The 56,916-nt window shown below is 73.4% G+C and carries 56 protein-coding genes and 1 pseudogene (1 of these 57 running past the window's edge); 37 read left to right on the plus strand and 20 right to left on the minus strand.

From position 1 onward, the window contains the following. Positions 1-121 precede the first annotated feature (121 nt). Positions 122-1,021 (minus strand): glycosyltransferase, encoded by a 900-nt coding sequence (locus AB0J24_RS01015; RefSeq protein ID WP_358673441.1) that lies wholly within the window; start codon positions 1,019-1,021, stop codon positions 122-124. A gap of 537 nt (positions 1,022-1,558) precedes the next feature. On the opposite strand from AB0J24_RS01015, the gene AB0J24_RS01020 reads away from it, so the two are divergent. From AB0J24_RS01020 to AB0J24_RS01040, 5 genes are all read left to right on the plus strand, one after another. Continuing rightward, positions 1,559-2,644 carry a glycosyltransferase gene (locus AB0J24_RS01020; protein WP_358673444.1) on the plus strand — a complete coding sequence of 362 codons (1,086 nt, stop codon included), beginning with the start codon at positions 1,559-1,561 and terminating at the stop codon, positions 2,642-2,644. 93 nt (positions 2,645-2,737) lie between these two features. Then, complete coding sequence (locus AB0J24_RS01025; RefSeq protein ID WP_358673447.1) at positions 2,738-3,115, plus strand: hypothetical protein; 378 nt, start codon at positions 2,738-2,740, stop codon at positions 3,113-3,115. Continuing rightward, positions 3,112-4,827, plus strand: a complete 1,716-nt coding sequence (locus AB0J24_RS01030; protein ID WP_358673450.1) for a hypothetical protein — start codon at positions 3,112-3,114, stop codon at positions 4,825-4,827. The genes AB0J24_RS01025 and AB0J24_RS01030 overlap by 4 nt, the downstream gene beginning before the upstream one ends. Further along, the gene (locus AB0J24_RS01035; protein ID WP_358673453.1) at positions 4,824-6,887 is read left to right on the plus strand and encodes a hypothetical protein; all 2,064 of its coding nucleotides are present in this window, start codon (positions 4,824-4,826) and stop codon (positions 6,885-6,887) included. The genes AB0J24_RS01030 and AB0J24_RS01035 overlap by 4 nt, the downstream gene beginning before the upstream one ends. Then, positions 6,884-7,210, plus strand: coding sequence for a hypothetical protein (locus AB0J24_RS01040; RefSeq protein WP_358673456.1), 327 nt, complete (start codon positions 6,884-6,886; stop codon positions 7,208-7,210). The genes AB0J24_RS01035 and AB0J24_RS01040 overlap by 4 nt, the downstream gene beginning before the upstream one ends. Before the next feature lie 71 nt (positions 7,211-7,281). Here AB0J24_RS01040 and AB0J24_RS01045 read toward each other — a convergent pair whose 3' ends face one another. Continuing rightward, complete coding sequence (locus AB0J24_RS01045; RefSeq protein ID WP_358673459.1) at positions 7,282-8,754, minus strand: NAD-dependent succinate-semialdehyde dehydrogenase; 1,473 nt, start codon at positions 8,752-8,754, stop codon at positions 7,282-7,284. Positions 8,755-8,826: 72 nt separating this feature from the next. On the opposite strand from AB0J24_RS01045, the gene AB0J24_RS01050 reads away from it, so the two are divergent. Together AB0J24_RS01050 and AB0J24_RS01055 are read left to right on the plus strand one after the other, a co-directional pair. After that, on the plus strand, positions 8,827-10,017 hold the full coding sequence (locus AB0J24_RS01050) for an acyl-CoA dehydrogenase family protein (protein ID WP_358673462.1): 1,191 nt from the start codon (positions 8,827-8,829) through the stop codon (positions 10,015-10,017). Beyond that, positions 10,017-11,027: an acyl-CoA dehydrogenase family protein gene (locus AB0J24_RS01055; RefSeq protein WP_358673465.1), complete on the plus strand. Its 1,011-nt coding sequence runs from the start codon at positions 10,017-10,019 to the stop codon at positions 11,025-11,027. Before AB0J24_RS01050 ends, AB0J24_RS01055 begins: the two co-directional genes overlap by 1 nt. Before the next feature lie 6 nt (positions 11,028-11,033). Here AB0J24_RS01055 and AB0J24_RS01060 read toward each other — a convergent pair whose 3' ends face one another. After that, positions 11,034-11,501: a pyridoxamine 5'-phosphate oxidase family protein gene (locus AB0J24_RS01060; protein ID WP_358673468.1), complete on the minus strand. Its 468-nt coding sequence runs from the start codon at positions 11,499-11,501 to the stop codon at positions 11,034-11,036. Positions 11,502-11,534: 33 nt separating this feature from the next. Here AB0J24_RS01060 and AB0J24_RS01065 point away from each other — a divergent pair, with 33 nt between their 5' ends. The 9 genes from AB0J24_RS01065 to AB0J24_RS01105 all read left to right on the plus strand — a co-directional run bounded on the left by AB0J24_RS01065 (position 11,535) and on the right by AB0J24_RS01105 (position 20,699). After that, the gene (locus AB0J24_RS01065; protein WP_358673471.1) at positions 11,535-12,674 is read left to right on the plus strand and encodes a type III PLP-dependent enzyme; all 1,140 of its coding nucleotides are present in this window, start codon (positions 11,535-11,537) and stop codon (positions 12,672-12,674) included. 64 nt (positions 12,675-12,738) lie between these two features. Continuing rightward, positions 12,739-14,058, plus strand: a complete 1,320-nt coding sequence (speD, locus tag AB0J24_RS01070) for an adenosylmethionine decarboxylase (RefSeq protein WP_358673474.1) — start codon at positions 12,739-12,741, stop codon at positions 14,056-14,058. 192 nt (positions 14,059-14,250) lie between these two features. Continuing rightward, on the plus strand, positions 14,251-15,207 hold the full coding sequence (locus tag AB0J24_RS01075) for an SGNH/GDSL hydrolase family protein (protein ID WP_358673477.1): 957 nt from the start codon (positions 14,251-14,253) through the stop codon (positions 15,205-15,207). Between the two features lie 40 nt (positions 15,208-15,247). Further along, positions 15,248-17,581 (plus strand): FUSC family protein, encoded by a 2,334-nt coding sequence (locus AB0J24_RS01080; protein ID WP_358673480.1) that lies wholly within the window; start codon positions 15,248-15,250, stop codon positions 17,579-17,581. Then, positions 17,578-18,318, plus strand: a complete 741-nt coding sequence (locus AB0J24_RS01085) for an enoyl-CoA hydratase (protein WP_358673483.1) — start codon at positions 17,578-17,580, stop codon at positions 18,316-18,318. The genes AB0J24_RS01080 and AB0J24_RS01085 overlap by 4 nt, the downstream gene beginning before the upstream one ends. Positions 18,319-18,384: 66 nt before the next feature. Further along, positions 18,385-18,735, plus strand: a complete 351-nt coding sequence (locus tag AB0J24_RS01090) for a BlaI/MecI/CopY family transcriptional regulator (RefSeq protein ID WP_358673486.1) — start codon at positions 18,385-18,387, stop codon at positions 18,733-18,735. 77 nt (positions 18,736-18,812) lie between these two features. Beyond that, on the plus strand, positions 18,813-19,718 hold the full coding sequence (locus AB0J24_RS01095) for a M56 family metallopeptidase (protein ID WP_358673489.1): 906 nt from the start codon (positions 18,813-18,815) through the stop codon (positions 19,716-19,718). A 34-nt stretch (positions 19,719-19,752) separates the two neighbouring features. Further along, positions 19,753-19,887, plus strand: a complete 135-nt coding sequence (locus tag AB0J24_RS01100) for a hypothetical protein (protein WP_358673492.1) — start codon at positions 19,753-19,755, stop codon at positions 19,885-19,887. A gap of 8 nt (positions 19,888-19,895) precedes the next feature. Next, on the plus strand, positions 19,896-20,699 hold the full coding sequence (locus AB0J24_RS01105; RefSeq protein ID WP_358673495.1) for a hypothetical protein: 804 nt from the start codon (positions 19,896-19,898) through the stop codon (positions 20,697-20,699). Between the two features lie 21 nt (positions 20,700-20,720). Here the strand turns inward: AB0J24_RS01105 and AB0J24_RS01110 are convergent, their stop codons facing one another. Together AB0J24_RS01110 and AB0J24_RS01115 are read right to left on the minus strand one after the other, a co-directional pair. Then, positions 20,721-21,923: an oxygenase MpaB family protein gene (locus AB0J24_RS01110; RefSeq protein WP_358673498.1), complete on the minus strand. Its 1,203-nt coding sequence runs from the start codon at positions 21,921-21,923 to the stop codon at positions 20,721-20,723. Next, positions 21,920-22,609, minus strand: a complete 690-nt coding sequence (locus AB0J24_RS01115; RefSeq protein WP_358673501.1) for a TetR family transcriptional regulator — start codon at positions 22,607-22,609, stop codon at positions 21,920-21,922. The genes AB0J24_RS01110 and AB0J24_RS01115 overlap by 4 nt, the downstream gene beginning before the upstream one ends. 130 nt (positions 22,610-22,739) lie before the next feature. Between AB0J24_RS01115 and AB0J24_RS01120 the strand changes: the two genes are divergently transcribed. Together AB0J24_RS01120 and AB0J24_RS01125 are read left to right on the plus strand one after the other, a co-directional pair. Continuing rightward, entirely contained in the window at positions 22,740-24,137 is a 1,398-nt protein-coding gene (locus AB0J24_RS01120; protein WP_358673504.1) for an ATP-binding protein, read from the plus strand. Then, a complete protein-coding gene (locus AB0J24_RS01125; protein ID WP_358673507.1) occupies positions 24,130-26,124 on the plus strand; it encodes a VWA domain-containing protein in 1,995 nt (664 codons plus the stop codon). Before AB0J24_RS01120 ends, AB0J24_RS01125 begins: the two co-directional genes overlap by 8 nt. A 10-nt stretch (positions 26,125-26,134) precedes the next feature. On the opposite strand, the gene AB0J24_RS01130 is transcribed toward AB0J24_RS01125, so the two are convergent. After that, complete coding sequence (locus AB0J24_RS01130) at positions 26,135-27,001, minus strand: NAD(P)H-binding protein (protein WP_358673510.1); 867 nt, start codon at positions 26,999-27,001, stop codon at positions 26,135-26,137. Between the two features lie 92 nt (positions 27,002-27,093). Between AB0J24_RS01130 and AB0J24_RS01135 the strand changes: the two genes are divergently transcribed. The 4 genes from AB0J24_RS01135 (at position 27,094) to mshC (ending at position 29,576) form a co-directional block, all read left to right on the plus strand. Continuing rightward, positions 27,094-27,714 carry a hypothetical protein gene (locus AB0J24_RS01135; protein WP_358673513.1) on the plus strand — a complete coding sequence of 207 codons (621 nt, stop codon included), beginning with the start codon at positions 27,094-27,096 and terminating at the stop codon, positions 27,712-27,714. Between the two features lie 7 nt (positions 27,715-27,721). Beyond that, positions 27,722-27,928: a helix-turn-helix transcriptional regulator gene (locus AB0J24_RS01140; RefSeq protein ID WP_358673516.1), complete on the plus strand. Its 207-nt coding sequence runs from the start codon at positions 27,722-27,724 to the stop codon at positions 27,926-27,928. A gap of 101 nt (positions 27,929-28,029) precedes the next feature. Next, positions 28,030-28,215, plus strand: coding sequence for a hypothetical protein (locus AB0J24_RS01145; protein WP_358673518.1), 186 nt, complete (start codon positions 28,030-28,032; stop codon positions 28,213-28,215). 119 nt (positions 28,216-28,334) lie between these two features. Further along, the gene (gene mshC / locus AB0J24_RS01150; RefSeq protein ID WP_358673521.1) at positions 28,335-29,576 is read left to right on the plus strand and encodes a cysteine--1-D-myo-inosityl 2-amino-2-deoxy-alpha-D-glucopyranoside ligase; all 1,242 of its coding nucleotides are present in this window, start codon (positions 28,335-28,337) and stop codon (positions 29,574-29,576) included. A 28-nt stretch (positions 29,577-29,604) separates the two neighbouring features. Here the strand turns inward: mshC and AB0J24_RS01155 are convergent, their stop codons facing one another. The 6 genes from AB0J24_RS01155 to AB0J24_RS01180 form a co-directional block, all read right to left on the minus strand. Continuing rightward, positions 29,605-30,264 carry a zinc-binding dehydrogenase gene (locus tag AB0J24_RS01155; RefSeq protein WP_358673524.1) on the minus strand — a complete coding sequence of 220 codons (660 nt, stop codon included), beginning with the start codon at positions 30,262-30,264 and terminating at the stop codon, positions 29,605-29,607. A gap of 76 nt (positions 30,265-30,340) precedes the next feature. Continuing rightward, complete coding sequence (locus AB0J24_RS01160; protein WP_358673527.1) at positions 30,341-30,982, minus strand: response regulator transcription factor; 642 nt, start codon at positions 30,980-30,982, stop codon at positions 30,341-30,343. After that, positions 30,951-33,023: a sensor histidine kinase gene (locus tag AB0J24_RS01165; protein ID WP_358673529.1), complete on the minus strand. Its 2,073-nt coding sequence runs from the start codon at positions 33,021-33,023 to the stop codon at positions 30,951-30,953. Before AB0J24_RS01165 ends, AB0J24_RS01160 begins: the two co-directional genes overlap by 32 nt. 4 nt (positions 33,024-33,027) lie before the next feature. Then, positions 33,028-33,726: a hypothetical protein gene (locus AB0J24_RS01170; protein WP_358673532.1), complete on the minus strand. Its 699-nt coding sequence runs from the start codon at positions 33,724-33,726 to the stop codon at positions 33,028-33,030. A 113-nt stretch (positions 33,727-33,839) separates the two neighbouring features. Next, positions 33,840-34,964 carry an MFS transporter gene (locus AB0J24_RS01175; RefSeq protein WP_358674335.1) on the minus strand — a complete coding sequence of 375 codons (1,125 nt, stop codon included), beginning with the start codon at positions 34,962-34,964 and terminating at the stop codon, positions 33,840-33,842. Between the two features lie 28 nt (positions 34,965-34,992). Next, entirely contained in the window at positions 34,993-35,883 is an 891-nt protein-coding gene (locus AB0J24_RS01180) for a PAC2 family protein (RefSeq protein ID WP_358673535.1), read from the minus strand. A gap of 162 nt (positions 35,884-36,045) precedes the next feature. Here AB0J24_RS01180 and metH point away from each other — a divergent pair, with 162 nt between their 5' ends. From metH to hisG, 4 genes are all read left to right on the plus strand, one after another. After that, complete coding sequence (metH, locus tag AB0J24_RS01185) at positions 36,046-39,681, plus strand: methionine synthase (RefSeq protein ID WP_358674338.1); 3,636 nt, start codon at positions 36,046-36,048, stop codon at positions 39,679-39,681. Positions 39,682-39,685: 4 nt separating this feature from the next. Beyond that, the gene (locus tag AB0J24_RS01190; protein WP_358673538.1) at positions 39,686-40,405 is read left to right on the plus strand and encodes an HAD family phosphatase; all 720 of its coding nucleotides are present in this window, start codon (positions 39,686-39,688) and stop codon (positions 40,403-40,405) included. A 205-nt stretch (positions 40,406-40,610) separates the two neighbouring features. Continuing rightward, the gene (locus tag AB0J24_RS01195) at positions 40,611-40,874 is read left to right on the plus strand and encodes a phosphoribosyl-ATP diphosphatase (protein WP_358674341.1); all 264 of its coding nucleotides are present in this window, start codon (positions 40,611-40,613) and stop codon (positions 40,872-40,874) included. 49 nt (positions 40,875-40,923) lie between these two features. Next, entirely contained in the window at positions 40,924-41,817 is an 894-nt protein-coding gene (gene hisG / locus AB0J24_RS01200) for an ATP phosphoribosyltransferase (RefSeq protein ID WP_358673541.1), read from the plus strand. Positions 41,818-41,875: 58 nt separating this feature from the next. Here hisG and AB0J24_RS01205 read toward each other — a convergent pair whose 3' ends face one another. Both AB0J24_RS01205 and AB0J24_RS01210 read right to left on the minus strand, forming a co-directional pair. Continuing rightward, entirely contained in the window at positions 41,876-42,685 is an 810-nt protein-coding gene (locus AB0J24_RS01205) for a thioesterase family protein (protein WP_358673544.1), read from the minus strand. Between the two features lie 83 nt (positions 42,686-42,768). Continuing rightward, positions 42,769-42,861 (minus strand): annotated as a pseudogene (locus AB0J24_RS01210) (recombinase RecB); the annotation flags it as partial. Positions 42,862-43,017: 156 nt separating this feature from the next. Here AB0J24_RS01210 and AB0J24_RS01215 point away from each other — a divergent pair. The 3 genes from AB0J24_RS01215 to AB0J24_RS01225 all read left to right on the plus strand — a co-directional run bounded on the left by AB0J24_RS01215 (position 43,018) and on the right by AB0J24_RS01225 (position 46,551). After that, complete coding sequence (locus tag AB0J24_RS01215) at positions 43,018-43,950, plus strand: tRNA (adenine-N1)-methyltransferase (protein WP_358673547.1); 933 nt, start codon at positions 43,018-43,020, stop codon at positions 43,948-43,950. Between the two features lie 323 nt (positions 43,951-44,273). Beyond that, entirely contained in the window at positions 44,274-46,010 is a 1,737-nt protein-coding gene (arc, locus tag AB0J24_RS01220) for a proteasome ATPase (protein WP_358674344.1), read from the plus strand. A gap of 127 nt (positions 46,011-46,137) precedes the next feature. After that, a complete protein-coding gene (locus AB0J24_RS01225; protein WP_358673550.1) occupies positions 46,138-46,551 on the plus strand; it encodes a VOC family protein in 414 nt (137 codons plus the stop codon). A gap of 74 nt (positions 46,552-46,625) precedes the next feature. Here AB0J24_RS01225 and AB0J24_RS01230 read toward each other — a convergent pair whose 3' ends face one another. After that, complete coding sequence (locus AB0J24_RS01230; protein WP_358673553.1) at positions 46,626-47,363, minus strand: helix-turn-helix domain-containing protein; 738 nt, start codon at positions 47,361-47,363, stop codon at positions 46,626-46,628. A 72-nt stretch (positions 47,364-47,435) separates the two neighbouring features. Next, positions 47,436-47,984, minus strand: a complete 549-nt coding sequence (locus tag AB0J24_RS01235) for a YceI family protein (RefSeq protein WP_358673556.1) — start codon at positions 47,982-47,984, stop codon at positions 47,436-47,438. A 117-nt stretch (positions 47,985-48,101) separates the two neighbouring features. On the opposite strand from AB0J24_RS01235, the gene AB0J24_RS01240 reads away from it, so the two are divergent. Continuing rightward, on the plus strand, positions 48,102-48,620 hold the full coding sequence (locus AB0J24_RS01240) for a MarR family transcriptional regulator (RefSeq protein WP_358673559.1): 519 nt from the start codon (positions 48,102-48,104) through the stop codon (positions 48,618-48,620). A gap of 9 nt (positions 48,621-48,629) precedes the next feature. Continuing rightward, positions 48,630-50,033 (plus strand): dihydrolipoyl dehydrogenase, encoded by a 1,404-nt coding sequence (gene lpdA, locus AB0J24_RS01245; protein ID WP_358673562.1) that lies wholly within the window; start codon positions 48,630-48,632, stop codon positions 50,031-50,033. Positions 50,034-50,212: 179 nt separating this feature from the next. On the opposite strand, the gene AB0J24_RS01250 is transcribed toward lpdA, so the two are convergent. Next, positions 50,213-50,404 (minus strand): hypothetical protein, encoded by a 192-nt coding sequence (locus tag AB0J24_RS01250; RefSeq protein ID WP_358673564.1) that lies wholly within the window; start codon positions 50,402-50,404, stop codon positions 50,213-50,215. A gap of 162 nt (positions 50,405-50,566) precedes the next feature. Further along, positions 50,567-51,124, minus strand: coding sequence for an NUDIX domain-containing protein (locus tag AB0J24_RS01255; RefSeq protein ID WP_358673567.1), 558 nt, complete (start codon positions 51,122-51,124; stop codon positions 50,567-50,569). 121 nt (positions 51,125-51,245) lie between these two features. Here AB0J24_RS01255 and dop point away from each other — a divergent pair, with 121 nt between their 5' ends. From dop to AB0J24_RS01280, 5 genes are all read left to right on the plus strand, one after another. Then, on the plus strand, positions 51,246-52,754 hold the full coding sequence (gene dop / locus AB0J24_RS01260) for a depupylase/deamidase Dop (protein WP_358674347.1): 1,509 nt from the start codon (positions 51,246-51,248) through the stop codon (positions 52,752-52,754). 153 nt (positions 52,755-52,907) lie between these two features. Further along, the gene (locus AB0J24_RS01265; protein ID WP_085912278.1) at positions 52,908-53,105 is read left to right on the plus strand and encodes a ubiquitin-like protein Pup; all 198 of its coding nucleotides are present in this window, start codon (positions 52,908-52,910) and stop codon (positions 53,103-53,105) included. Positions 53,106-53,269: 164 nt separating this feature from the next. Then, positions 53,270-54,160: a proteasome subunit beta gene (gene prcB / locus AB0J24_RS01270; RefSeq protein ID WP_358673570.1), complete on the plus strand. Its 891-nt coding sequence runs from the start codon at positions 53,270-53,272 to the stop codon at positions 54,158-54,160. A gap of 48 nt (positions 54,161-54,208) precedes the next feature. Continuing rightward, on the plus strand, positions 54,209-55,024 hold the full coding sequence (prcA, locus tag AB0J24_RS01275) for a proteasome subunit alpha (RefSeq protein WP_358673573.1): 816 nt from the start codon (positions 54,209-54,211) through the stop codon (positions 55,022-55,024). Between the two features lie 50 nt (positions 55,025-55,074). Next, complete coding sequence (locus tag AB0J24_RS01280; RefSeq protein WP_358673576.1) at positions 55,075-55,524, plus strand: hypothetical protein; 450 nt, start codon at positions 55,075-55,077, stop codon at positions 55,522-55,524. A gap of 10 nt (positions 55,525-55,534) precedes the next feature. Here the strand turns inward: AB0J24_RS01280 and AB0J24_RS01285 are convergent, their stop codons facing one another. Further along, positions 55,535-55,669 (minus strand): hypothetical protein, encoded by a 135-nt coding sequence (locus AB0J24_RS01285; protein ID WP_358673579.1) that lies wholly within the window; start codon positions 55,667-55,669, stop codon positions 55,535-55,537. Between the two features lie 65 nt (positions 55,670-55,734). Between AB0J24_RS01285 and AB0J24_RS01290 the strand changes: the two genes are divergently transcribed. Next, positions 55,735-56,760 carry an LLM class flavin-dependent oxidoreductase gene (locus AB0J24_RS01290; protein WP_358673582.1) on the plus strand — a complete coding sequence of 342 codons (1,026 nt, stop codon included), beginning with the start codon at positions 55,735-55,737 and terminating at the stop codon, positions 56,758-56,760. On the opposite strand, the gene AB0J24_RS01295 is transcribed toward AB0J24_RS01290, so the two are convergent. After that, on the minus strand, positions 56,729-56,916 hold the 3' portion of the coding sequence (locus AB0J24_RS01295) for a LysR family transcriptional regulator (protein ID WP_358673584.1). Its footprint extends 778 nt past the window's final position; the window shows 188 of its 966 coding nt (coding positions 779-966); its start codon lies off the right edge, out of view; it ends in the stop codon at positions 56,729-56,731. The two genes, AB0J24_RS01290 and AB0J24_RS01295, sit on opposite strands and share 32 nt — an antisense overlap.

The following is a 56,916-nucleotide window of genomic DNA, read 5'->3' on the forward strand; positions in this document are numbered from 1 at the left end:
TTGTTCTGGGGGGGCGGGCGGCCGGGTGCGCCCCCCGGGGCCCCGCGCCCCCACTGCCGTCACACCGGCGGCCGGGCAGCGGAGGACGGGGCCGGCCGTCGGTGCCGTCGGGGGCCGCCCGTCAGCGGCCCTCGGCGGCCGCCGCCTCCTGCTGCTCGGCGAGCACCCGGTCGTCCTTGCGGGCCGCGATCCGGGACACCTTGAACAACGCCTTGCGCCGAGCCCGGCCCAGCGGCAGCGCCAGCCGGCCGATCCGCACGTCCAGCGGCCGCACGTCGAACGCGCCGGAACCGCCCAGCTCGTCGAGCAACAGCTGCTGCTCGTCGGAGATCTGCTGCTCGGACTCGGCCGAGACCGAGCCGCGGGAGATCCGGAACGCGGCGAGGGTCTCCGGCAGGCCCAGGAAGTCGCCGTACTGCAGCAGGCGCATCCACAGGTCGAGATCCATGATGTACCGGCGGTCGCCCCGCCAGCCGCCTGCCGTGACGAACTGTTCCCGGCGGAACAGCACGTTGCCCGGCTCGCCGATCGGGTTCGCCCCGTTGCGGATCACCCGCCGGGCGACCTCGCTGCCCGAGTGCAGGCCGACCAGGCCGCCGCCCAGACCGCGCCGGGGCACCAGCACCCGGCTCTGCTCGTCGATCATGTGGCGGCGCGCGGCGACGACGGCCAGCGAGGGGTCGTCGCGCATCGGCGGGACCTGCAGCTCCAGGCAGCGCGGGTGCAGCAGGTCGTCGGCGCACACCAGCTTGATCAGAGGTGCCCGGCACAGGTGCACCGCACGGTTCCAGTTGTCACCCTGCGGCAGCGTCTCCGGGTTGTGCTCGAGCCGGATCCGCGGGTCGCGGAACGACGCGGCGATCTGCCACGTCGCGTCGGAGCTGTTGTTGTCCAGGATGACGAGCTCGAAGTCCCCCAGCGTCTGCTCCAGGATGCTGCGGATGGTCTCCGCCAGGAAGGCCTCGCCGTTGTAGACCGGGATGCAGACGGACACGCTGGGCAGGAAGCCGCCGGGCCTCATCGGGTACCTCATGGGGTCGGGAGTGACGTGCGGGCGGCACGTGACGCTACCCCTCCCCGCGCCCGGGTCCCTCGGCGGCGGCCCGGCCCGCGGCGGTCCGCGGGGACGCGGGACGAAAGTCGATCGGCGATCCTCCGTTCGTCGTGATCGGTTCGCCGCTCGTCGGAGAATCGGAGTCCGCCACCCGCTCCGGGGCTGTTCGGGCGGTCCCGCGCCCCACCGATCGGTGCACCGTCCGTAGTATTCGGGACGTGCTCGCAAGGCCCTGCGGCCCCGAGATCGGCGTCACCGGCACGGCGTTGCTCCGCTCGGGTGGTACCCGATGCGGTCGAGGTCACGTAACGCGAGCGCCGGTGCCGGAGATAAGCCGTATGCCCCCCGCTGTGGGGGCGGCAGGATCCGGCGCCGCCGTCGCCGCCGGGCACAGAGAGCAAGCTCGCCATCCGCGTGCGCCCAGTACCGATCGATTCGGGGGAGAGACCGGTGAACCAGCGCCCTGACCACGACCCACGTCGTCCGAGCGAACCGAGGGTGTCGGTGATCGTGCCGACCCGCAACGAGGCGCGGAACCTGGAGGTCGTGCTCCCGGCCGTGGCCGCGGTGCGCCCGGCCGTCCACGAGGTCATCGTCGTCGACGGCAACTCCACGGACGGCACCGTCGAGACCGCGCAGCGGGTGCTGCCCGGCGCGCGGATCGTGCGTCAGACCCGCAAGGGCAAGGGCAACGCGATGGCCTGCGGCTTCGCCGCCGCCACGGGTGACGTCCTGGTCATGTTCGACGCCGACGGTTCGGCCGACCCACAGGAGATCCCGCGGTTCGTCCGGGCGCTGGTCGAGGGGGCCGACTTCGCCAAGGGCAGCCGCTTCACCAAGGGGGGCGGCAGCGACGACATCACGTTGCTGCGCAAGAGCGGCAACGCCGGCCTGAACCTGGTCGCGAACACGCTGTTCGGCACCCGGTACACCGACCTCTGCTACGGCTACAACGCGTTCTGGGCCGACATCCTGCCGGTGCTGGAGCTGCCCGCGGTCGACCTGCCGCCGCACCCGGACGGCGGGATGTACTGGGGTGACGGTTTCGAGATCGAGACCGTCCTGAACTGCCGGGTCGCCGCTGCCGGTTTCACCATCACCGAGGTGCCCTCGGTGGAGCGGGAGCGGATGTTCGGCGAGACGAACCTGCGTACCTTCGCCGACGGCACCCGGGTGCTGCGCACGCTGGCCGCCGAGCGCCGCCGGGCCTCCCGGGAGGACCGGGCCGGCGTCCCGGGTACGGCCCCGGCCGCGGTCGTCACCCCCGCCGGGAACCCGGGCGGGTACCCGACGAACCGGACGGGCAGGATCAACCCGGCACCGCCCGTCTCCGCCAGCGGCCCGTCCACCGCTCCGGCGGAGCGCCCGCGCCCGGCTCCGCGCCCGCCGGCCGGGGACGTGCCGGCCGTTCCGCCGAACCGGCCGGCGCCCGCTCCGCAGCCGTCCGGGCGGGACCGCCGTGGTCAGGAGGTCGGCAGCGCCGGAGTCGCCGCCGGGTCCGCCCGGGCCACCGCCGCGTCCGGACCGGACGGGACCGGACGGCCCGACCAGGTCGGCGTGCGGTACGCATGGGGCGAAGAGGCGTCCTGACCGACCCACCGCGACCCTCGGGGTCGCCGAGACAACCACCGGCGCCCGTCCGATCGGACGGGCGCCGGTGATCGGAAGAAGGGGAGTGCCGCGGTGAGCGTGCCGTCCGCAGCAGAGCTGACCCGGGCGAGGACCGCGCGTCGCTACGTGGCGATCCTGCTGGTGGTGGCGGGTGTCGTCGCCTGCGTGCTGAACCTGCTCGACATCAGCGGCGGTGCACTGGGCGAGTTCCGGTTGCTCGTCACGATGGGCTTCCTGCTGCTCGGTCCGGGTTGGGCCGCCGCCGGCTTCCTGCGCCGGGCACCCGCGGCGCACGTGTGGCTGCTGACCCTCGGGGTGGGCACCGCGGTCACCCTGATCGGCGGCCAGCTGATGGTGAGCCTCGGGCTCTGGTACCCCAGCGTGGCCCTGTTCCTCGTCACCCTGATCAGCGTCCCGTTCCTGCTCCGGCACGCGGTGGTCGCACAGTGAGGCCGGTCGGGCCGGCGCGCTCCCGCCGCGAAGCGGGCGCCCCCGGTCCCGGCCAGCCCCCCGGCCCGCAGGCGCCGGACGGCGACGGGACCCGGGTGCTACCCGCCCGCCGTTCCCGTTCCGGCTACGACACCCGCGACCCCTACGCCGACCCCGCGACGGCCGCGCTGCCCCCGTCCGCCCCGGTCGGCCGGCACGCCGGGCGCGGGCCCGCGCCGGGCACGCCACCGGAACCGGATGCCGGGTCGGACGCGCCGACCCAACGGCTGGAGATCGCGCACGCCCGCGCGCGCTCCCGCCGGCTCGCCGAGCAACGCACCGAGTACCTGCCGGTGGTCGGGCTGCGGGGGCCGGGGGAGAACCCGCCCCCGCCGCCCGTCGACCGCCCCCGCAGCGGCGGTGACGACGACGACGGCGACGGTGCCGGCGGCCAGGGCCGGCACTCCCGCAACGGCGGGATCGGAGACGGGATCGCGCTGACCCTGTGCTCGGCGTTCGGCTCGGTCGCCGGCCTGCTCGGCGTGCTGATCGCGGCGCGGATCATGCCGCAGGCCGAGGTCGGCCGGGCCTCGGAGTTCGTCTCGGCGTTCCAGCTGATCGGCGGCATCGCGCAGCTCAACCTGGGCCTGGGTCTGATGCGCTGGCTCCCCGGCGCCGGGCGCAAGTCGGTCCGGCTGACGTTCGGCGCCCTGCTGCTCATCATGCCGCTGTCCGGGCTCATCGGCCTGGTCTACGGCGTCATCGTTCCGCGGATCGCGGAGACCGCCGGCGGCGGGAGCATCGGGCTCGGCCTGCTCGTTCTGGTGCTCACCTGCGCCGGCTGGGGCGTGTTCGTGGTCCACGACTTCGTGATGGTCGCGATCGGGAGACCCTGGGTCGCGGTGTGGCGCAACGGCACGTTCGCGGTCGTGCGGATCGTGCTGCTGCTCGCCTTCGGCGCCTCACTGCACTCGCAGGCGATGGTGCTGTCCTGGGCCATCCCGGTGGTGCTCTGGGTCGCCGCCGGCACCGCGATGCTCTGGTACATGACCCGGCGCTTCGCCGCGTCCGGTGGCCCGGGGGTCGTGCCCAGCCGGGCCGAGGCGATCGCGTTCCTGGCACCGACCGCGCTGGCCCAGTGCGGCAACGCGCTGCTCTACAACCAGGTCCCGCTGTTCGCGAACCTCCGGATGGGCAACGAGGTCGGTGCGGTCTTCTTCATCTGCTGGCAGGCGGTGACCGTCATCGACCTGGCGGCGACCTTCTTCACGAACTCGCTGGCCGTGCAGACCGCCCGGGAGCCGCACCGGGCCGAGGAGTTCGCCCGGTTGGCCCGCCGCCGGATGATCATCCTGTTCGTCCCGGTGCTGGCGGTCGGCGCCCTGCTCGGCTACCCGGTGCTCTCGCTGCTCGGGTCGGGTTACGCCGAGGGCGCCCCGGCGCTGGCGGTCCTGATGATCGGCCTGCTGTTCCGGCTGATCGTGGTGTTCGAGCTCGCCCGCAGGCAGGCCGACGGCGACGGCATGGGCTACGCGAAGATCCAGCTGCTGAACACCGGCATGGTCGTGGTGTTCGCCGGACTGGTCCCGCTGCCCGAACCCGGAACCACATCCGTCAGCATGATGATGCTGCCGATGGTCCTGGGATACGTCGGCGCGCAACTGCTGTGCGCCCTCGCGCTCAGATTCGTCCCGGCATGGAACCGCCGGAGCACCTCGGAGGTGAAGTCGTGACGTCGGAGACCCGCCGGACGGGCGAGCCCGACCCGTCCGCCCGGTCCCGGGCGACAGGGACCGAGACGGCCGTCGCCGCGTCGGCCCGGCCCGCCGAGGCGAGCCCGAGCGAGCGGACCCAGTACCTGCCCGCACCCGGACCCGACTCGCCGACGACGGCGGTCCGCCCCCGGCAGGGTCCGCTGCCGGGGCCCGCCGGTGACGGCCCGCCGCCACCGCCGGGGGCGCCCGGCCCCGCGGAACCGCTGTCGCCGCTGTGGATCTGGGGCGCCCCGGTGCTCGCGGTCCTCGCGGTGCTGCTGCTGCCGTTGGCCGCGGCCACCACCGACCTCTCCGACATGGACGGCTGGGGCCTCGCCGCGGTGCTCAGCCCGTTCGGCTGGCTCGCCGTCGCGCTCGCGGTGGCCTGCTGCGTGGTCGAGCTGTGGTCGCCCCGCCCGCGCATCCCGATGCTCGGCGCCGCCACCGGCGTGCTGATCCTGTGCTCGACCGGCATGCCCTCGGTCGTCCAGCCGCAGGCGCGGTTCACCACCGCCTGGCTGATCTCCGGCTTCGTCGACGCGGTCGCCGGCAACGGTGTGCCCCCGACCGGGGTGGACGCCCGGTTCTACTGGCCGGCGTTCTTCGCCCAGTGGGCCTGGTTCCGCGACGCCGCCGGAGCCGACCAGCTCGACACGATCCTCCGCTGGTACCCGCCCGCGGTCGTCGCGGTGTGGGCGATCGGGGTCTACGCGCTGGCCCGCTCCATGCTGGGTGGCACCCGCGCGCCGTGGGTGGCGGCGTGGCTGTTCGTCGGCCTGAACTGGATCGAGCAGGACTACTTCTCGCCGCAGGCCACCGCGATCGTGCTGCTGCTGACCGTGCTGACCTTCGCGCTCGGCCCGCTCGCGACCCGCCGGGTCGACAACGCCGGGGTGCCGGGCTGGCCGCGCCCGCACCGGGGAGCCCCGCCGCTGCCCCGCTGGCGACGCTGGCTGATCAGCGCGATGACCCCGCCGAACGTGCCGACCCTGCCGGCCAGGCAGCTGCTGCTGATCTACTTCTGCGCGTCGCTGTGCCTGATCGCGCTGGCACCGACGCACCAGCTGACCCCGTTCGCGATCATCGGGCAGCTGGTGGTGCTCGCCGTCGTGGGCCGGTTCCGCGGCCGCGGGCTGGTGATCGTCGCGACCTTCGCGGTGATCGTGTTCATCCTGATCTCCGCCCGGGACTTCTGGCTCACCCAGATCACGATGATCACCGGTGCCTCCGGTGACGCAGGCGCCATCGAGGCGGGTTTCTTCGAGCGGTTGCAGGGCGACCAGGGCCAGCTGGCGGTGAAGCTGCTGCGGGCGGTCATGCCGGTCCTGACCTGGCTGCTGGCGATCGCCGGTGCCTGGGTGTACTGGAAGCGGCGTCGCGACCTGGTGCCGATCGCACTGGCCGGTATCCCGATGGCGATGGCGGTCGTCCAGAGCTACGGCGGCGAGCTGCTGTTCCGCGTCATCCTCTACGGCCTGCCGATCCTGACGATCCTGGCGGTGGACGCGCTGCGCGCGTTCGCCCGGGTGGACCGCAAGCGGGAGTACCTGCTGGCCGGCGGCATGCTGGTGTTGTTCCCGATGCTGATCCTCATCCGCGGCGGCAACGACGCCTACCTCGACGTGACCACCGAGGACGTCCAGATGACCCGGCAGGCCTACGCCGAAGCGGCGCCCGGCTCCACGGTGCAGCCGTTGGCGACGGTCGGCCCCTACGCGGTCGAAGGTGTGGGGGAGCACAACAACATGGCCTCGGGTGGTGAGGGCTGCGCGATCCTGGCCGCCGACCCGTTCCGGTGCATCGACCTGGTCCAGCCGGACACGCTGCTGTTCTACCAGTCGATCGAGAAGCAGGGCACCGTGCTGAACGGTGAGCCCGAGGGCTGGACGCTCGCGATCCGGGAGCAGCTGATCGCGTCCGGCCAGTACCGGGCGACCTACGAGAACGGCTTCAACGCGATCCTGGTCCGCAACGAGCCGGCCCCCGGCGCGCCGGCGCCGGCGCCCGCGCCGGGCGGGGAGGAGGTGCCCGCACCGTGAACGGATTCGTCCTGACCTGGATCGTCTTCGGCGTGATGCTGGCCCTGTTCGCGGCCCGTGCCTGGGTGGTCGAGACCAATCGTGGCCGGCTGAACACGGCCGGGTCCGCCCAGCGCGGGTTGACCGCGGCGGTGGCCGGGTCGATCGTCGTGCTGGTCGTGCTGCTGACCCTCAACGGCGGTGCGACGCTGGTCGACCTGCTGCTGAACGGTCAGACCGAGCTGACCACCCCGGCCGACGCCGCCACCGGTGGAGCCGGGCCGGGGGAGCCCCCGGCCGACCCGTTGGCGCCCGCCCCGGCCGACCCGCCGCCCGCACCCTGACCGGCCGGACCGACGACGACGGGGGCCCGGTGCCGTTCGGCACCGGGCCCCGTGCACGTCCCGTCGGGCCGTCAGCCGCTGTAACCGATCGCGACGTACTTGGTCTCCAGGAACTCGTCGATCCCGATGCGGCCGCCCTCCCGACCCAGGCCGGACTCCTTCACCCCGCCGAACGGGGCGGCCGGGTTCGACACCAGTCCGGTGTTGAGGCCGATCATGCCGCTCTCCAGGTTCTCGGCGATCCGCAGCGCTCGGTTCAGGTCCCGGGTGTACACGTAGTTGACCAGGCCGAACTCGGTGGCGTTGGCCGCGTCGAGCGCCGCGGACTCGGAGTCGACGACGGTGATCGGCGCGACCGGGCCGAAGATCTCCTCGTGGTTGAGCCGGGAGTTCGCAGGCACGTCGGTGAGCACGGTGGGCGGGTAGAAGTAGCCCGGCCCGTCGTGCGCGGTGCCGCCGAGCGCGACGCTCGCGCCGTTCGCGACGGCGTCGGCGACCAGGTCGGTGACCTTGTCCCGGCTCTTCGCGTCGATCAGCGGACCGACGTGGACGCCGTCCTCGGTGCCCCGGCCGACCTTCAGCGCCCCCATCCGCTCGGCCAGCTTGGAGGTGAACTCCTCGACCACGCCGCGCTGCACGTAGAAGCGGTTCGCCGCGGTGCACGCCTCGCCCATGTTCCGCATCTTGGCGACCATCGCGCCCTCGACCGCCGCGTCCACGTCGGCGTCGTCGAGCACGATGAACGACGCGTTCCCACCGAGCTCCAGCGAGGTGCGCAGCACCTTGTCCGCGGCCTGCTCCAGGAGCTTCTTGCCGACCGGCGTGGAACCGGTGAAGGAGATCTTGCGGGCCCGCCCGTCCCGGATGATCGGCTCGATCACCGCACCGGCGTCGGTCGCGTTGATCACGTTCAGCGCCCCGTCGGGCAGCCCGGCGTCGGCGAGGACCTGGGCGAACGCCAGCATCGTCAACGGCGTCTGCGGCGCGGGCTTGATCAGCGACGCGCAACCGGCGGCGACCGCCGGGGCGATCTTGCGGGTACCCATCGCGAGCGGGAAGTTCCACGGCGTCACGAACACGCAAACGCCGACCGGCTGGCGGATCGTCAGGAAGCGGGTCAGGCCGTTCGGCGCGACCTGGTAGCCGCCCTCGATCCGGACGGCCTCCTCGGCGAACCAGCGCAGGAACTCCGAGGCGTAGACGACCTCGCCCTTCGCCTCGGCCAGCGGCTTGCCCATCTCCAGCGTCATCAGCAGGGCCAGGTCGTCGGCCCGCTCGTGCAACAGCTGGTAGGCGCGGTAGAGGATCTCGCTGCGCTGCCGCGGCGGGAGCGCAGCGATCCCGGGCTGCGCGGCGTGTGCCGCGGCGAGCGCGTCCATCCCGTCGGCCGGGGAGGCGTCGGCGACCTCGGTCAGCACCGCGCCGGTGGCCGGGTCCTCGACCGGTGTGGTCGCCCCGTTCTCCGCCGGTCGCCACGTCCCGCCGATGAACAGTCCGGTCGGGACGGCCTCCAGGACCTTGCGCTCGTCAGCATTGGTGGTCATGGGCGAAACGTACCCCGGTGAGCCGCACCATAGACAGGCGCAGCGGTGGTGGCCACACGCCATGATGACGCCGTGGCAGGTACATCGACGACGCTGACCCGGCTCCCCGAGCTGGTCCCCGATCCGCTCGAGCTGCCCGGGAGCCTGGCCGGGTTGCGGGCGGAGGTCCGGGACTTCCTGGCTGCCGAGCGGGCCACCGGGGCGTGGACCCCGCGGGTCGACGTGTGGCTCTCCGGCTGGGACGAGGGGTTCTCCAGGCGGCTGGCCGAGCGCGGCTGGCTGGGGATGACCATCCCACCGGAGTACGGCGGGCACGGGCGCAGCGCGCTGGAGCGCTACGTCGTCACCGAGGAGCTGCTGGCCGCCGGCGCGCCGGTGGCCGCGCACTGGATCGCCGACCGGCAGATCGGGCCGTCGCTGCTGCGGTACGGCACCGAGGAGCAGCGGCAGGCCTTCCTGCCGGGGATCGCCCGCGGCGAGATCTACTTCGGCATCGGCATGTCCGAGCCCGACTCCGGCTCGGACCTGGCGTCGGTGCGCACCCGGGCCACCCGGGTGGACGGCGGCTGGGAGCTGTCCGGGACGAAGGTGTGGACCTCCGGCGCGCACCACGCGCACGCGTTCTTCGCGCTGGTCCGGACCGCGCCGCGGGACGAGAAGAACCGGCACGCCGGGCTCTCCCAGTTCCTGGTCGAGCTGGACCGGCCGGGCGTGCAGATCCGGCCGATCCCGCTGCTCACCGGAGCGCACCACTTCAACGAGGTCGTCTTCGACAAGGTCTTCATCCCCGACTCGCGGGTGTTCGGCGAGCTGGGCAACGGCTGGGCCCAGGTGACCGGTGAGCTCGCGTTCGAGCGCTCCGGCCCGGAGCGGTTCCTGTCGACCTATCCGTTGCTCGCCGCGCTGGTCGGGGAGCTGACCGCGGGGGAGGCGGCGGACGCGGGTACCCGGCGCCGGATCGGCTCGCTCGTGTCGCGGGTGTGGACGCTGCGCGGCATGTCGCTGGCCGTCGCCGGGGCGCTGGAGTCCGGTGCGGCACCGGAGCTGGCCGCCGCGCTCGTCAAGGACCTCGGCACCCGCTACGAGAACGAGATCGTCGACGCGGCCCGGCTGCTGGTGGACACACCGCCCGACCCGGGCGCCGAGGGCGGGTTCGCCCGGCTGCTCGCCGACGCCGTGCTGCACGCCCCCGGTTTCACCCTGCGCGGCGGCACCAACGAGGTTCTGCGCGGCATCGTCGCGCGGGGGATGGGACTGCGCTGATGGCCCGCAACGCCGAGCTCGCCGAACTCGCCGAGTCGATCTTCGCGGCGTCCTACGACACGGACGCGACCGGTCTGGACACCGCCGCCTGGAAGGCCTGCGCCGAGTCCGGTCTGACCACCCTCACCGATCCCGAGGTGGGCGGGACCCTCGAGGACTCGGCCGTGCTGCTGGAGGCGGCGGGCGCCTGGGCGGCCCGGGTTCCGCTCGCCGAGACCGACCTGCTCGGCGGCTGGCTCGCCGGTGCGGCCGGGCTGACGGTGCCCGACGGACCGTCGGTCGCGGTGACCGGATCGGCCACCGGGGACGGCACCGACACCGTCTCCGTGCGGTTGCACCGGGTGCCGTGGGGTCGCGCGCTGGTCGCGGTCGTCGTCCTCGACGGTGACCGGGTGCTGGTGCTGGACACCGAGGACGCCACCGTGAGCGAGGGGACCAACGTCGCCGAGGAGCCCCGGGACACCCTCACCTTCACCGGCGTCACGCCGGTGGCCGCCGGTGCCGCACCGTCCGGTGCGGCCGCCGAGCTGGAGCTGCGGGCCGCGCTCGCCCGCTCGCTGCTGCTGGCCGGGGCGGCCCGCGGCGCGCTCGCCCGGTCCATCGGCTACGCGGGGGAGCGGCAACAGTTCGGCCGCCCGATAGCCCGTTTCCAGGCCGTCCAGCAGATGCTCGCCGAAGCCGGGGCGGAGGTCGCCGCGGCCACCGCGTCGTCCGGCGCCGCGGCCCGGTCCGCGGCCACCGCGGGATTCGCCGACCCGGCGACGGCGTTCGCGGTCGCGGCAGCGAAGTCCCGCTGCGGGGAGGCGGCCACCGCCGTCGCCCGGATCGCCCACCAGGTGCACGGTGCGATCGGCTTCACCCGCGAGCACGACCTGCGGCTGGTGACCACCCGGCTGTGGGCCTGGCGCGACGAGGACGGCAACGAGGCCCACTGGAACGACCGGGTCGGCGAGCTGGCCCTGCGAGCGGGCGCCGACGGGCTCTGGCCGCTGGTGACCGGCAGGCCGTGAGCCGGGTCAGCCCTTCCCGAGCTTCCGGAAGTCCCAGCTGGTGATCTTCTCGGGGCGCAGCCGGAGCCAGGCGTGCCGGCCGTCGATCACGATCTGGCCGCCGGTGTAGCGGTCGGCGAAGGCCTGCTCGACCCGTTCCAGCTCGGGATGCGGCTCGCCCGTGCGCGGCACCTCGCCGACGACCTCGACCGATCCGCGCAGTTCCACCCCGCGCAGCTCGCCGTAGTCGTGCCCGGCGTCGACGACGGCGGCGATCCGCGGATCGGCCATCAGATCGGTCCAGCGCTGGGAACGGGACAGCGAGGTGAGCCACAACGCCTCGCCGTCCCACAGGTACCACAGCGGTGTCGCATGCGGCCCGTTCGTGCCGTTGGTCGCCACCCGGCAGGTCCGCTGCTCCTGCAGGAACGCGGTGACCTCCTGCTCGGTCATGGCGATCTTCCGGGCGCGGCGCTGCTGCTTCGGTGCGGTCACGGGCCCCAACCTACGGTGCGGCACCATCACGGCGTGCTCTCACCCGGACTGGAGAAGGTGCTCGCGCAGGACCGGCCGACGCCCTACCTCGCACTGGATCCCGAGGTCGTGCGAGGACGGCATCGCACGCTCCGTACGGCGTTCGCCGGGGCCGGGATCCTCTACGCGGTCAAGGCCTGCCCGGAGCCCGCCGTGCTGCGGGCGCTGGTGGCCGAGGGGGCCGGTTTCGACGTCGCCTCGCAGCAGGAGATCGAGCTGTGCCTGGGAGCCGGGGCCGACCCGGCGACGCTGCAGCACGGCAACCCGGTCCGTGGGCCGGGTGCGGCCGCCCGGGCGGCCGCCGACGGGGTCCGGCGGTTCGTCACCGACAGCGCCGAGGACGTCGACGTGCTCGCGGCCGAGGTGCCCGGTGCGCGGGTGCAGGTCCGGCTGGTGGTGGACGACAGCGGCTCGGCGACGCCGTTCCACGGCAAGTTCGGCGCGCTCCCCGGCGAGGCCGTGTCGCTGCTGCACCGGATCCGCGAGCGTGGGCTGGTGCCGGCGGGGGTCACCTTCCACGCCGGGTCCCAGCAGACCCGTCCGCAGACCTACGCGCACGCGGTCGGGACCGCGCTGAGCGTCGCCGGACGGGCCGGGCTGCGTCGACCGGAGCTGGACCTGGGCGGCGGCTGGCCGGTCGCCTACCGAACCGAGGTCCCCGGGCCGGAGGTGTTCGCCGCGGCGGTGCGCGAGGCGGTGGCCGCCGCGACGGCCACCGGCCGGTTCGACGACGTGACCCTGATGCTGGAACCCGGCCGCGCGTTGGCCGCGCCGGCCGGGGTGCTGCGGACGACGGTGCTGCGGGTCTCCCGGCGCCCGGGGGTGGACCACCGGCGGTGGGTCTATCTCGACGTCGGTCGCTACCAGGGACTCGCCGAGACCGAGGGTGAGGCGGTCGGGTACCCGATCCGGGTGCCGGGCCGGTCCGGCCCGCCGGGGCCGGCGGTACTGGCCGGACCCACCTGCGACGGCGACGACGTGATCTACCGGCGGACCCCGGTCGCGCTGCCGCGCGACCTCGCCGCGGGCGACGTGCTGGACCTGCTCGGCACCGGCGCGTACACCTCCAGCTACGCCTCGGTCGGCTTCAACGGCTTCGGCCCGCTGCAGGTGGTGGTCGCCGAACGGACATGAGGCGTGCCACCACCCGCCGCGCGGAGGGGGCGCCGGGCCCGGATGGCGGTTAGCGTGTCCGGACGTGTCGTTCTCCACCTCGCTGACCCCGCCCCTGCCGTCCGCCGCGGCCGGGGAGCTCCATCCGAGCACCGTTCTCGACGGCACCGGCGATCCCGCGCTGCCGAGCACGTCCTCCCCGGTGGGCAGACACGTGCTCGCCGAGCTGGGTGGGATCGCCCCGGCCGTCCTCGACGACGTCGACCGGCTCCGCGGTGACCTGGCCGCCGCGCTGACCGAGTCCGGTGCGCAGGTCCGCCAGATCGTCACCGAGCGGTTCGAACCGCAGGGCGCGACCGTGGTCGCGGTGCTGGCCGAGTCGCACGCCTCGATCCACACCTGGCCGGAACACGGTGGCATGCACGTCGACGTGTTCACCTGCGGTGAGAGTGCCGACCCGGTGGCCGCGGTACAGCGGCTCGCCGAGAAGGTCGGGGCCGCGGACACGGCGCTGCAGGTCGTCGACCGCGGCGGGGCGCCGCACACGATCACCGAGCCGATCGCCGAGGGCCTCACCCGCCGCTGGGAGCTCGGCGCGGTGCACCACGTCGCGCACACCGGCTTCCAGAAGGTCGTCGTCGCGGACACCGCACAGGGCGTCACCCTGTTCTGCGACGACGAGCGGCAGTCCACTGAGCACACCCAGCTCACCTACCACGAGGCGCTGTTCTGGCCGGGTGCGCTGCTGGCCCGAAAGCTGGAGCGGGTGCTGATCGTCGGCTCGTCCGAGGGGGTCGCGTCCGAGCTCGCGGTGAGCGCCGGCGCCACCCGCGTCGACCACGTCGACATCGACACCGAGGCCGTCCGGATCTGCGCCGAGCACCTGCCCTACGGTTACACGCCGGAGTCGCTGGCCGCCGCCGAGCGCGGCGACGGCCCGGTGCACCTCACCTACCGCGACGGCCGGCGGTTCGTCCTCGACTCCACCGAGCAGTGGGACCTGATCCTGGTCGACCTGCCCGACGAGCGGCCCGACGAGCCCGAGGCGCAGATCAACCGGCTCTACGAGGAGTCGTTCGTGCAGGCCTGTGCCGACCGGCTCACCGAGGGCGGGGTGCTGGTGTTCCAGGCGGGCAGCCCGGCGGTGTGGCGGGACGCGACCCTGCGCTCGGCCTGGCAGCGCTTCCAGGCGGTCTTCGGGGCGACCGGTGGCCGCGGGATCTACATCGGCTGCGAGGAACACGAGTGGGCGTTCCTGGCCGGTGTCCGGGAGCCGATGGCCGACCCGGGTGAGGTCGCCGCGGGCCAGCTGGCCCAGCTGCCGGCCCGTCCCGAGCTGTGGGACGAGGTCTCGTTGCGGCATCGGCTCGTCGCGCCGCTCGCCCTGCGCCGGGCGACCGGCTGAACCGTCGGTGACGGTGCGTGACGGGCGGTGGGTTCCCACCACCCGTCACGCACCGCCGATCGGGTCGTAACCGCCGGTGGTCGGGGTCGTTGGTCGGAGCAGGGCCGGTGACCGTCACCGGTCGCCGCTCGACCGGAGGTCCCAGAGCCCGTGCGCCGTCCCCGCCCCGCCCGGTGGCTCGCCGTCGCGAGCATGACCCTGCTGACCACGGCGGGCATGGGCGCCCTCGCGCCGGCCCAGGCCGAAGCCCCGACGACCTTCGCCGAGACGACGCTGTCCGCGCGCAACATCGACAGCGCCCCGATCGGCCGCTACGTCGCGCTGGGCGACTCCTACGCGGCCGGTCCGCTGGTACCGGTGCAGACCGGGCAGCCGGCCGGTTGCCTGCGCTCCAGCCGCAACTACCCGTCGGTGCTGGCCCGCTCGGCCGGTTTCACCGACTTCACCGACGTCACCTGCAGCGGTGCGACGACCGAGGACATGACCGAGCCGCAGGCGGTCAAGCTCGGTCCGAACCCGCCGCAGCTCGACGCGCTGGACGGCACCGAGTCGCTGGTGACGCTGACCATCGGCGGCAACGACATCGGGTTCGCCTCGATCATCTCCGAGTGCAGCACCCGGTCGTCGGCGAACCTGCTCGGCGCCGCCTGCAAGGACTTCTTCACCGCGGACGGCGACGACGAGCTGGCCGAACGGATCGACGACGCCGCAGGTGACGTCGCGGACGTGCTCGCCGCGATCCGGGAGCGGTCCCCGGCCGCGCGGGTCGCGCTCGTCGGGTACCCGTCGATCCTCCCGGACACCGGCCCGGGCTGCTACCCGGTCGCCCCGTTCAGCGCCGGTGACACCGCGTACCTGCGGGACACCCAGAAGCGGTTGAACGCGATGCTGGCCGAGCAGGCGGCCGACGCGGGTGTCGACTACGTCGACACCTACACCCCGACCATCGGGCACGACATCTGCCAGCTGCCGGGAGTGAAGTGGGTGGAGGGTCTGGTCCCGACCTCGCCCGCCGCGCCGGTGCACCCGAACGCGCAGGGCATGCGGGCGATGGCGGCGGCGACCGGCGACGTGATCGGCGTGCCGGTGGCCCCGCCGGTCGCCGAGCCGGTGCCTGCGGAAGCCGCCTCGGTGTCCACCGACGGGTGATCGTGTCACCCCTGCCCCACGCCGGTGCCAGACTCGCCGCGTGAGGCGCTGGTGGGGTGAGCTGAGGTCCTGGGCGGCGGCCGTCGACCCGGGCCGGACCCGGCTGCACATGGCGGCGGTCGCGACCGCCGCGATGATCGTGGCCGCGCTGGCCGCCGAGGGGGTGCGCACGCTCACCGGTCGCCCCGTGACGACCCTGCTGTTCGCGGTGGTGCTGGCGATGGTCAGCAACCTGGCCGTCAACGAGCCGACACTGTCCCGGCGCCGGGTCACCACCGCGCTGATGGCCCTGCCCGCCGCCGGATCGGCGACGCTGGCCGTGCTGCTCAGCCCGTACCCGATCCCCTCCGACGTCGTGTTCGTGCTGGTGATGGCCGGCGCCGTCGCGGTCCGCCGGTTCGGGCCGCGCGGTGCCGCGCTCGGCATGGCCGCGTTCATGCCGTACTTCTTCGTGCTGTTCCTGCAGGCGGTCCCGGCCGATCTGCCGTTCCTCCTGACCGGTGTGGTGATCGGGATCGGGAGTACGTTCCTGCTCCGCTGCGTGGTGTTCACCCGCCGCGTGGAGAACGTGATCGACGCCCTGGTGCGCGCGTTCGAGGCCCGGTTGCACGCGCTGCTGCTCGCCGCGGGCGAGGTGCTCCGGGCCCCACCGGGGGGCGCCGACCTGGGCGCTCTGCTGCGGGCCCAGACCCGGTTGAACGAGACCGCGCTGCTGGTCGCCGACCGGCTGGACGAGGCGGACGACGACCCGGCCGCGTACCGCCCCGGGCGGCTGCCCGGGGGCGCCCGGCCCGGTGGCCCGGAGGGCGCCGAGAGCGAGCTGGCCGGGCTCCGGCAGTGGATCGTGGACTCGGAGCTCGCGGCCGAACGGGTCGCGATGTCGGTGCGCCGCTCGGTCGAGCACCGCGATCCCGTCCCGGACGACGACCGGGAGGCACTCGTCGCCGGTATCGGCGGACTGGCCGCCGCGACGGCCGTCGGCACCCCCCGCCCGATGGAGGCGAGCCTGTACCGGTCCGCCCGCGACTCGGTCGCCGGGATCGCGGAGCGGGCGGCCGGCAGCGGCGGCGCCGCCCGTGAGCAGCGGATCGCGTTCGCGGTCGGCCGGCTCGCGGACGCGATGCAGACGACCGTGGAGCAGACCCGGCGCCGTATCGGTGAGCGCCGCGACGACGACGCGCCCGACCCGTCCGGGACCGACGGCGGGGCCGCCCGTCCCGACGCCGGGCTCGGCCTGCACACCCGGCAGGCACTGCAGGTCGGCGTGGCGACCAGCCTCGCGATCGTGGTCGGTGAGGCGATCTCGCCGGACCGCTGGTACTGGGCGGTGATCGCCGCCTTCATCGTCTACGTCGGGGCGGTCAGCCGCGGTGACGTGCTCAGCCGTGGCTGGGCCCGCGCCGTCGGGACCACCGGTGGCGTGGTCGCCGGGATGCTGCTGGCGGTGCTGGTCGGCGGCAACGTCGTACTCAGCCTGGTCCTGCTGTTCGTCTGTGTCTTCCTCGCGCTGTACCTGGTCCGGGTCTCCCAGGTGATGATGGCGTTCTGGCTCACCACGGTGCTCGCCCTGCTCTACGGCGTGATCGGCCAGTTCAGCGTGGAGACGATGGTGCTGCGGGTCGAGGAGACCGTGGTCGGGGGTGCGCTCGGGATGCTCGCCGCCTACCTGGTGTTGCCGACGCGGTCGAGGACGGCGTTCGCCGGGGCCCTCGACGTCGCACTGACCGCCGTGGCGGAATCGTTGCGGGTGTCGGTGGACCGGGCACTGGGCCGCCCCGGTGCCGGGGACCCGCTGGAGAAGGCCCGCGCGGTGGACGCCGCGGTGGCCGACGTCCGGGAACGGGCCCGGCCGCTGGAGCATCCGATCTCCCGCCGCCCGTTGCGCCGCGGGGTGCACCACACGGTGCGGGTGATCGGCGCGCTGGACCACTACGTCCGGTTGCTCGCCGCCCAGGCGGCCACCGCCCACGTGCCGGAGTGGGCCTCCACGCTGGAGCCCGCGACCGCGCGGGTGCTGGAGAACCTCGACGGGCTGCGCAGGCTGCTGAACGACGGATGGGGCCCGCCGGGCCGCCGGGAACTCGGGCCGGGCGCCGGACCCGCCGAGTACGGCGTGGTCTCGGCGGAGGACCTGATCGACGCCGCGGAGGCCGACGCCGCGTCGTCCGGCGGCACTGCGCTGCCCGAGCTCGGCGACGCGGTGGACACCGCCGGTTGGGACGCCGACGGTGCCCCGCCGGGGGACCGGCGGCGTCGGCTCGCCGCGGCCCGGCTGCTGCGCCGCATCGACCAGCTCGCCGTCGGGCTGGCCCGGGAGCTGTGCGGCGGTGAGTGGACCGAGCCCGGGCCGGCCCGGGTTAGGCTCCGGAAGTGATCACCGTGAACACCGCCGACGGCGTCGGACTGATCGAGCTGCACCGGCCCGAACGTCGCAACGCCCTGGACATCGCGACGTGCCGGCAGCTGGTGGAGGCGACCGAGCAGGTACGCGCGGACGGCGCCCGCGCGGTCGTCGTCGCGGGGGAGGGGCCGGCGTTCTGCTCGGGAGCCGACTTCGGCGAGGTCTACGGCGACGAGTTCCTGCAGGCGCTCTACTCCGCCCTGCACGCGGTCGCCGACCTGCCGGTACCGGTGGTCGCCGCGGTCACCGGACCCGCCATCGGTGCGGGCCTGCAGCTCGCACTGGCCTGTGACCTGCGGGTCGCCGCGCCCGAGGCGGTGTTCGCCCTCCCGACGGCGCGGCTCGGGCTGGCCGTCGATCCCTGGACGATCGAGCGGCTGGTGCAGATCGCCGGCGGTGGCACCGCGCGCAGCCTGCTGCTGGGCTGCGTGACCGTGGACGCGACGACGGCGCACGCCCGCGGCCTGGCCGACACCCTCGGGGACCGGGACGCCGCGTTCGCGCTGGCCGCCGACATCGCGACGATGGCCCCGCTGACGCTGGCGTACAACAAGCGGGCCGTGAACGCGTTCGGTCGCGGCGGGCAGACCGCAGGCGAGGTGGTGGCGGACCTGCAGGCCCGGTTCGAGGCGTGCTGGTCGGCGGAGGACATCTCCGAGGGCCGGGCGGCGCGGGCGGAGAAGCGGGCCCCGGTGTTCCGGGGGCGCTGACCCGACGGGCCGGGTGTGATCGTGTGCCCGGAGCCGTTCTACACACGGTAGAAAGGCTCGCGTAAGATGGTCGTCGTGACGAGTCTGGGGGAGCTGGAGCGGGCGGTCATGAACGTCCTGTGGGCTGCGGACAGGGACATGACGGCCCGTGAGGTGCAGGATCAGCTCGCGGATCGCGATCTGGCGACCACCACGGTGCTGACCGTGCTGGGGCGACTCGAGCGCAAGCAGCTCGTGCACCGGATACGGGACGGCCGGGCGCACCACTACCGTCCCGTCGCCAGCCGCGAGGACCACGTGGCGGAGCTGATGAGCGACGCGCTCGACGACGCCTCCGATCGCGGGGCGGCACTCGCCCGTTTCCTCGGTTCGATGTCCGAGGAGGAGCGGGCCCGGCTCAGAGACCTGCTGGACTGAGTGCGGCAGGGGCGTGACCTCGCGAAACGGGGGGCCCGTTCAGCGGGATCACGGTCTCTCGGCCACGATGTGACGCGATGGAGCTGACCGCCCTGGCACTCGGCCTGCTCGGCCTGGCGCTCGCCGAGCCGGTCAGTCGCCTGCTCGCGAGCGCCCGCTGGCCCGCCCGGGACCCGGTGGGGGCGCTGCTGCTGTGGCAGGCGGTCGGCCTCGGCGGCGGGATCTCGCTGTTCGGCGCCGGGCTCGCCTACGGCCTCTCCCCGCTCGGCGACAGCCTGCCCGCGGCGGGATCGGTGCTGATGGGCGCGGTCGCCGCGGGGGAGTTCCCGGCGGCGCTCGATCCGTTGCACTTCGGTGCCCTGATCCTCGCACTCGGCCTGCTGGTCCGGTTGCTGTCCGTGCTGCTGATCACCACCGCTCGCACCCTGCGGGCCCGGCGCAGGCACCGCGACCTGCTCGACGTGCTCGCGACACCGTGGCCGTTCGCGTCCGGTACGCGGGTGCTCGACCACCCCGTCCCGGTCGCGTACTGCCTGCCCGGGCGCAGTTCCCGGCTGGTCGTCTCGGCAGGGGTGCTGGACGCCCTGGACACCGCCGGCGTGGTCGCCGTCCTCGCACACGAGCGGGCGCACCTGCGGGAGCGGCACGATCTGGTGGTGCTCCCGTTCGTCGCCTGGGGTGCGACCGCACCGTTCGTGCGGGGGATGGTGGCCGCCCAGCTCGCCGTGGCGCGCCTGATCGAGATGCGGGCCGACGACGTCGCGCGCAAGCTGTGCGACCCGACCGAGCTGGCCACCGCCCTGAAGGCGGTCGGCGGATCCGCCCCGGCCGCCGCGCTGTCGTCGTTCACCGATGCGTTGGATGCGCGGATCGAGCGGATCACCGCGCCCCCCGCGGCGCTGCCCGTGACCGTGCACTGGCTGGTCCGCGTGGTCGCCGTCGCGCTCGTCGCGCTCCCGCTGTGGGCCCTGCTCATTCCCTGACGGCGGCCCGCCCCCGGCCGTAGGCTGACCCACCATGTACACGGTGGACACGTCGGACACGGTCGGCGCGCGGGGTGTGCCGGTCACCACGCCCCGCGACGTGGACGCCGCGTCCGCCGGGACCAGGACCGTCGGTGACGAGCCGGTCGCCGGCCGGCCCGGGTGCTGACGGCGACGATGGCGTTCGTCCCGTTCACCGGTGTCGATTCACTGCTCGCCGAGCACGCCGCCGCGCTGCCCCAGCCCGACCAGCTCTGCGGGCCGTTCGCGGCCCGGCTAGCCGTCGTGGGGCTGACCGGCCGGTACCGCCGCGCCGGCCCGGTGCCGGACGTCGCCGCGTTCGCCCGCGTCGCCGGCTCGGCGGTGTGGCCGCACGACGTGCCCGGTGCCCGGCCGCCGGGGGCGCCGCCGCGAACCGGGCAGTGGCCCGGTCTCGACCTGGCGACCGGCGGACGGACGGCCGGGACGTCGGCGGACGGCGCCGGACGGGCCGTCGAACAACTGTCCGGCGGGATGCTCGCGGCGGTCCCGGCGAGCGGGAGCTGGACGCCCGACCGGCTCCGTGGGCTGCTCAACGGCCTCACCGGCGTCCCGGTGCTGCCGGTGGCGAACCTCGACACCGCCTGGCTCGTCTCCTCGCACGCCTCGCCGGAGTCCCTCGACGCCTATCTCGCCACCGGTGACGACAGTGCGCTGCCGGCAGCGGAGTGGTCGGTCGGCCATTTCGTGGTGGTCTACGGCCGGGAGGACGGTCCCGGTGGGACGCTGCTGGCCCTGGCCGACAGCTATCCGCAGCTCGGCGAGGCCGGCCGGCACCGGCAGCCGTTGCCCCGGGTCGCGGCGGCGCTGGCTCGGGACCGCCGCCGCACCGGTGGGTTGCTGCTGGTGACGGCGGCCGGGCACCGGGAGACCGCCGGCGTCGCCGTGCGGGCGGCCGGCCTGGAGATCGAATGGTGGGACAACGGCACCCGTGCGCGATGACCACGCCGGGGCCTCCGCGGTCTACCGGGACGGCCGTTCGGGTGCGTGCCGCGGGCCGGGTTCGCCCCGGTAGCTCTGGAACAGGGCCGGGCCGATCTGGTCGTCGGCGAGCAGGGCCCTGGTGGCCGCGACGTTGCGCCGCCGACTGTCCTCGAGGGCAGCGGGTCTGCGGCGCAGCCGCTCCCGCCGGAACCGGACGACCCGTGAGCCGGCTCCGACCGCCACCTCCAGCAGCCGGGACCGGCGCAGCCCGAGGGCGTCGGCCACCTGCGGCCCGTGGAAGCGGCGGGCCAGCACCTCCAGCAGCAGCCGTCCGACCGGACGCGGGAGGCGCAGCGAACCGACGAGCAGTGCGGCGATGGCGTCGACGGTGGCCCCGGCGAGCACCCTGGCCTGCGGAGCGAGCGGCCCGGTGACCGCGGTCACCAGGTCGTCGAGCCGGGCGGCCGCCCGGTGACCGGTGACGCCCGCGGTGAGTTCGGCATCGATGCCGAGCAGGTGCCCCAGCAGCTGCCAGTAGGTGTAGACCTCCGCGATCTCGGCATCGGTGAGGCCGAAACCGATGGTCTCCTCGGCCCGCAACGAGACCAGGGTGAAGTCCAGCCAGGTGCGGGCGAGGTCGATCTGGTTGATCGGGGTCCCGTGGGCCCGCTCGTCGTAGCCGCGGGTGCGGGCGAGCTCGCGCATGTGTGCGTGCAGTATCCGGACCTGCAGGGTCATCACGTAACCCGGCTCACCGGGGCGCAGCGCACCGGGCAGCGTCGCCGAGAGCAGCCAGCGGCCGGTCTCGGTGAGCCGTCGTTCGGCGCCGTCGACCAGCCTGCCGGTGGTGTCGAGCAGTACCGCGATCGACGGCGATCCGTAGGTGCGCAGCAGCGCCCCGGCGGACAGCGACAGCGTGTGCACCGGCGGTGGCGAGGTGAACACCGGGCGGGCGCCGGCCTCGACGACGGCCGGGGTGATCCCGGCGGGCAGTGACTCCGCCGAGCTGAGCAGTGCCGCCACGGCCGGTGGTGGGTCCTGCAGCGAGGCGAGCCCGTGCCGGATACCGCGATCGAACTGCTCGCGCACGGCTCGCCCACGGGCGCGGATCTCGTCGACCACGGCGTCGGCGAGCGGATCACCGGTGCGCAGGGCACGCCCGACCAGGTCGGCCCGGGCCTCGCCGAAGCGGGCCACGAGCTCGGCCCTGGGGGAGCGGCCGGTGGGCCAGGATGCGGTCACGGTCGCCCTCCGTCGATCTCGGCGCTGCCCGCCCCGGCCGGGGCGGCGCTGCTGCTGTCGGCGCTGCTGCTGTCGGTACTGCGGTGGTCGGTACTGCTCTTGTCGTTACGGCGGTCGGTACCGAGCAGGTCGTGTCCGGCGAGCAGCCGGGCCATGTGTGCGCGGATCCGCGCCGGATCGGCCGGCGCAGGATCGAGCGCGCCGGTCGTCGCCAGCCCGGTGACCGCGGAGAAGAGCTCGCGGGCCCGCTCGCGGTCACCGGTGTAACCGGCGATCAGGTCGAGGACCACCGCGTCCGCGCGACCGGATGCGGCGACCCGGCCCGGGTCGCGCACGGCCCGGATCCGCAGTTCGAGCATCGTCAGGTAGGCCTGCCTGCCCGGGCCGAGCAGGTCGACCAGGTAGGTCGTGCAGGCGTCGAGCAGGGTCACCTCGCCCGCCCGGCTGCGCCGGGTGAGCTCCGCGAGCCGCTCGGCGCTCCGGTTCTCGAGCTCGTCCACCACCGCACCGAGCAGTTCGGCGACGGTGCCGAAGTGGTAGGTGGCCGACGCGGGGGAGACCCCGGCCCGGCCGGCGGCCTCGCGCAGGGTCAGACGGTCGAGACCACCGGTGACGACGACATCGGTGGCGGCGTCGACGAGCGCCCGCCGGGTGTCCGCACCGCGTTGCCTGCGCCCGTCCGTCATGGCACTCCCCGACAAACTATTTGTACACACAGATAGTAAGTCGGGAGCGCCGCGCCGCACGGTGACGCCCGTCACTGTGGGCGCGGCCGGTGGCGCGCCACGGGTGACGACCGGGCGTAGCGTGGAAGCCGTGCCCGTCACACCATCTGACCTTCCTCGCACCGTCGGGGCGCTGCGTGCGTCCGGGCACGAGCTGCGAGGCGTGAAGCAAGAGATCCGAGACAACCTCCTGGCGGCCCTGCGCGAGGGCCGCGACCCCTGGCCGGGGATCGTCGGCTTCGGTGCGACCGTCGTCCCGCAGCTCGAACGGGCGCTGATCGCCGGCCACGACGTCGTCCTGCTCGGTGAGCGCGGCCAGGGCAAGACCCGCGTGCTGCGCTCCCTGGTGAACCTGCTCGACGAGTGGAGCCCGGTCATCGCCGGGTCCGACATCGGCGAGCACCCCTACCAGCCGATCACCCCGGCCTCGCTGCGCCGGGCCGGGGAGCTGGGTGACGACCTGCCGGTCGACTGGGTGCACCGCACGCTGCGCTACACCGAGAAGCTCGCCACCCCGGACACCGCGGTCGCCGACCTGATCGGTGACGTCGACCCGGTGAAGGTCGCCGAGGGCCGCTCGCTGGGCGACCCCGAGACCATCCACTTCGGGCTCGTCCCGCGGGCGCACCGCGGGATCGTCGCGATCAACGAGCTGCCCGACCTGGCCGAGCGCATCCAGGTGGCGTTGCTCAACGTGATGGAGGAGCGCGACATCCAGGTCCGGGGTTACACCCTCCGGCTGCCGCTGGACGTGCTGCTCGTCGCGAGCGCGAACCCGGAGGACTACACCAACCGCGGCCGGATCATCACCCCGCTCAAGGACCGCTTCGGCGCCGAGGTCCGCACGCACTACCCGCTGGAGCTCGCCCCCGAGGTGGAACTGGTCGCGCAGGAGGCCGATCTGGCCGCCGAGGTGCCGCGCCACCTGCTGGAGATCGTCGCCCGGTTCACCCGTCACCTGCGCGACTCCTCCGCCATCGACCAGGGCTCCGGCGTCTCCGCCCGGTTCTCCGTGGCCGCCGCCGAGACCGTCGCCGCCGCAGCGCTGCGCCGCGCCGCGCTGACCGGCGAGGACACCGCGTGCGCGCGGCCGGTCGATCTCGAGTCGGTCCCGGCAGTGCTCCGCGGCAAGATCGAGTTCGCGTCCGGCGAGGAGGGCCGCGAGGACGAGGTGCTCGAGCACCTGCTGCGCCGGGCGACCGCCGACACCGCCCGGTTCGCGCTGCGCGGCGTCGATCTCGACGAGCTGGCCGCGCAGGTGTCCACCCGCCCGGTCCGCACCGGTGAGCAGGTCCCGGCGCGCGACGTCGTGGCCGCGCTGCCGCAGGTGGCCGCCCTCACCGAGATCGCGGCCAAGCTCGGCGCCGCCGGCACCGAGGACCCGGGCCCGATGGCCTCGGCCGCGGAGCTGGCGCTGGAGTACCTGTTCCTGACGCGCAAGCTGGCCAAGGACTCCTCCGACGACGGCGACACGGTGTCGTATGGCTGACGGGCGGGCGGGACGACGGCACGGCCGACGACTGCGTTACGCCTACGGCCCCTACACCGGCGGGCCCGACCCGCTGGCGCCGCCGTACGACATCCGCTCGGCGATGGACCAGATCGGCCGCGACGTCATGGAGGGCTCCTCGCCGCGCCAGGCGCTGCAGGAGCTGATGCGCCGCGGGCTCGACGGGCGCCGCGGACTCGACGACCTGACCCGCCGGGTGTGGGAGCGGCGGCGCGACCTGCAGCGCGACAACCGGGTCGACGGCACCCTGCAGGAGGTCCGCGAACTGCTGGCGCGGGCCCTGGACGCGGAGCGCGGGTCGCTGGGCAACGAGGACTCCGACGACGCCCGGTTCCGGGAAATGCAACTCGACGCGCTGCCCCCGGACACCGGTGGCTCGGTCCGCGAGCTGAACGACTACGACTGGCGGTCCGCCGACGCCCGCGAGGCCTACGACGAGATCCGTGACCTGCTCGGCCGGGAACTGCTCGACCAGCGCTTCGAGGGCATGAAGCAGGCACTGGAATCGATGGGACCCGACGCCACCCCTGAGGGCCGCGCTGCTCGCGAGCGGATCGGCCGGATGCTCGACGACCTCAACGAGCTGCTCGAGCAGCACGCCCGCGGCGAGGACACGACCGAGCGGTTCGCCGAGTTCATGCGTGAGCACGGCGAGCACTTCCCGGAGAACCCGCAGAGCACCGAGGAGCTCGTCGACGCGCTCGCCGCCCGGGCCGCGGCGGCCCAGCGCATGATGAACTCGATGTCCGCCGAGCAGCGGGCCGAGCTGGCCGAGCTGTCCCGCCAGGCTTTCGGCGACCCGCGGTTGTCCGAGTCGCTGGCCCGGCTCGACGCCCAGCTGCAGGGCCTGCGCCCCGGTGAGGACTGGACCGGGCGTGGGAACTTCCGCGGCGACAACCCGATGGGCATGGGCGAGGCGACCAGGGCGCTGGAGGAGCTCGGCCGGCTCGACGCGCTCGCCGAGCAGCTCTCGCAGAGCTACCCCGGCGCGCGCATGGAGGACATCGACCTCGACGCGCTCACCGAGATGCTCGGCCCGGAGGCCGCCGCCGACGCGCGCACCCTGGCCGAGCTGGAGCGGGAGCTGCACCGGCAGGACCTGTTCCGGCGCGCCGCCGACGGGACGCTGACCCTGTCGCCCAAGGCCCTGCGCACGCTCGGGCAGTCCGTGCTGCGCGACGTCGCCGACCGGGTCGGTGGGCGGACCGGAGCCAGGGAGACCCGTCGGTCCGGTGCCGCGGGGGAGGCGACCGGCGCGACCCGGGCCTGGGAGTTCGGCGACACGCAGGCCTGGTCGGTGCCGCGCACGATGCTGAACGCGCAGCTGCGGCGGGCGGCCGGAGACGACCGGGTGCTCGACGTGTCCGACGTCGAGATCGTCGAGACCGAGCAGCGCACCCGCGCCGCGGTGGCGCTACTGGTGGACACCTCGTGGTCGATGGTCGCCGAGGGCCGGTGGGTGCCGATGAAACGCACCGCGCTGGCCCTGCACCAGCTGATCTCCACCCGGTTCCGGGGGGACGACCTCTCGCTGATCACGTTCGGCCGGCACGCGCGGACCGTCGAGCTGGGCGAGCTCGTCGGGCTGGAGGGTGCCTACCAGCAGGGCACGAACCTGCACCATGCATTGCTCCTGGCCCGCGAACGGCTGGCCCGCCTGCCCGACGCCACCCCGGTCGTGCTGGTGGTGACCGACGGGGAGCCCACCGCGCACCTGGAACGCGACGGGGAGGCGTTCTTCGACTACCCGCCGCACCCACGCACGCTGCGTGCCACCGTCGACGGTCTCGACCGGCTGATCGGGATGGAGGCCCGGTTCACCTTCTTCGTCCTCGGGGACGATCCCGGGCTCGCCGCCTTCACCGACCGGCTCGCCCGGCGCACCGGGGGCCGGGTGGTGAACCCCGATCTCGACGGTCTGGGCGCCGAGGTCGTGTCGGACTACCTCCGCCGACGCCGGGGCTGAGCCCGGGGGATCACCGCTGCAGGTGCTCGGCGATCCACGACCGCACGGTGGTCGGGGTGGTGCTCACGGCGCTCCGGGGTTGCTCGGCGACGAAACCGCCGCTCAGGCCCTCGGCCATGCCGGCGATCGCGTCCACCTCGGCGGCGCCGAGCCCGGCCTCCCGCAGCATCGCCCGGAACTCGGCGGACGGCACGTGCACCGCCTCCACGCGGTGGCCGAGCTGCTCCGCCAGCAGCTCCGCCACCTGCGTGAACGTGAGATCGGCCGGTCCGTGCACCGCCTGCACGACCCGGCCGGTCCAGCCCGGGCCGAGCAGGCGGGCGGCGGCGACCTCGCCGATGTCGCGCGGATCCACCCACGCCAGCGGGTGGTCCACCGGCCACGGCGTCGACAACGAGCCGGCGGCCACCTCCTGCGCCGAGGCCAGCAGGTTGGTGATGAAGTACCCGCAGCGCAGATGCAGCACCGGCGAGCCCGTCGCGTCCAGCGCCAGCTCGGTCGCGGCGAGCCCGTCGATGTCGCCCGCCCCCCGCCGCAGTTCGGCGCCGACGCTGCTCTGGAACACGGTGGCGCCGATCTCGTGTTCGCGGACCGCGCGGGCGACCACCTCGGCACAGACCGCATGGTGTGCGAGCGGATCCGCACCCGGCGGGGCGGGCGGGTTCACCCAGTACAGCCGATCGGCGCCCGCGGTGGCCCGCAGCACCGCCTCGGTGTCGGTCTGGTCGGCCCGGACCGGTTCGACCAGACCGTGCAGATCGGACGGGAGCCGGCCCGGGTCCCGGAGCAGGGCCACCGGCCGGACCCCGGCCTGCACCAGCAGCCGGAGCACCCGGGAACCGACATTTCCAGTAGGTGTCGTCACCACGATGCGCATGTCACCGACGATCGCACGCACCCCTGACAGTCCGGCCTTGCTCTTATCGATAAACGATATTACTGTTTGTCGATAAGTCGAGGAGGTGCGTCGTGACGGAACTCCGACGAGCCGAGCGGTGGCTTCTGCAGGTCGTCCGCCTGGTGCTGGTGCTCACCGTGTTCGTACTGGTGATCACCGTGCCGATCACGGTGTTCGCCACGTTCTGGGGACACGGCACTGGCTACCCCGGTGCACTGACGACCGGCCTGCAGACGCCGGTGCGGGTCGTCGCCGAGCTGCCTCCGGGATCCGGTGCGGATGCTGCAGGCGGTCCGGTCCCGGTGACGAGCTCGGTCCCGCTCGCGTCGCTGCCGCTACCGGTGGTCGTCGGCGGCGTGGTCCTCACCGCCGTGGCGCTGCTGTTCGCGGCGTCGGCGGCGTACCGGTTGCTTCTGCTCACCGCGGCGCTGACCGGGTCGTCGAGGATCGGGGCCGGCGACGCGCAACGGTTCCGGAGCCTCGCCCGGTGGGTGCTCGCCGCGGGCGTGACCTACTCGGTCGCCACCACCTCGTCGTCGTGGTTCGCAGCCCGGTCCCTCCCCGGCGTCCTCCCGGTCGCCGATCTCGGCTGGCTGTGGGCCGGTGCCGGGCTCGCCGCCCTGCTGCTCGTCGTGTCCGTCGCGGTGCGCACCGCCACGGTGCTGCAGGACGAGAACGACCTGACGGTCTGAGGGACCTGTGCCCGTCGTCGTGACGCTCGACAAGATCCTGGCCGACCGAGGTATGACACTCACCGAGCTTTCCGGTCGCGTCGGCGTGACCCTGCCGAACCTCTCGGTGCTCAAGAGCGGTCGGGCGCGGGCGATCCGGTTCAGCACCCTGGAGGCGTTGTGCCGGGAGCTCGACTGCACCCCCGGGGACCTGCTCGCCTACCGCCCGGACTGAGCCGACCGGTCACCTGCCCCGGCCGGCGGACCGGCGATCGCCGGGGTGTTCGTCCGAGCCCACCTCGACGAGGACGCCCCGGCCGGGGCACCATCGCGGGGGTGAGCACCGCGACGCCGTCCTGCCGGATCTGCGGGGGCCCTCGCCCCGCCGAGGCCGGAGCGGCGGCGATGGCGGGATGGGCCTGCGACCGCGACGAGCACGGCCGGGAGGGCTGGCTCTGCCCGGCCTGCGCCCGCCGGCACGTCCGCGACATCGAGTCCAAGCTCGACGTCGAGTGGTGGTGACCCACCTCCCGGAGCGGACCACCGGTCCGGCACCCCTCCCCGGGCCGGCCGGAATCCGCGGACGACCCCGCGCGTTCGGCAGCATGAGTGCACCCGAGCAGCTAGGTAGGTTTGACCGCATGGACACCTGGGCCCCGACCGACGTGCCGGCACTGCAGGGCAGCGGGCCACCGCTGCGGCTGCACGACACCGCGACCGGCCGGGTCCGGCCCACGGCCCCCGGTGCGGTCGCCACCATGTACGTCTGCGGGATCACCCCGTACGACGCCACCCACCTCGGGCACGCCGCGACGTACCTGGCGTTCGACCTGGTCAACCGGTTGTGGCGGGACCTGGGCCACGACGTGCACTACGTCCAGAACGTCACCGACATCGACGAGCCGCTGCTCGAGCGGGCCGAGCGTGACCAGGACGACTGGGTGGTGCTCGGCCTGCGCGAGACGGCGCTGTTCCGCGAGGACATGGAGGCGTTGCGGGTGCTGCCGCCACGCCAGTTCGTCGGCGCGGTGGAGGCCGTCCCGGAGATCGCCGAGCTGGTCGCGAAGCTCCTCGCCTCCGGCGCGGCGTACCGGATCGAGGACCCGGAGCACCCCGACGTCTACCACGACGTGTCCTCGACCGGCCGGTTCGGCTACGAGTCGAACTACGACCAGGACACGATGCTGCGCTTCTCCCGCGAGCGTGGCGGCGACCCGGACCGGCCGGGCAAGCGCAACCCGCTGGACCCGCTGTTGTGGCGGATGGAGCGCCCGGGGGAGCCGGCCTGGGACTCCCCGGACCTGGGGCGCGGGCGGCCCGGCTGGCACGTCGAGTGCGCGGCGATCGGGCTCAACCGGCTCGGCCCCCAGATCGATCTCAACGGCGGCGGTTCCGACCTGATCTTCCCGCACCACGAGTGCGGCGCCCTGCACGCCGAGTCGATCACCGGTCAGCATCCGTTCGCCCGGCACTACGCCCACACCGGCATGATCGGGCTGGACGGCGAGAAGATGTCGAAGTCCAAGGGCAACCTGGTCTTCGTCTCGAAGCTGCGCAACTCCGGGGTCGACCCGAACGTGATCCGGGTGGCGCTGCTCGACGGGCACTACCGCACCGACCGCTCCTGGACCGACGAGGTGCACGCGCTCGGCGAGCGTCGGGTGGCGCGGTGGCGGGAGGCCGTGCGGCTCGACGCCGGCCCGGACGCCGCCGAGCTGGTCGCCAAGCTGCGCACGCACCTCGCCGACGACCTGGACACCCCCGGAGCGCTCGCCGCTGTCGACGCGTGGGCCGACGAGGCGCTCACCCGCCGGGGATCGGACGTGGGCGCCCCCGGGACCGTCCGCACCGCGCTGGACGCGCTGCTGGGGGTCCGGCTCTGAGCGTTCCGGGACAGCGCCGTGCGGGCGGTCACCAGCTCGTGGTGACGGTGATCCCGCGTGCCCGGGGCTCGCAGGGCCCGAGGTCGGGCGCCGGCCCGAGTGCGGTGCCGTACGAGGTGTAGCGGCCGCCCTGTGCGACCAGCCAGGCGGCGGCCCGACCCACCAAGCCCCCGGCGCCGTCGAACACGACCGCGGGGCCGCGCGGGAGCAGCTCGTGCACCTGGGTCACCCATCCCCGGTTGCCGTGGTCGACGACGTGCACCGCCCCGAGCTCGCGGGCCAGCCGCATCGCGTGCGCACCGTGCGCCGCTGCGACGACCCGGGCCCCGGCGTCGGTGACGAGCCGGACGAGCAGTGCGCCCGGCCCGTCCGCGGCCGGCACGACCAGGACGTCCTCGCCGGCGCGGACCGGGGTCCCGGCGAGTACCCGCAGGGCGGTCGCGGCGTCGTCGACCAGGGCCGCGGCCTGTCCCGGGCCGAGCGCCTCCGGCAGGACGGCCGACGCCGCGACCACGACCCGCACCGCCGGTCGTCCGGGGCGCGACCGTGTCACGACCGGACGTCCGCGCAGGCCCGGATCGACACCGGGCCCCACCGCGGTCACGGTCCCGACGAGCCCGTGGCCCGGCCCGGGGAAGCGGAGCCCGACATCCACCAGCACCTCGTCCGGCCCCGGTTCCCCGTCCATCACCCGCTCCCTCCACGTTCGGCCACCGAGCGTCCTGCATGAACCCGGCTTCAGGTCCAGTGCGTGGTGGCGCGGTTCACGGACCGAGCCCGGCCGAGCGGGCCCTGTCGGCGGCGTCGGCCCGGTCGGCCACCCCGAGCTTCGCGAGCACCGCCGACACCAGATTGCGGACCGTCTTCTCGCTCAGCCCCAGCCTGCTCGCGATGCGCGGGTTGGTCAGGCCCGCGGCCAAGCCGGTCAGCACCTCCCGCTCGCGGGCGCTGAGCTGGGGGAACGGCGGCGGCGCCGGGGTGGCCGGGGCGAGCAGCGCGGGCAGCCGTCCGGCCACCGAGGGACCGAGGATGGCCTCGCCACCGGCGACCGTGCGGACCGCCCGCAGGATCTCCGTCCTGGCGGCGCCCTTCAGCAGGTAGCCGCGGGCACCCGCCCGCAGGGCGGCGAGCACCGACTCGTCGTCGCCGGACATGCTCAGCACGAGGACCCGGGCGTGCGGGACGGCGGTCACGATCCGCTCGGTGGCGGTGATCCCACCCATCCCGGGCATCGTGAGATCGAGCAGCACAACGTCGGGATGGTGCGCGACGACCGCGGCCAGCGCCTCCTCGCCGGTCGCGGCCTCTCCGCACACCTCGACGTCCTGCGCCGTGCCGAGCAGGGTCCGCAGCCCGGCCCGGAACGGGGCGTGGTCATCGACGATCAACGTCCGGATCCGGTCCATGCGCCCCTCCCGCTCCGCTGCCGTGACCGGCCGGGAGCACGGCGTGCACCCGGGTCCCGCCGCCGTCGGCCGGGCCGACCGTAGCGCGCCCGCCCAGCTCGGCGGCCCGCTCGGCCATCGACCGCAGCCCGACCCCGGCCCCGGGGCCGTCCGGCGGGCCGGTCCCGTCGTCGGTGACGGTGACGTGCAGGTCGTCGCCGCGCATCCGCAGCGACACCGCGACCCGGGACGCGCGGGCGTGCCGGTCGGCGTTGGCGACGGCCTCGGTGACGATCCGCAACGCAGCCACCTCGGTGGCCGCGGGCAGCGGCGGCAGCGGGGCGGCCACGTCGAGCACCGTGTCCGGCACGCCGCGCGGCCTGCCCTGCAGCTGCGCCCGGATCGTGCCGGCGAGTCCGAGCGTGTCGAGCGCGGGTGGCCGCAGACCGTCCACGAGCCGCCGGACGTCCTCGAGCGCGGTCCTGGCCTGCACCGCGATCTCGGCGAGCTCGTCGGGCCCGCCACCGGTCTCCCGGGCGGCGTCGGCCCGCATGACCAGTCCGGCGAGGGTGGGTCCGAGGCCGTCGTGCAGGTCGCGGCGCATCCGTCTGCGTTCCTCCTCGCGGGCCCGCACGAGATGCTCCCGGGACCGTTGCAGGTCCTCGGCGAGGAGCCTGGCGCGCCCGGTCGCCCGCACGGCGCGCACGGTGCTCGCGATCGGGCCGGACAGGTCACGCAGCAACCTGCGGTCGCGGGCGGACAGGCTCCGCTCGCCGGGTCGCGGCCCCAGCACGAGCCGTCCGACGTGCTCCGCGCCCGCCGTCAGCTCGACGACCTCCTCGGTGCCCGGGGCCGGGTCCTGGCCCGCGCGGGCGTCGAGCGCGGTGTCCCCGTCGACCTCGATGCGCACCGAGGACAGCTGCAGCGCCTCCCGGACCGTACCGGCGACCGCGGGCAGCGACGAGGGGTCCGCGACCGCCTCCAGCCGACGGCCGAGGCCGGCGAGCACGGCATAGGGGTCGCCGCGTTCCCCGTAGAGGAACCGGTCCACGCGGCGCTGCAGCCGGCTCCGCAGCGGCGCGAACAGCACCGCGGCCACCGCCACGCCGACCAGCGCCGCCGGCAGGTCACCGCGCGCGCCGAGCAGCGGCTCCAGCAGCCGCCCGCCGATCGCGACGGCGGCGAGATAGCTGCCGACGACGACGGCCGACAGCGTCACCAGCACGACGGTCCGCCCGATCACCAGCTCGATGTCGAGGAGCCGGTGCCGGGCCACCGCGATCCCGATGGAGACCGGCACGAGCAACGCGGCGGCCGAGCCCAGCAGCTCCCAGAACGGGACCGACGACGGCCACGGCCCGGGCTCGTCATCGGTGAGCCCGGCGACGAGCCGGGCGAGCACCACCAGTGCCGCCACCCCGAGCGCCCAGACCGGCCAGGCCAGCCTGCGGCGGTCGGTGCTGCCCGGTGCCGACCGGCGGAACCGGACGCCGAGCGCCACCACACCGGCGACCAGGACCAGTCCGCAGGCCAGCGAGAACAGCGCCGTGACCGGGCCGGCGAGCCCCGCCAGCGCAGGGACGCCGAGCGGGTTGGGCCTGCTGCCGACGCCGAGCTGGGAGTCCGGGCCGGGGCTGGTCGCGGACAGCACCGCCGCCGGTACGGCGAGCCCGCCCAGCGCGATGAGCACCGGCCGGGCGCGGCGGGACACCCTGCCGTCCGGGAACAGCAGCGGCACCAGCGCCAGCAGCAGGTTCGCCGGCACCCACAGCCAGGTCTGCGGCCAGCCCAGTGCCGCCGCGGCGAACGACCCCTCCGGCAGCCGCAGGGCCAGCCGACCGGCGGCCTCGGGCAGCGCGAAACAGGCCGCGGAGCCGAGGAGCAGCAGACCCACCCGGTGACCCGGCCGGTGTTCGAGCACCAGACCGCCGGTGACCGCGCAGGCCGCGACGAACACCAGCACCCACAACTGGGTGAGCGGCTCACCGGTGTCCACCGCGAGCGCCGCGGCGACCGCGCAGAGCAGGAGCACGATCGCCGCGGCGCCGGAACGGGAGGTCACCGGGTCAGTCTGCCGCCACCCGGGACCGGACGCGGGCGAGCAGCGGTCCGGACACGATCAGCCACAGTGCCCCGGGCACCAGCGCGATGTACTGCACCGGAGCCGCCTGGGTGGCGAACAGCAGCACGGCCGCGGCCGCGCTGACGAGTGCGAGCCCGCGGCCCACCGAGCGGTGGGCGAACCCGCCGTAGGCGACGGCGGCGGCGCTGAGACCGAGACCGCCCCACAGCCACGGCACCGCCCCGTAGTGGATCACCATCGAGCCGACGGTGTCCGGGTCGGCGATCGCGCCCGCACCGACCGACCACCAGAGCTCGGTGTCCAGGCCGGCGCCGAGGAACACCGCGACAGCGGTCAGCCCCACCCCGGCCGCGGCCACGGCGGGGACCAGGCTGCCCGGCGGTTCACGCCGGGCCAGGTGCCGGTACAGACCGGCGGCGAAGACCACCAGCAGGGTGACGACCAACCCGGACAGGGCCTGGTGCGCCCAGACGAGCGTGCTGTGCTCGGCCACCGACGCGGCCATCCGGCTGTTGTCGCCGGCGTCCCAGGCGTCCTGGGTGTAGATGCCCGCGGTGCCGAGCAGCCCCAGCAGGCCGGTCGCCCCGGCCACGGTGCCGGACCAGGCCCAGCCGGTGCCGGGCGGGCCGGCGGCGAGCCGGGTGGGGGCGGTGCGGGGGAGGGGTGGCGGGACGGCGTGCACGGCGGGTTCCTTCCGGACGGGTGTCGGGTCGGGACCACCGTGTCCCCGCCGACGTCCCGGGCAGCAGGGTCGGTTCGTCCCGCACCGGCGGGACGTCCCGGGCACCCACCGGGTCAGTCCCGGCGCCGGTCCAGCGCGAGAACCGCAGGCACCGCGCAGCCCAGCACCCCGGCCGGCACGAGGAACGCGGCCAACGGGTCCGCGTGATAGAGCGGGGTGAGCACCATCGGCGACGCGGCCGTCCCGCCGAACCGCCCCGCCTGCACCACCGACACCGCTCCGCCGCTGCCGGGCCCGGACGAGCGCAGCGCGAGGGCGTTCACCCCGACCAGCACGAACTGGCCGCACACGCCGACCAGCGCCCACAGGACGACGACGACGCCCAGCAGCGGTGCGGTGCCGATCCCGGCCACGAGCAGCGCCCCGCCGACCGCGCCGGCCGCCACGCAGCGGCGGGCCCCGAGCCGGTCGATCGCTCCGCCGACCGCGCGGGCGGACAGGATCCCGGCGACACCGAGTGCGGTCAGCCCCAGCCCGCGCTCTGCGGCGCCGAGCCCGAACACCTCCTCCAGGCGCAACGCGAGCAGGAAGTTCAACCCGGCCAGCAGGCCCCAGCCCAGACCGGCGACCAGGCCGAGCCGCAGGACCGGTCCGGTCCACGCCGAACGCAGCCGCGGCCGCGGCACCGACGCCGGGGACACCGGGGCGGATCCCGCGGGCAGGCCGACCAGGCCGAGCAGCAGTGCCACCGCGGCGGCTGCGCCGAATGCCGAACGCCAGTCGAGTTCGGCGGCCAGGCCGCCGACGAACGGTGCGAACGTCTGGCCCGCGGCCTGCATCGAGCCGAACCAGCCGAGCGCCCGGCCGAGCCGACCGGGTTCGACCGACCCGGCCACCGCGGCCAGCAGCAGCAGCGGCGTGGTGAACGCGTTCGCGACCCCCTGCAGCGCACGGGTGGCCAGGAACACCGTCCAGGACGCGGCGAGCGCGCAGGCCAGCGACGCCACGGCGTACAGGAGGTACGCGGCGACCACGCTGCGCGAGCGGCCCCACCGCTCGCCGAGCGTCCCGGAGACGAGCATCGCGGCGGCGAACGGCAACAGGTACGCGGTGATCGACGTCGAGGCGACCGCGGTCGACACGCCGAAGTCGGCACCGAGCTCCGGCAGGATCGCGACGGTGAGCCCGCCGCCGAACGGGCCCAGGAAGGCGCCGGCGAACAGCGCCGCCCGCCGCATCACACCGGCCTCCCGGCGGCCCGTCCGTTCAGGAGTTCGGGCCGCGGCGGCGCAGGTAGCGCTCGAAGTCGGCGGCGATCGCGTCGCCGGAGGTCTCCCGCATCTCGGTGCGCGCCTCCTCCTCGTCCGACTCGTTGGCCTGCTCCTCGAGCTGGCGGACGTACTCGCGGACCTCGTCGTCGGCGTCGGCCATCTCCGAGACCGTCCGCTCCCACTCCTCGGCCTTCTCCGGCAGCGACCCGAGCGGAACCTCGACGTCGAGCGCCTCCTCGATCCGGTGCAGCAGCGCCACGGCGGCCTTCGGCACCTGGGCCTGCGACACGTAGTGCGGCACCTCGGCCCAGTAGGACACGGCCGGGATCCCGGCCTGCACGCAGGCCTGCTGGAACACCGCGACGATGCCGGTCGGCCCCTCGTAGTTCGACGGCTCGGTGCCCATCTCCCGGAGCGAGTCCACGTCCCACGACGTCCCGTTCACCGGGGTGGGGCGGGTGTGCGGGACCTCGGTGAGCAGTGCCCCCAATGTGATGACCTTCGTCACTCCCAGCCGCTCGGCCTGGCCGATGAGCTCCGCGCAGAACGACCGCCAACGCAGGTTCGGCTCGATCCCGTTCACCAGCACGACGTGCCGCCCGGTGCCGGGAAGGGTCGCCCAGGACAGCCGGGTGGTCTGCCACTCGATCCGCCGGGTCACCCCGCCGGCGAGCTTCACGTGCGGGCGCGTGACCTGGAAGTCGTAGTACTCCTCGGGATCGATCGAGGTCAGCGGCTCGGCATCCCAGCTGAGCTCCAGGTGCTCCAGAGCGGTGCTCGCGGCCTCCCCGGCGTCGTTCCAGCCCTCGAACGCGGCGATGAGGACCGGCTCGACCAGGTCGGGGGTCTCTCCGCCACCCGTGGCGCTCGGCTCTCGGTCGGTCATCGGACCAGCCTACGACCCTGCTCGCGCAGAACCCGGGTGAGACCCGGCCGCCGGGTAGCCTGACTGATCGTGTCATCTACGACGGGAGCGGATCACTCGGTGAGCAACTCTTCGGGCGGCGAGAACACGGCAACACAACCGGACCCCGACCGCGTCCGGCAGGTGCAGCAGAAGACCCGGCAGCTCAGGGATCTCCTGAGCCGGCGGATCGGAGTCATCGACGGTGCGTGGGGCACCGTCATCCAGGGGCTGGGGTTGTCCCCCGAGGACTACACGGCGGACTTCCTCGAGGGGCATCCGAAGGACACCAACGGCGATCCCGACCTGCTGAACCTGACCCGGCCGGACGTCATCCTCGACGTCCACCGGCGGTACTTCGCCTCCGGGGCGGACCTGACCACCACCAACACCTTCACCGCGACCACGATCGGCCAGGCCGACTACGCGTTGGAGGGCTACGCGGACCGGATGAACACCGAGGCCGCACGGCTGGCCCGCCAGGCCGCCGACGAGGCCGAGCAGGCCTCCGGCGAGCCGAAGTGGGTGGCCGGTTCGATCGGCCCGCTCAACGTGACCCTGTCGCTGTCACCGAAGGTCGAGGACCCGGCCTACCGTGCCGTCAGCTACCAGCAGGTCTACGACGCCTACGCGGCGCAGATCGCCGCGCTCGACGCCGGCGGCGTGGACATCCTGCTGATCGAGACCATCTTCGACACGCTCAACGCCAAGGCCGCGTTGCAGGCCGCCCACGACACCGCGCCGCATCTGCCGGTGTGGATCTCGGTGACGATCGTCGACCGCTCGGGCCGGACGCTGTCCGGGCAGACGGTGGACGCGTTCTGGACCTCCGTGCGGCACGCCCGGCCACTGGTCGTCGGCCTCAACTGCGCCCTGGGCGCCGAGGAGATGCGCCCGCACGTGGTGGCGCTCGCGGAGATCGCCGACGCCTTCATCGCGACCTACCCGAACGCCGGCCTGCCGAACGCGTTCGGCGGTTACGACGAGACCCCGGAGCAGACCGCCGCCCTGCTCAAGGAGTTCGGCGAGGCCGGACTGGTGAACATCGTCGGCGGCTGCTGCGGCACCGGGCACGAGCACATCCGGGCGATCGCCGAGGCGGTCAAGGACCTGCCTCCGCGGGTCCCGGCGCAGGCGCCGACGCGGACCCGGTTCTCCGGCCTGGAGCGCTTCGAGATCGGCCCGGACACCGGTTTCGTGATGATCGGCGAGCGGACCAACGTCACCGGGTCCAAGCGGTTCCGCAGGCTGATCGAGTCGAAGGACTACACCGGCGCACTGGACGTGGCGCTGGACATGGTCCGCGGCGGCGCGAACATGCTGGACGTCAACATGGACGCCGACCTCCTCGAGTCCGAGGAGGAGATGACCACCTTCCTCAACCTGCTGGCCACCGAGCCGGAGATCGCCCGGTTGCCGATCATGATCGACAGCTCCCGGTGGGGGGTGATCGAGGCCGGGCTGCGGTGCGTGCAGGGCAAGGGCGTGGTCAACTCGATCAGCCTGAAGGAGGGCGAGGAGCGGTTCCTCGAGCAGGCGCGGATCGTCCGCTCCTTCGGCGCGGGCGTCGTGGTGATGGCGTTCGACGAGACCGGCCAGGCCGACACCGCCGACCGCAAGGTCGAGATCTGCGGGCGGGCCTACGACCTGCTGGTCGAGCAGGCCGGGTTCCCGCCCGAGGACATCATCTTCGACCCGAACATCCTCGCCGTGGCCACCGGCATGGAGGAGCACAACGACTACGCGCGCAACTTCATCGAAGCCCTGCCCCGGATCAAGCAGCGCTGCCCGGGCTCGCACATCTCCGGCGGCGTGTCGAACCTGTCGTTCGCCTTCCGGGGCAATAGCGTGGTCCGCGAGGCCATGGACTCCGCGTTCCTGTTCCACGCCATCAAGGCCGGGCTGGACATGGGGATCGTCAACGCCGGCCAGCTCGCCGTCTACCAGGACATCCCGGCCGATCTGCTGGAGATGGTCGAGGACGTCCTGTTCAACCGGCGGCCCGACGCCACCGACCGTCTGGTGGAGGCGGCCGACCGGTTCAAGGGTGAGGGCACCCAGCGCAAGGTCGACCTGAGCTGGCGGGAGAACGACGTCCGCGACCGGCTCTCGCACGCGCTGGTGCACGGCATCGTCGACTACGTCGAGGAGGACACCGAGGAGGCGCGCGCACAGGCCGCCCGGCCGCTCGACGTCATCGAGGGCCCGCTGATGGACGGCATGAAGATCGTCGGCGACCTGTTCGGCGACGGGAAGATGTTCCTCCCCCAGGTGGTGAAGAGCGCGCGGGTGATGAAGCGCGCCGTGGCCTACCTGGAGCCCTTCATGGAGAAGGAGAAGGAGGAGGCCAGGGCCCGCGGGGAGATCCAGTCCGACCGGGGCAACGGCAAGGTCGTCATGGCCACCGTCAAGGGCGACGTGCACGACATCGGCAAGAACATCGTCGGTGTCGTGCTGGGTTGCAACAGCTACGAGGTGATCGACCTCGGAGTGATGGTCCCCGCCCAGACGATCCTGGACACCGCCGTCGCCGAGGGCGCCGACGTCGTGGGGCTGTCCGGGCTGATCACCCCGTCGCTGGACGAGATGGTCGGCGTGGCCGCCGAGATGGAGCGGCGCGGGCTGAAGCTGCCGCTGCTGATCGGGGGCGCGACCACCTCGAAACAGCACACCGCGGTCAAGATCGCTCCCGCCTACCAGGGCGACGTGCTGCACGTGCTCGACGCCTCCCGGGTCGTCGGCGTCGTGTCCGACCTGCTCGACGACGATCGTTCCGAGACGCTGTCGAAGCGCAACGCCGAGGACCAGGAGCGGTTGCGCGAGCAGCACGCCGGGCGCGAGCAGACGCCGTTGCTCGGGATCGAGGAGGCCCGCGCCAACCCGGAGAAGGTCGACTTCGACGACCTGCCGGTGCCGGCGTTCACCGGGACCCGGGAGTGCGCCCCGGCGATCGCCGAGCTGCGCGAGCTGATCGACTGGCAGTTCCTGTTCCTGGCCTGGGAGATGCGGGGCAAGTTCCCGCAGATCCTGGAGGAGCCGGTCGCGAGGGAGCTCTACGACGACGCCAACGCGATGCTCGACGACATCATCGCGAACGACCGGTTCGCCGCGAAGGGCGTCTACGGCTTCTGGCCGGCGCACGCGGAGGGCGACGACATCGTCATCCACCCGGACTCCGGGGCGATGCGGATCCCGATGCTGCGCCAGCAGACGAAGAAGCCGCTGGGCCGGGCGAACCGCTGTCTGTCCGACTACGTCGCACCCGAGGGTGACCACCTGGGCGCGTTCGCGGTGTCCATCCAGGGCGCCGAGGTGATGGCACAGGAGTTCGAGGACGCCCTCGACGACTACCGGTCGATCATGGTGAAGGCGCTCGCCGACCGGCTCGCCGAGGCGTTCGCGGAGTACGTGCACCGGCAGGCCCGCCGCGAGTGGTTCGAACCGGACGCCGACCAGCCGATAGAGGAGCTGCTCGCGGAGAAGTTCCGCGGTATCCGGCCGGCCTTCGGGTACCCGGCCTGCCCGGACCACACCCAGAAGCGTCCGCTGTTCGACCTGCTCGGGGCGGAGGACATCGGGATCGGGCTGACCGAGTCGTACGCGATGACCCCGGCTGCCGCGGTGAGCGGGATGATCTTCCAGAACCCGGGCTCCCGGTACTTCACCGTCGGGCGGGTCGGCAGGGACCAGATCGCCGACTACGCGCAGCGGCTCGGCACCGACGTCGCCGAGGTCGAGAAGTGGCTCCGTCCGAACCTGGGATACAGCACCGATGCCTGACCCGATGCCTGACCCGAGGCCTGACCCGAGGCACGCACGTGAGCTCGGGGGCGTCCTGTTCGACATGGACGGCACGCTGATCGACTCCGAGAAGGTGTGGGAGGTCGCGCTCAACGACCTCATGAAGCACCTCGGGGCCGAACCGCTGCCCGTCCCGGCCCGGCGGGAGACGGTCGGCGGGTCGCTGGACTCCTCGTTGCGGATCTGTTTCCGCGAGGCCGGGCGGGACCCGGACACGGTGCCCGCCCACGAGTACCGGGAGACCGGTGAGTGGCTCTACGACCGGACGGGGGAGCTGTTCGCCCACGGCGTGCCGTGGCGCCCCGGTGCCCGGGAGCTGCTGGGTGCACTGCACGCCGAGGGGATACCGGTCGCGCTGGTCACCAACACCATCCGGGTGCTGGTGACCCGCGCGCTGGACACCCTCGGGCGCGAACACTTCGCCGCGATCGTGCCCGGTGACGAGGTGGCGGCCCCCAAACCGGCGCCCGATCCCTATCTGCGCGCAGCGGAGCTGCTCGGGCTGGACCCGGCGGACTGCGTCGCGGTCGAGGACTCGCCGACCGGTGCGCGCTCGGCCGAGCGGGCCGGCTGCGCGGTCCTGGTGGTGCCCTGCGAGCTGGACGTGCCGGCGGGCGAGCGACGGGTGCAGCGCCGGACCCTGGCCGGCATGACCCCGGCCGACCTGGACGGTGTGCTCCGCGAGGTCCGCGCCCGGACCTGAACGCGGGCGGCGGGTGCTGCGCCGGATCGGCGCCCGTCGCTCGCGAGCGGTTGCCCTCCGTCGCCGAACGGCCCGTTCTGCGCCGACGGGTCACACCGGGTGAACCACCCGGCGCGGTGTGTTGTCCGCATGGCTCCGGAACCCGGGTGGCCGCCGGTTCCGCCGGGCACACCCTTCACACTGGTGCCGAAAGGGGTCGATGCACGTGAAGACATTCGACGGGCTGTTCGCCGAGCTGCAGACGAAGGCCCGGGAACGGCCGCCCGGTTCGGGCACCGTCGCCGCACTCGACGCCGGGGTGCACGCTCAGGGCAAGAAGGTCCTCGAGGAGGCGGGCGAGGTGTGGCTCGCGGCCGAGTACCAGGGCGACGACCAGCTGGCCGAGGAGATCTCACAGCTGCTCTACCGGCTGCAGGTGATCATGATCCAGCGCGGGATCGCCCTCGAGGACGTCTACAAGCACCTCTAGGGCGCCCTCCCCGTACGACCGCACGTTACGACGATTCCAGGAGAGCGTCATGCTCCGCGTGGCACTGCCCAACAAGGGGACGCTGGCCGAGCCCGCCGCCACGATGATGCGTGAGGCCGGGTACCGCCAGCGGACCGACTCGCGCGATCTCAGCGTGGTCGACGAGGAGAACGAGATCGAGTTCTTCTACCTCCGGCCCAAGGACATCGCGACCTACGTCGGCAAGGGCGACCTGCACCTGGGCGTCACCGGTTTCGACCTGATGGAGGAGTCCGGCAGCCAGACCCAGGAGCTGCTCGCGCTGGGCTTCGGGCGCTCCCGATTCCACTTCGCCGCCCCCGCCGACAGCAACTGGAAGCTCGAGGACCTCGACGGCCGCAAGATCGCCACCTCGTACCCGCGGCTGGTCCGGTCGTTCCTGTCCGGCAAGCGGATCGGCGCCGAGATCGTGAAGCTCGACGGCGCCGTGGAGATCTCCATACAGCTCGGCCTGGCCGACGCGATCGCCGACGTCGTCTCCTCCGGGCGCACCCTGCGCCAGCACGGATTGCAGGTCATCGGAGAGCCGATCGCGACCTCGCAGGCCACCCTGATCGAGCGCGAGAAGCGCCCGGACCGGGTCGAGAACAGCGAGACCACCACCGTCAAGCGGGTGTTCGCCGACCGCCTGCAGGGCGTCGTGCTGGCCCGCGAGTACCTGATGATGGACTTCGACTGCCCCGAGTCGCTGCTGCCCGACGTCGAGAAGGTGGCCCCCGGGTTGCAGGCACCGACCGTGTCCCCCCTGCGCAAGGCCGGCTGGGTCGCCGTCCGCACGATGGTCCCGGCCAAGGACACCAACCGGGTCATGGACACCCTCGCCCGGATCGGCGCGACCGCGATCCTGACCTCGGAGATCCGCAGCTGCCGCGCCATGTCGGTGAACGGGCACGGCACCGGCTGACCCCGCACCGGGCCGGTCGGCCCGCGCCCGGTGGGCCGCCGGCCTCGTCCCGGCCGGGTCAGCGTGCGCGGACCGTGAGCGCCTGCGCGATCCGGCCCACGTGCCCGTGCACGTCGAACAGGGTGGCCGAGCAGGTGCCGAGCCCGTCCGGCCCGACGACGGTCGCGGCGTCGGCGCCGAACCACTCGCCCTCCGGCGCACGGTGCAGGTGCACGGTCAGCTCGGTGTTGACGAACAGCCATTCCCGCACGTCCAGCGGAGCAGCCAGGCCGTTGGCGCAGTCCGCGGCGACCATCAGCCGCTCCAACGGGTCCGGCTCCTCGCCGTCGACGAGCGGCACCCGCATCCGGATCCAGCCGCGGCCCGGCCCGCGGCTGTCGAGGGCGCCGCCGTCCAGCCACGACCATTCGACGGCGTCCAGGAAGCCGGGTAGCCAGCCCTCGGGCCGGTCGAGCCCGATCGTCCCGGAGCCGGGACCGGGCATCGGATCGGCCACCCCCTGCGTGACCGCGGAGGTGTCCCCGGCCGCGAGCCGCCACGCCCTGGCGCGCAGGACGTCGCGGTCACCGGCCCGCATCGTCGCCGACAGCAGCTCGATCGTGCGCCCGGGCCGCTCGACCTGTGCGGTCACCGTGATCGGGCCGGCGGGCACCGCGCCGAGCACCTCGACGGTGACCCGGGCCAGCCGGCGGGGTGCACCGTCGCGTGCGGGCAGCCGGCGCATCGCGCGGGTGAGCAGGGCCGACGGCGGGCCCATGTGCTGGGCGTCGGCGAACCAGGGCCCGGTGGTCGAGGACGTGGCATCGAAGCGGGACTCGAAGTCGGCCGCGCCGGCCCGCTCGTCGCACGGACGGTAGAAGGGGTCCACGACGTGATCATGCCTCGCCGGCGGGTACGGCCGGGCCGGCGGGCCACCCCGGGTAGGGGGGTGGGGCACCGCCCCGGGCGGGACAGCCGGTCCACCGCGCGGAAGCGGTACAGCAGCGGGCAGCGCCGGAAGTCCGCCGCGCGCGACGGCGAGGGCGCCGGGGCCCGGCGGAGCATCCCCGGCCCGCCCGGCGGCGCCGCACCGTCCGGCGGCGGGAGGTCGCTCGCTGCGGCGGTCACGGGCGGAGGTCGACCCGGCCACCCGACACACCCGGTGATCCGCCCCGACCCCGGCTCCCGGTCCGCGCGTCGGCGTGGATAGCGTCGTCGCCCGTGCCCGATCCCGTTCCGACCGACAGCGCAGCCACCAGCACCGCCGAGGGCCCCGACGTCACGGCCGGCCCCGCCGACCAGGAGGGCCCGGACAGCACGCCGGAGCCCCGCCGCCGGGGCGGCCCCTTCGTCGCGGGCGACCGGGTCCAGCTGACCGACCCGAAGGGCCGGCACTACACGGTGGTGCTGGAGAAGGGCGGCGCCTACCACACGCACCGCGGACAGATCTCCCACGACGACCTGATCGGTGCCCCCGAGGGCAGCCTGGTCCGTTCCGCGGCGAACACCCCCTACCTGGCGCTGCGACCACGGCTGGCCGACTACGTGCTGTCGATGCCGCGCGGGGCCCAGGTGATCTACCCGAAGGACTCCGCGCAGATCCTCATGTGGGGCGACGTGTTCCCCGGTGCGCGGGTGCTGGAGGCCGGCGCCGGTTCCGGTGCGCTCACCTGCTCGCTGCTGCAGGCGGTCGGCCCGACCGGCCGGGTGATCTCCTACGAGGTGCGCGAGGACCACGCCCCGCACGCCGTGCAGAACGTCGAGACGTTCTTCGGGCACCGCCCCCCGCACTGGGACCTCACTGTCGGTGACGTCCGCGAGCACCGGGGCGAGGTGGACCGCGTCGTGCTGGACATGCTCTCCCCGTGGGAGGTGCTCGACACGGTCCGCGACAGCCTGGTCCCCGGTGGCGTCCTGGTCGGGTACGTGGCGACCACCACGCAGCTCTCCGTCCTGACGGAACACTTGCGCGACATGCAGTGCTGGACCGAGCCGGAGGCGTGGGAGGCGATGGTCCGGCCGTGGCACGTGGTCGGCCTGGCGGTCCGTCCGGAGCACCGGATGATCGCCCACACCGCCTTCCTGGTGACCTCGCGGCGGCTGGCGGACGGGGTCACCCCACCTCGACAGCAGCGCCGTCCGACGGGACGCTGACACAGCCGTACGGTCCTTGCTGTTGGACCGTACGGGTGTACCGCCGAGGGGCGGCGCGCCCGGCGTGGAACAAGAACTTCACAAAGTCCCATCCGTGTGGACGTGGCGGTGACGAGCGGGAAGCCGCAGAGTGACGTCATGGTGCCGATCGGCTGAGGCCCGGATCACCGGTTCGACGCACCGCCGCGGTGTCCCCGCCCGGGGTACCGTGGTTGAACGGAACACGGAGGGAGGCTGCCGTGAACCACCCCTACGACGACGGTCCCGGCAGGCATGATGTCCAGGCCGGTCGTGACCACGGTCCGGCTGAGGCCGCAGAGCACATCCGGTATCTCGAGAACGAGATCGCGACGCTGCGTCAGCGGCTGACCGAGACCCCCAGGCACGCCCGGGTGCTGGAACAGCGTCTGGCCGAGACCACCAGCAGACTCTCCGCACTGAACGCCCGCAACGAGAAGCTCACCGAGACCCTCAAGGAGGCTCGGGGGCAGCTCGTGGCGCTCCGCGAGGAGGTCGACCGGCTGGCCCAGCCACCGTCCGGCTACGGCGTCTTCCTGGCCCGCTACGACGACGACACGGTGGACGTGTTCACCTCCGGTCGCCGGATGCGGGTCCCGGTGTCGCCCGCGGTCGAGGCGAGCGAGCTGCGCAGCGGCCAGTCGGTGCGGCTCAACGAGGCGCTCACCGTGGTCGAGGCGATGGGCTTCGAGCAGGTCGGCGACCTCTACTCGTTGCGCGAGATCGTCTCCAAGCCCGGTGCCGACGGTTCGGCCGGCCGTGGCCTGGTGATCGGGCACTCGGACGAGGAGCGGGTGGTCTGGCTCGCCGCGCCGCTGTTCGACCTCGGCCAGGAGGAGGGCACCAGCCCGCTCAAGGCCGGGGACCACCTGATGGTCGACACGCGGGCGGGCTACGCCTACGAGCGGGTCGCCAAGGCCGAGGTCGAGGACCTCGTCCTGGAGGAGGTCCCGGACATCTCCTACTCCGACATCGGTGGCCTGTCCCGGCAGATCGAGCAGATCCAGGACGCGGTGGAGCTGCCGTTCCTGCACACCGAGCTGTTCACCGAGTACGAGCTGCGCCCGCCGAAGGGGGTGCTGCTCTACGGCCCGCCCGGCTGCGGCAAGACGCTGATCGCCAAGGCGGTCGCCAACTCGCTGGCGAAGAAGATCGCCAAGCAGCGCGGTGACGACCCGGACGAGGGGCGGGCGTTCTTCCTCAACATCAAGGGCCCGGAGCTGCTCAACAAGTTCGTCGGCGAGACCGAGCGGCACATCCGGCTGATCTTCCAGCGGGCGCGGGAGAAGGCCAGCGCCGGCACCCCGGTGATCGTGTTCTTCGACGAGATGGACTCGATCTTCCGCACCCGCGGCTCGGGTGTCTCCTCCGACGTCGAGACGACGATCGTCCCCCAGCTCCTCGCCGAGATCGACGGCGTCGAGGGCCTGGAGAACGTGATCGTGATCGGCGCCTCGAACCGCGAGGACATGATCGACCCGGCGATCCTGCGGCCGGGCCGGCTCGACGTCAAGATCAAGATCGAGCGTCCGGACGCCGAGGGCGCACGGGACATCTTCTCCAAGTACCTCACCGAGACGCTGCCCATCCACGCCGACGACGTCGCCGAGTTCGGCGGCAGCCGCAAGGCCTGCGTGGACGGGATGATCCAGCGGATCACCGAGCGGATGTACGACGAGTCCGAGGAGAACCGGTTCCTAGAGGTCACCTACGCCAACGGTGACAAGGAGACCCTCTACTTCAAGGACTTCAACTCCGGCGCGATGATCCAGAACATCGTCGACCGGGCGAAGAAGTCCGCGATCAAGTCGGTGCTCGAGTCCGGCCAGCCGGGCCTGCGGGTCCAGCACCTGCTGGACGCGATCGTCGACGAGTTCGCCGAGAACGAGGACCTCCCCAACACCACGAACCCGGACGACTGGGCCCGGATCTCGGGCAAGAAGGGCGAGCGGATCGTCTACATCCGCACGCTGGTCACCGGGAAGAACGAGGCCACCGGCCGCGCGATCGACACCGCGTCGAACACCGGCCAGTACCTGTAGCACGCTCGTCGAGGGGGCCCCGCCGCGCACGCCGCGACGGGGCCCCCTCGACGTGTGCCGGGGTCGCCCGAGGAGCTGTCCGATCCGTTCACGACCGCCGGGGCCCGCGCCCCCTAGCCTGCGCCGTGTGACTGACGAGACGATCGGCGCCGAGCCGGACATGATCGGGATCCTGGTGACGGACATGGCCCGCTCGGTGGCCTTCTACCGGTTGCTGGGGCTGTCGTTCCCCGAGGGGGCCGAGTCCGCCCCGCACGTGGAGACGACCCTGCGCGGCGGCCTGCGGCTCGCGCTGGACCTGCAGTCGATGGTCGAGCAGTTCCACCCCGGTGCCGCCCCGGGCGGGGAGGGCCGGATGACCCTGGCGTTCCGGCTGCCGTCGGCCGCCGCGGTCGACCAGGCGTGGACGCGGCTGACCGATGCCGGGCACGGGAGCGTGCTGGAGCCCTTCGACGCGCCATGGGGTCAGCGCTACGCCACGATCCGCGACCCCGACGGCACGCCGCTGGATCTGTTCGCCTGGACCGAGGGCCGGGGCTGACTCCGCCGGCCCCGGCGGTGCGCACGGGTCCCGCCGCGTGCCACGGCCTGCGCGGGCCGGCAGCGGCCGTCCGGTCAGCGCTGCACGGTCGTGGCCGGTCGTACGGCCATCTCGCCGGGGGTGATCCCGGCCAGGGAGCGGACCTCCCGGGACAGATGTGGTTGGTCGGCGTACCCGGTGCGGGCGGCCACCTCGGCCGGGGACACCCCGTCGAACAGCAGCGCGCCGGCCGCGCGGAAGCGCAGCACCCGGCGGGCGACGGAGGGTCCGTACCCCAGCGTCGCGACGCAGCGCCGGTGCAGGGTCCGGGAGGTCACGCCGAGGCGGTCGGCGAGCTCGGCGACCGGCATCCCACGCCCGAGCGCCCGCACGGCGGCCGCCGGCAGCGGATGCAGCGGAAGCCGTCGAGCACCCAGCTCCGGCCAGGCGACCGCGGGTGGTGCGGGGACGCCGAGCAGGGCGTCCTGGACGGTCCGCAGGTACCGCTCCACGAGCCCGGCGTCGGGGCCGCGGGGGAGGAGGTCGGTGAGGGGTACTCGTCGGTCCCGCAGCGCGTCGGCCGGGACGCCCAGGAGCGGGGGGAGCGCACCGGGGCGGAAGCGCAGGCCGGTGGTGGTCGTGCCCGCTGCCGAGCGGGCGAGGTGTGCGGCCGTGTCCGGCCCGGCGACGACGACCCGGTCGTCGAGCAGGATCAGGTCCATGCAGCCGTCGGGCAGCACCCGCTGCTCGTGCGGGACGTCGGTGTGTGCCTGCCAGGCGCACTCCAGCGCGCCCGCGAGCGGCCCCGCGGCGGCGGCTTCCCGGTATCCCACGGGATCGAGCCTACGACGCACCGGAGCCCCGGTCCGCGAGGCGCGGACCGGGGCTCCCGGGTGCGGGGGGACTCAGGCGGCCCGCAGGACGGCCTGGATCTCCAGCTCGACGTTCACCTTCTCGCTCACCACGACGCCGCCGCCGTCCATCGGCATCGCGATGTCGACGCCGAAGTCGGAACGGTTGATGGTGGTGGTGGCGGTGAAGCCGGCGCGGGTGCCGCCGTAGGCGTCCGGGCCGAACCCGTTCACCTCGAGCGCCAGCTCGACCGGCTTCGTGACACCCTTGATGGTGAGGTCACCCTTCAGCACCAGGTCGTCGCCCTTGGCGACGACGCCGGTGGAGGTGAAGGTCCACGTCGGGTACTTCTCCACCTCGAAGAAGTCGGCCGACTTGATGTGGCCGTCGCGCTGCTCGTTGCCGGTGTTGATGGAGGTGGCGTCGATGGTCGCGGTGACGCTCGAGTCCTCGATCGACTCTCCGGTGACGATCTCGCCGGACACCTTCTCGAACCGGCCGCGGACCTTGCTGACCATCATGTGCCGGACGATGAACGACACGTCACTGTGCACCGGGTCGATGTCCCACGTGCCGGCCACGTAATTGGGAATGCTGGTCATGGGGAACGCCTCCAGTGGTTCGGGACTGACGGATACCGAGATACTGCTTGAACTCTCAGTTGTTGAGAGCGATACTAGGGTTAACAAGATGAGCGCTCAACCATTCCGGAGGGTGACGTGGAGCACACGCGCTGGCTCGACGAGGACGAGCAGCGGACCTGGCGGGCCTTCCTGGTGGCGCAGCGCCTCGTGCTGGACCGCATCGAGCGCCGCCTGCAGTCCAACGCAGGGATGCCGCAGGCGTACTACGAGATCCTGGCGCGGCTCTCCGAGGCACCCGGCCGAACCCTGCGGATGAGCGTGCTCGCGGAGTCGTCGTGGTCCTCGCGCAGCCGCCTGTCGCACGCGGTGGCCCGGATGGAGGAGACCGGCTGGATCGTCCGACGGTCCTGTCCTACCGACCGCCGGGGCCAGCTGGCCGAGCTGACCGAGGAGGGATTCGCGGCGCTGCGCGCCGCGGCGCCCGACCACGTGGAGAGCGTGCGGGAGACGATTTTCGACGGGCTCTCGCCGGCCCAGCAGGCCGGGCTGCGCGAGGCCTGCGAGAAGCTGGTGGAGCACCTGTCGGGAACCGGCCGGTGGCCGGTGATCCGCGACTCAGGACCGGACGGCCCCGGCGCGGCACGCGCGTCCTAGGCTGGGCGCATGCCTCATTTCGACGTCGTCGTGCTCGGAGCCGGACCCGGCGGATACGTGGCGGCCATTCGTGCCGCCCAGCTCGGCCGCAGTGTGGCGGTGATCGAGGAGAAGTACTGGGGCGGGGTGTGCCTGAACGTCGGCTGCATCCCGTCGAAGGCGCTGCTGCGCAACGCCGAGATCGCGCACATCGTCACCAAGGAGCAGAAGACCTTCGGGCTCTCCGGTGACGTGACGCTCGACTTCGGCGCCGCCTTCGACCGCAGCCGGACCGTCGCGGACGGCCGGGTCAAGGGCGTGCACTTCCTGATGAAGAAGAACAAGATCACTGAGATCGACGGGTTCGGCCGCTTCACCAAGCCGGGCGAGATCGAGGTCGACCTGTCGAAGGGCGGTTCGGAGACCGTCACCTACGACGACGTGATCATCGCGTCCGGCTCCACGGTCAAGCTCCTGCCGGGCACCGAGCTGTCCGAGCGGGTCGTGACCTACGAGGAGCAGATCCTCACCCGCGAGCTGCCGGGCAGCGTCGTCATCGCCGGCGCCGGTGCGATCGGCGTCGAGTTCGCCTACGTGCTGGCCAACTACGGCGTCGACGTCACCGTCGTCGAGTACCTGGACCGGCTGCTCCCGCTGGAGGACGCCGACGTGTCCAAGGAGCTGCTCAAGCGCTACAAGAAGCTGGGCGTGACCGTCCGCACCTCCACCAAGGTGGAGTCGATCTCCGACGACGGCACGGGCGTCACCGTCACGGTCTCCGATGCCAAGGGCACCGAGGAGCTGCGCGCCGACAAGGTCGTCCAGGCCATCGGCTTCGCCCCCCGGGTGGACGGCTTCGGCCTCGACAAGCTGGGCGTCGAGCTGACCGAGCGGGGCGCCATCGCGATCGACGACCGGATGCGGACCAACGTCGAGCACGTCTACGCGATCGGCGACGTCACCGCGAAGCTGATGCTCGCGCACGTGGCCGAGGCCCAGGGAGTCGTGGCCGCGGAGACCCTCGCCGGTGCCGAGACCCAGGAGCTCGACTACAAGATGATGCCGCGCGCGACGTTCTGCTCGCCGCAGGTCGCCAGCTTCGGGTACACGCAGGCCGAGGCCGAGCAGCTCGCCGACGAGAAGGGCTGGAAGGTCAAGGTCGCCCAGTTCCCGTACACGGCGAACGGCAAGGCGCAGGGCATGGCCGAGCCGAACGGCTTCGTCAAGCTGATCTCCGACGACACCCACGGCGAGCTGCTGGGCGGGCACATCATCGGCGCCGAGGCCACCGAGCTGCTGCCCGAGCTGACGCTGGCCCAGAAGTGGGACCTGACCGTCCACGAGATGGCCCGCAACGTGCACGCCCACCCGACCCTGTCGGAGGGCCTGCAGGAGGCGATCCACGGCCTGGCCGGCCACATGATCAACCTCTGATCCCGTCACGTCCCCGGGCCCGCCCCCGTCGGGGTGCGGGCCCGGACGCGTTCCGGGCAGCCGTCGCCGGCGCCGCTCGGGGAGTCGTCGAGCCGCTCCGCGGGTGGTGGTCGGCCCTACCGCTCCGTGGGGGCGGCGGTCGCGAGACCGCTCAGCCGTGGTGGTGTCCCGTCGGTCGCTCAGCGGCCGCGTTCCGGCTCGCGGCCCGCGCTGTGCTCACGCCGGCTCGCCGGCCGGTCGGCATTGCGCTTCTCGTGGCGGTCGGCGACCAGCGCGGCCTCCACCGCGGCCTGCACCGCCGCGGTGTTGACGTCGGGATCGATCAGCCGGGCGGCGGCGAGGGACCGGGCCGAGACCGAGATGCTGACCATGCGGAACTCCAGAGTGCTGCGTGGGTGTGGTGGTCGGTCGGGGAGGCCCCACGCTGGGCCCTCCCCGTCGTGTCGTCGCGCGACCCGCCGGGTGTTAACCGATCCAGGAACCCGTGTGGGTGATCTGGGTTACGTCCTGATGAACGCGCAGGCCGCGGAACCCTAACCGACGTCCCCGTCGAGCCAGCGGCGGGTGATCCAGAGCCCGTCGGGCACCCAGGGGTACTCCGGTGAGCCGAGCCGGGCCCGCAGCTCGTCGAAGCTCCACCAGCCGCCCTCGGCGACCTCGGAGGGCTGGTGGGCCACCGGGCCGTCCCAGAACGCCCGGTACAGATGAACGTGTGCGCGCAGACCGGCCGGTCCGGTGCCGGGGCCGGTGTCGATGCCCAGCGCCCGGGCGTCGAACCGGAGCACGCCCAGCGGTGCCAGGGGCACCCCGCTCACCCCCAGCTCCTCGGCCAGTTCGCGGGCCGCTCCCGCGTCGGGCTGCTCGCCCGCGCCCAGCACGCCACCGGCGAAGGCGTCCCACCGGCCCGGCATGACCAGCTTGGTGTCGGTGCGCCGATGCACGTACACCCGCTCGCCGTCGCCGCTGAGCAGGGCGACCGCGGTGCTGGCGTGCCACCACGACCTCGCGTAGACGGTGCCCCGCGCGGCGACACCGGTCGGGCGGCCCGTGGCGTCGAACACGGTGATCTGTTCCAGTGCGGGATCGGTCACGTCCCCGATCGTCGCGGGAGCGGTGACCCGCCGCGCGGCGGGGTCGCGCGGCGCCCGAAGGCGGTTAGGCTCGGGTGATGCAGTCTCGTGCAGGGAGCGGGTCGTGACGGCGCGGCGGATCATGGGCACCGAGGTCGAGTACGGCATCGCTGTGCCGGGTGACCCGACGGCCAACCCGGTGGTGACCTCGACCCAGGTGGTGCTGGCCTACGCGGCCGCGGCGGACGTGCCGCGCAACCGGCGGGCCCGCTGGGACTACGAGGTCGAGTCCCCGCTGCGCGACGCCCGTGGCTTCGACCTCTCCTCGCCCTCGCTGGCACCCCAGCTCGACACCGACCTCGACGACCTCGGTGCGGCCAACGTCATCCTGACCAACGGCGCGCGGTTCTACGTCGACCATGCGCACCCTGAGTTCTCCACGCCGGAGGTGCTGACCCCGCGCGACGTGGTGATCTGGGACAAGGCCGGCGAGCGGATCATGCTGGAGGCGGCGAACCGCGCGGCGACCGTGCCCGGCGCGCCCCGGATGCAGCTCTACAAGAACAACGTCGACGGCAAGGGCGCCAGTTACGGTTCGCACGAGAACTACCTGATGTCGCGGTCGACGACGTTCCCGTCGATCGTCACCGGGCTGACCCCGTTCTTCGTGTCCCGCCAGGTGGTGTGCGGCTCCGGGCGGGTCGGGCTGGGCCAGCAGGGCGACGAGCCCGGTTACCAGCTGGCCCAGCGCTCGGACTACATCGAGGTCGAGGTCGGCCTGGAGACCACGCTCAAGCGCGGGATCATCAACACCCGCGACGAGCCGCACGCCGACGCCGACAAGTACCGCAGGCTGCACGTCATCATCGGCGACGCGAACCTGTCCGAGGTCGCGACCCTGCTGAAGGTCGGCACCACCGCGCTGGTGCTCGACATGATCGAGCACGGCCGCTCGTTCGAGGACCTGCGCCTGGCCGAGCCGGTGAAGTCGGTCTCCCGGATCAGCCACGACCCGACCCTGCGCCAGACGGTCCCGCTGGCCGACGGCCGTCAGCTGACCGGTCTCGACCTGCAGGAGGAGTACCTCACGCGGGTGGTCGCCCACCTGGAGGAGACCGTCGGGAGCCGGCGCGAGGACTGGGACCCCGACACCCGGGAGGTCGTCGACGAGTGGGAGTCAGTGCTCACCGACCTGTCCCGCGACCCGATGCTCACCGCGGACCGCCTGGACTGGACGGCGAAGCTCAAGCTGCTCGAGGCCTACCGCGAGCGGGACGGCCTGACCTGGGCGTCCGGCCGGCTCGGCATGGTCGACCTGCAGTACTCCGACGTCCGGCTGGCCAAGGGCCTCTACAACCGCCTGGTGACCAGGGGATCGATGCGCAGGCTGGTGTCGGAGGAGCAGGTCATGGCGGCGATGACCGAGCCGCCGGAGGACACCCGGGCCTACTTCCGAGGCACCTGCATGAGCCGCTACCCGGTGGAGGTGGCCGCCGCCTCCTGGGACTCGGTGATCTTCGACCTGGGGCGCGAGTCGCTGGTGCGGATCCCGACACTGGAGCCGCTGCGGGGGACGCGCAAGCACGTCGGCGAGCTGTTCGAGTCGGTCTCCAGCGCGGCGGAGCTGGTGGACAAGCTCACGGCGCACTGACACGCACCGCGGTGCAACAGGCGATTTTGTCGGGGCCGGTCGGTAGGGTGAGCGGGTACCGGATGCCCTCCGGCGCACACCGCCGGTGGTCGAGGCGGTGGCGGCGGCCGGGCCCGGTGGGTCTCGAACGACTCAGCGCGAGGAGGAGACGTCATGTCGCAGGAGCAGACGAAGCGCCAGGGCGGTGGCGACGGCGACGACGAGTCGGCGGAGGGCGCCTCCGGATCGGGGCAGGAGCGCCGCGAGAAGCTCGGCGAGGACGTGGACACGATCCTCGACGAGATCGACGACGTCCTCGAGGAGAACGCGGAGGACTTCGTCCGGTCCTACGTCCAGAAGGGCGGCGAGTGATCCGACCGCGCCGTGCCGGCTGACCGGCGCGCGTGGGCGCCCCGCCCGCACCCGTACCACCGTCCCGGCCGGGTCCGCACCTGCGGGCCCGGCCGTACCGGACCTCCCGCCGCTCGGCGGGTCGTCCGGCGCACGCAGTTCGAACGAGAGGCACGTACCCGAAGATGGAGTTCCGGCCGTCGGTCGCACCCGGGATCGTCCCCGGGCACCACACAGGTCAGCTCGGCACCTTCCTCACCGGATCGGAGCCGTTCGCCGATTTCGTCGGGGCCTCGGCGCCGCACCTGCTTCCGGGGGCCGGGATCGCCGCGGCGCCCGCACACGGTGCGCACGCCGCCGACACGCTCGGCGTGCCGCACGGCACCACGATCATCGCCCTGACCTACGCCGAGGGCGTGGTCATCGCCGGTGACCGGCGGGCCACGTCGGGCAACGTGATCGCCCAGCGCGACATCGAGAAGGTCTTCGTCACCGACGAGCACTCGGCCGTCGGGATCGCCGGTTCGGCCGGGATCGCCCTCGAGATGGTCCGGCTGTTCAGCGTCGACCTGGAGAACTACGAGAAGCTCGAGGGCGTGCCGCTCTCGCTCGACGGCAAGGCGAACCGGTTGGCCGGGATGGTCCGGCAGAACCTGGGCGCGGCGATGCAGGGCTTCGTCGTGGTCCCGCTGTTCGCCGGGTACGACACCGACGTCGCCGACCCGGCGAAGGCCGGCCGCATCGTCACCTTCGACCCCACCGGCGGGCGCTACGACGAGAACCTCGGCTACCACGCGGTCGGTTCCGGCTCGATCTTCGCCAAGTCGTCGCTGAAGAAGCTGCACGACCCGGGCGCGGACCTCGCCGGTGCGGTGCGGACGGCGATCGAGGCGCTCTACGACGCGGCCGACGACGACACCGCCACCGGCGGGCCGGACACCGTCCGCCGCATCTACCCGGTGGTCGTCGGGATCGACGCCGCGGGAGCGACGCGCCGCGGCGAGGACGAGATCGCTGACGTCGTCGAGCAGGTCATCGCCGGGCGCACCGAGCGCCCGGGCGGTCCCGCCCGCTGATCCGCGTCCCCCGCCGCCCGCACCGTACGAGCCACTGGAGCGCTCCCCATGACGATGCCGTTCTACTCCTCCGTCGACCAGCTGCTGCGCGACCGCTCGGAGCTCGCCCGCAAGGGCATCGCCCGCGGTCGCAGCGTGGTCGTGCTGACCTATGCCGGCGGCGTGCTGTTCGTCGCCGAGAACCGCGGCACCTCGCTGCGGAAGGTCTCCGAGATCTACGACCGGATCGGCTTCGCCGCGGTCGGCCGGTACAACGAGTTCGAGAACCTGCGTACCGGTGGCATCCGGATGGCGGACTTCCGCGGCTTCACCTACGACCGGCGCGACGTGACCGGCCGGATGCTGGCCAACGCCTACGCACAGGCACTGGGCACGGCGTTCGTCGAGCAGCAGAAGCCGTTCGAGGTGGAACTGTGCGTCGCCGAGGTCGGCGAGCGGCCGGATGGCGACCGGCTCTACCGGATCACCTACGACGGTTCGATCACCGACGAGCCGCGGTTCGTGGTGATGGGCGGCCAGACCGAGCCCATCTCGACGAAGCTGAGCGAGACCTACGAGTCCGGCCTGGAGCTGGAGGCGGCGATCGCCGTCGCGCTCGGCGGCCTGCAGGTGCCCGGTGCCGATCCGGCCTCGGGCGGCAACGGCGGTAACGCCCAGCCCCGGATACTCGGCGCGGACGCACTGGAGGTCGCGGTCCTCGACCGGACCCGTGCGCGCCGCACCTTCCGCCGCATCGAGCGCGACGCGCTGGTCGGGTTGCTCCCCGCCGCGAACCGCGGCACCGCGGAGCCGGAGCCGGGGGTCGCCGGTGGGGACGACGCCGCGGCCGCCGAGGGCGCCCTGGACGAGGGTGGCGACTCCTGACCCGCTTCTCCGCCACCACCGAGTCGGACGCGGTCGTCACCGCGGACCGGATGGCCGTGTGGCGGGTGCTGACCGACCCGCGGCTGTTGCCCACGCTCACGCCGCTGCTCAGCCGGATCGATGCGACCGAGGACGACGACGGCATCCGGTGGCGCTGGCACCTCGTGCAGCTCGCCGTCCTCGGGATCGGGATCAAGCCGGTCTTCACCGAACGGATGACCTTCACCGAGGGCAAGCGGATCGAGTTCACCCATGCCCCGCCCCCGGGTGTCTCCGAATGGGCCGGTGCCGAGGGCCACTACGCGCTCGCCGACGCCGAGCCGGAGGCCGACGGCACGCCCGCCACACACCTGGAGATCATGCTCACCCTGGATGTCGACCTGCCGCTGTCGCGGCTGGCCGCGCCGGTGGTGACCCGCACGATGCGGACGACCATGGACATGACCGGCGACCGGTTCTCGGCGAACCTGCTGCGCCACCTGCACGCCACGGAGCGGTGAGCCCGCGGGTTCAGCGTTCCGCGAGCGGGCGCGAGCCGGGATCGACCAGGAACTGGACGCGTTCCATCAGCGCGTTGCGCTTCGTGTTCTGGAACGAGGCGATCCGCCACTGCCCGTCGTCGTCGACCACGGTGTAGGTCTGCACCTTGTCGGGGGTCTGCGGCGAGCTGTCGACGGAATGATTGAGCCATCAACGACGTTGGACGGGACATGAGCGAGATCGAGTTCGGGCTGGACACGTTCGGCGACGTCCCGACGGACGACGACGGCACGCTGTTGTCGCATCCGCGGGCGATCCGGCAGGTGGTCGACGAGGTGGTGCTGGCCGACCAGGCCGGTGTCGACGTCGTCGCGCTCGGGGAGCACCACCGGCCCGAGTACTCGATCTCCAGCCCGGAGACGGTGCTCGCCGGGATCGCGACCCGGACCTCCCGGATCCGGCTGTCCTCGGGCGTCACCGTGCTCAGCTCGGACGATCCGGTGCGGGTGTACCAGCGGTTCGCCACCCTGGACGCGCTCTCCGAGGGCCGGGCCGAGGTGATCGTCGGCCGCGGGTCGTTCACCGAGTCGTTCCCGCTGTTCGGCTACGACATGAGCGACTACGAGGTGCTGTTCGAGGAGAAGCTCGACCTGTTCGTCCGACTGCTCGACGAGAAGCCGGTCACCTGGAGCGGCCATACCCGGGCCGCGCTGAACGGCGCCGAGGTCTACCCGACCACCGGCCGCCGGATCCCGGTGTGGGTCGGGGTCGGCGGCTCCCCGGAATCGGTGGTCCGCACGGCCCGGTACGACCTCGGTCTGATGCTGGCGATCATCGGCGGCCCGCCCGGCCGGTTCGCCCCGTACGTGGACCTCTACCACCGCGCCGTCGAGCAGTTCGGGAACCCGGCCCGCCCGGTCGGCATGCACGCTCCCGGCTTCGTCGCCGAGACCGACGAGGAGGCCCGCGCGGTCTTCTACGGGCCGTACAAGACCCAGATGGACCGCATCGGCGCCCTGCGTGGCTGGCCGCCGCTGGCCAGGGAGCGGTTCGACGCCGAGATCGAGCAGGGGGCGCTGCACGTCGGGTCCCCGGAGACGGTCGCCCGCAAGATCGCGGACTCGGTGCGTGCCGTCGGCGCGCAGCGCTTCGACCTGATCTACACGGTGGGGCCGCAGCCGGTGTCGGCCAGGCTCAAGGCGGTCGAGCTCTACGGAACGCGGGTCATCCCGATGGTGCGCGAGCTGCTGGCCTGATCCCGGGTCCCGATCCCGGGTCCGGGGCGGCGGCGATCGCCCGCCCGGTGGCGACGCGCAGGGCCGCGGCGAGCGCGCGCAACGCCGGCAGGGCGGCATCCTGTTCCCGGGTCGCAAGCACCAGCGACCGTCCGATGGCGGGGGCGCAGGACAGGA

The organism is Pseudonocardia sp. NPDC049635 (genome assembly GCF_040659795.1).
In the GTDB taxonomy this organism is placed as follows: domain Bacteria; phylum Actinomycetota; class Actinomycetes; order Mycobacteriales; family Pseudonocardiaceae; genus Pseudonocardia.

Bases quoted from the DNA above. Each gene is read 5' to 3' on its own strand.
- AB0J24_RS01015 (WP_358673441.1), bottom strand. From the start codon at position 1,021: ATGAGGCCCGGCGGCTTCCTGCCCAGCGTGTCCGTCTGCATCCCGGTC.
- AB0J24_RS01045 (WP_358673459.1), bottom strand. From the start codon at position 8,754: ATGACCACCAATGCTGACGAGCGCAAGGTCCTGGAGGCCGTCCCGACC.
- AB0J24_RS01055 (WP_358673465.1), top strand. From the start codon at position 10,017: ATGGCCCGCAACGCCGAGCTCGCCGAACTCGCCGAGTCGATCTTCGCG.
- AB0J24_RS01075 (WP_358673477.1), top strand. From the start codon at position 14,251: ATGACCCTGCTGACCACGGCGGGCATGGGCGCCCTCGCGCCGGCCCAG.
- AB0J24_RS01090 (WP_358673486.1), top strand. From the start codon at position 18,385: ATGGTCGTCGTGACGAGTCTGGGGGAGCTGGAGCGGGCGGTCATGAAC.
- AB0J24_RS01095 (WP_358673489.1), top strand. From the start codon at position 18,813: ATGGAGCTGACCGCCCTGGCACTCGGCCTGCTCGGCCTGGCGCTCGCC.
- AB0J24_RS01100 (WP_358673492.1), top strand. From the start codon at position 19,753: ATGTACACGGTGGACACGTCGGACACGGTCGGCGCGCGGGGTGTGCCG.
- AB0J24_RS01105 (WP_358673495.1), top strand. From the start codon at position 19,896: ATGGCGTTCGTCCCGTTCACCGGTGTCGATTCACTGCTCGCCGAGCAC.
- AB0J24_RS01115 (WP_358673501.1), bottom strand. From the start codon at position 22,609: ATGACGGACGGGCGCAGGCAACGCGGTGCGGACACCCGGCGGGCGCTC.
- AB0J24_RS01125 (WP_358673507.1), top strand. From the start codon at position 24,130: ATGGCTGACGGGCGGGCGGGACGACGGCACGGCCGACGACTGCGTTAC.
- AB0J24_RS01130 (WP_358673510.1), bottom strand. From the start codon at position 27,001: ATGCGCATCGTGGTGACGACACCTACTGGAAATGTCGGTTCCCGGGTG.
- mshC (WP_358673521.1), top strand. From the start codon at position 28,335: ATGGACACCTGGGCCCCGACCGACGTGCCGGCACTGCAGGGCAGCGGG.
- AB0J24_RS01155 (WP_358673524.1), bottom strand. From the start codon at position 30,264: ATGGACGGGGAACCGGGGCCGGACGAGGTGCTGGTGGATGTCGGGCTC.
- AB0J24_RS01160 (WP_358673527.1), bottom strand. From the start codon at position 30,982: ATGGACCGGATCCGGACGTTGATCGTCGATGACCACGCCCCGTTCCGG.
- AB0J24_RS01175 (WP_358674335.1), bottom strand. From the start codon at position 34,964: ATGCGGCGGGCGGCGCTGTTCGCCGGCGCCTTCCTGGGCCCGTTCGGC.
- AB0J24_RS01180 (WP_358673535.1), bottom strand. From the start codon at position 35,883: ATGACCGACCGAGAGCCGAGCGCCACGGGTGGCGGAGAGACCCCCGAC.
- AB0J24_RS01190 (WP_358673538.1), top strand. From the start codon at position 39,686: ATGCCTGACCCGAGGCCTGACCCGAGGCACGCACGTGAGCTCGGGGGC.
- hisG (WP_358673541.1), top strand. From the start codon at position 40,924: ATGCTCCGCGTGGCACTGCCCAACAAGGGGACGCTGGCCGAGCCCGCC.
- AB0J24_RS01235 (WP_358673556.1), bottom strand. From the start codon at position 47,984: ATGACCAGCATTCCCAATTACGTGGCCGGCACGTGGGACATCGACCCG.
- lpdA (WP_358673562.1), top strand. From the start codon at position 48,630: ATGCCTCATTTCGACGTCGTCGTGCTCGGAGCCGGACCCGGCGGATAC.
- AB0J24_RS01250 (WP_358673564.1), bottom strand. From the start codon at position 50,404: ATGGTCAGCATCTCGGTCTCGGCCCGGTCCCTCGCCGCCGCCCGGCTG.
- dop (WP_358674347.1), top strand. From the start codon at position 51,246: ATGGGCACCGAGGTCGAGTACGGCATCGCTGTGCCGGGTGACCCGACG.
- AB0J24_RS01265 (WP_085912278.1), top strand. From the start codon at position 52,908: ATGTCGCAGGAGCAGACGAAGCGCCAGGGCGGTGGCGACGGCGACGAC.
- prcB (WP_358673570.1), top strand. From the start codon at position 53,270: ATGGAGTTCCGGCCGTCGGTCGCACCCGGGATCGTCCCCGGGCACCAC.
- prcA (WP_358673573.1), top strand. From the start codon at position 54,209: ATGACGATGCCGTTCTACTCCTCCGTCGACCAGCTGCTGCGCGACCGC.
- AB0J24_RS01280 (WP_358673576.1), top strand. From the start codon at position 55,075: ATGGCCGTGTGGCGGGTGCTGACCGACCCGCGGCTGTTGCCCACGCTC.
- AB0J24_RS01290 (WP_358673582.1), top strand. From the start codon at position 55,735: ATGAGCGAGATCGAGTTCGGGCTGGACACGTTCGGCGACGTCCCGACG.